Source organism: Gordonibacter massiliensis (ex Traore et al. 2017) (assembly GCF_019731765.1).
GTDB classification, from domain to species: domain Bacteria; phylum Actinomycetota; class Coriobacteriia; order Coriobacteriales; family Eggerthellaceae; genus Gordonibacter; species Gordonibacter massiliensis.
Genome location: NZ_JAASIO010000002.1, coordinates 1 through 56,290, shown reverse-complemented (window position 1 = coordinate 56,290; position 56,290 = coordinate 1). Strand labels below are relative to the sequence as shown.

General features: G+C 65.9%; 52 protein-coding genes and 1 tRNA gene. 34 read left to right on the top strand and 19 right to left on the bottom strand.

Annotated elements, in window-relative coordinates; translation table 11 throughout:
• The first annotated feature begins 145 nt into the window (after positions 1 to 145).
• A complete protein-coding gene (murB, locus tag HCH03_RS04105) occupies positions 146 to 1,075 on the top strand; it encodes a UDP-N-acetylmuramate dehydrogenase (protein WP_221688489.1) in 930 nt (309 codons plus the stop codon).
• Between the two features lie 210 nt (positions 1,076 to 1,285).
• Complete coding sequence (locus tag HCH03_RS04100) at positions 1,286 to 2,344, top strand: nucleoid-associated protein (RefSeq protein ID WP_221688488.1); 1,059 nt, start codon at positions 1,286 to 1,288, stop codon at positions 2,342 to 2,344.
• 210 nt (positions 2,345 to 2,554) lie between these two features.
• Here the strand turns inward: HCH03_RS04100 and HCH03_RS04095 are convergent, their stop codons facing one another.
• The 3 genes from HCH03_RS04095 to HCH03_RS04085 all read right to left on the bottom strand — a co-directional run bounded on the left by HCH03_RS04095 (position 2,555) and on the right by HCH03_RS04085 (position 5,581).
• Positions 2,555 to 4,477: a heavy metal translocating P-type ATPase gene (locus HCH03_RS04095; RefSeq protein WP_221688487.1), complete on the bottom strand. Its 1,923-nt coding sequence runs from the start codon at positions 4,475 to 4,477 to the stop codon at positions 2,555 to 2,557.
• A gap of 382 nt (positions 4,478 to 4,859) precedes the next feature.
• The gene (locus HCH03_RS04090) at positions 4,860 to 5,078 is read right to left on the bottom strand and encodes a cation transporter (RefSeq protein WP_221688486.1); all 219 of its coding nucleotides are present in this window, start codon (positions 5,076 to 5,078) and stop codon (positions 4,860 to 4,862) included.
• Positions 5,079 to 5,182: 104 nt separating this feature from the next.
• Entirely contained in the window at positions 5,183 to 5,581 is a 399-nt protein-coding gene (locus HCH03_RS04085; protein ID WP_080142995.1) for an ArsR/SmtB family transcription factor, read from the bottom strand.
• 461 nt (positions 5,582 to 6,042) lie between these two features.
• Between HCH03_RS04085 and HCH03_RS04080 the strand changes: the two genes are divergently transcribed.
• Entirely contained in the window at positions 6,043 to 6,771 is a 729-nt protein-coding gene (locus HCH03_RS04080) for a 4Fe-4S binding protein (RefSeq protein WP_221688485.1), read from the top strand.
• Positions 6,772 to 6,963: 192 nt separating this feature from the next.
• On the opposite strand, the gene HCH03_RS04075 is transcribed toward HCH03_RS04080, so the two are convergent.
• Positions 6,964 to 7,524, bottom strand: coding sequence for a DUF308 domain-containing protein (locus tag HCH03_RS04075; protein WP_368042416.1), 561 nt, complete (start codon positions 7,522 to 7,524; stop codon positions 6,964 to 6,966).
• A 223-nt stretch (positions 7,525 to 7,747) separates the two neighbouring features.
• Between HCH03_RS04075 and HCH03_RS04070 the strand changes: the two genes are divergently transcribed.
• Positions 7,748 to 8,071, top strand: a complete 324-nt coding sequence (locus HCH03_RS04070; protein WP_080142998.1) for a metal-sensing transcriptional repressor — start codon at positions 7,748 to 7,750, stop codon at positions 8,069 to 8,071.
• A gap of 212 nt (positions 8,072 to 8,283) precedes the next feature.
• Positions 8,284 to 10,908: a heavy metal translocating P-type ATPase gene (locus HCH03_RS04065; protein ID WP_221688484.1), complete on the top strand. Its 2,625-nt coding sequence runs from the start codon at positions 8,284 to 8,286 to the stop codon at positions 10,906 to 10,908.
• 4 nt (positions 10,909 to 10,912) lie between these two features.
• On the opposite strand, the gene HCH03_RS04060 is transcribed toward HCH03_RS04065, so the two are convergent.
• Positions 10,913 to 12,040: a pyridoxal phosphate-dependent aminotransferase gene (locus HCH03_RS04060; RefSeq protein ID WP_221688483.1), complete on the bottom strand. Its 1,128-nt coding sequence runs from the start codon at positions 12,038 to 12,040 to the stop codon at positions 10,913 to 10,915.
• A 210-nt stretch (positions 12,041 to 12,250) separates the two neighbouring features.
• Between HCH03_RS04060 and dinB the strand changes: the two genes are divergently transcribed.
• Positions 12,251 to 13,627, top strand: coding sequence for a DNA polymerase IV (gene dinB, locus HCH03_RS04055; protein WP_221688482.1), 1,377 nt, complete (start codon positions 12,251 to 12,253; stop codon positions 13,625 to 13,627).
• A 206-nt stretch (positions 13,628 to 13,833) separates the two neighbouring features.
• On the opposite strand, the gene HCH03_RS04050 is transcribed toward dinB, so the two are convergent.
• A complete protein-coding gene (locus HCH03_RS04050; RefSeq protein ID WP_185905373.1) occupies positions 13,834 to 14,712 on the bottom strand; it encodes a DegV family protein in 879 nt (292 codons plus the stop codon).
• Positions 14,713 to 14,937: 225 nt separating this feature from the next.
• Here HCH03_RS04050 and ileS point away from each other — a divergent pair, with 225 nt between their 5' ends.
• From ileS to HCH03_RS04035, 3 genes are read left to right on the top strand one after another with little or no spacing between them, the layout of a single operon-like run.
• Positions 14,938 to 17,787, top strand: a complete 2,850-nt coding sequence (gene ileS / locus HCH03_RS04045; protein ID WP_221688481.1) for an isoleucine--tRNA ligase — start codon at positions 14,938 to 14,940, stop codon at positions 17,785 to 17,787.
• Position 17,788: 1 nt separating this feature from the next.
• The gene (gene lspA, locus HCH03_RS04040; RefSeq protein WP_221688480.1) at positions 17,789 to 18,418 is read left to right on the top strand and encodes a signal peptidase II; all 630 of its coding nucleotides are present in this window, start codon (positions 17,789 to 17,791) and stop codon (positions 18,416 to 18,418) included.
• Complete coding sequence (locus HCH03_RS04035; RefSeq protein WP_080143005.1) at positions 18,415 to 19,449, top strand: RluA family pseudouridine synthase; 1,035 nt, start codon at positions 18,415 to 18,417, stop codon at positions 19,447 to 19,449. The genes lspA and HCH03_RS04035 overlap by 4 nt, the downstream gene beginning before the upstream one ends.
• Before the next feature lie 111 nt (positions 19,450 to 19,560).
• On the opposite strand, the gene HCH03_RS04030 is transcribed toward HCH03_RS04035, so the two are convergent.
• Positions 19,561 to 20,364 (bottom strand): putative ABC transporter permease, encoded by an 804-nt coding sequence (locus HCH03_RS04030; protein WP_221688479.1) that lies wholly within the window; start codon positions 20,362 to 20,364, stop codon positions 19,561 to 19,563.
• 111 nt (positions 20,365 to 20,475) lie between these two features.
• Here HCH03_RS04030 and hemH point away from each other — a divergent pair, with 111 nt between their 5' ends.
• Both hemH and coaBC read left to right on the top strand, forming a co-directional pair.
• Positions 20,476 to 21,492, top strand: a complete 1,017-nt coding sequence (hemH, locus tag HCH03_RS04025; RefSeq protein WP_368042415.1) for a ferrochelatase — start codon at positions 20,476 to 20,478, stop codon at positions 21,490 to 21,492.
• A complete protein-coding gene (coaBC, locus tag HCH03_RS04020) occupies positions 21,492 to 22,712 on the top strand; it encodes a bifunctional phosphopantothenoylcysteine decarboxylase/phosphopantothenate--cysteine ligase CoaBC (protein WP_221688478.1) in 1,221 nt (406 codons plus the stop codon). Before hemH ends, coaBC begins: the two co-directional genes overlap by 1 nt.
• Before the next feature lie 400 nt (positions 22,713 to 23,112).
• On the opposite strand, the gene HCH03_RS04015 is transcribed toward coaBC, so the two are convergent.
• A complete protein-coding gene (locus HCH03_RS04015) occupies positions 23,113 to 23,316 on the bottom strand; it encodes a cold-shock protein (RefSeq protein ID WP_080143009.1) in 204 nt (67 codons plus the stop codon).
• A gap of 422 nt (positions 23,317 to 23,738) precedes the next feature.
• Here HCH03_RS04015 and HCH03_RS04010 point away from each other — a divergent pair.
• Positions 23,739 to 23,815: transfer RNA gene (locus HCH03_RS04010), tRNA-Pro, on the top strand.
• An 88-nt stretch (positions 23,816 to 23,903) separates the two neighbouring features.
• Here HCH03_RS04010 and HCH03_RS04005 read toward each other — a convergent pair.
• From HCH03_RS04005 to HCH03_RS03995, 3 genes are all read right to left on the bottom strand, one after another.
• Positions 23,904 to 24,509: a DUF6273 domain-containing protein gene (locus tag HCH03_RS04005; RefSeq protein ID WP_221688477.1), complete on the bottom strand. Its 606-nt coding sequence runs from the start codon at positions 24,507 to 24,509 to the stop codon at positions 23,904 to 23,906.
• Between the two features lie 248 nt (positions 24,510 to 24,757).
• Positions 24,758 to 25,717: a DUF6273 domain-containing protein gene (locus HCH03_RS04000; RefSeq protein WP_221688476.1), complete on the bottom strand. Its 960-nt coding sequence runs from the start codon at positions 25,715 to 25,717 to the stop codon at positions 24,758 to 24,760.
• A 322-nt stretch (positions 25,718 to 26,039) separates the two neighbouring features.
• Positions 26,040 to 26,933, bottom strand: coding sequence for a DMT family transporter (locus HCH03_RS03995; protein ID WP_221688475.1), 894 nt, complete (start codon positions 26,931 to 26,933; stop codon positions 26,040 to 26,042).
• Positions 26,934 to 27,166: 233 nt separating this feature from the next.
• Here HCH03_RS03995 and HCH03_RS03990 point away from each other — a divergent pair, with 233 nt between their 5' ends.
• Together HCH03_RS03990 and HCH03_RS03985 are read left to right on the top strand one after the other, a co-directional pair.
• Positions 27,167 to 28,033: a LysR family transcriptional regulator gene (locus HCH03_RS03990; protein ID WP_221688474.1), complete on the top strand. Its 867-nt coding sequence runs from the start codon at positions 27,167 to 27,169 to the stop codon at positions 28,031 to 28,033.
• Positions 28,034 to 28,168: 135 nt separating this feature from the next.
• The gene (locus HCH03_RS03985) at positions 28,169 to 28,423 is read left to right on the top strand and encodes a GlsB/YeaQ/YmgE family stress response membrane protein (protein WP_080143013.1); all 255 of its coding nucleotides are present in this window, start codon (positions 28,169 to 28,171) and stop codon (positions 28,421 to 28,423) included.
• Between the two features lie 158 nt (positions 28,424 to 28,581).
• Here HCH03_RS03985 and HCH03_RS03980 read toward each other — a convergent pair whose 3' ends face one another.
• Together HCH03_RS03980 and HCH03_RS03975 are read right to left on the bottom strand one after the other, a co-directional pair.
• Positions 28,582 to 29,679, bottom strand: a complete 1,098-nt coding sequence (locus HCH03_RS03980; protein ID WP_221688473.1) for a DUF4179 domain-containing protein — start codon at positions 29,677 to 29,679, stop codon at positions 28,582 to 28,584.
• Positions 29,663 to 30,163, bottom strand: coding sequence for an RNA polymerase sigma factor (locus HCH03_RS03975; protein ID WP_185905364.1), 501 nt, complete (start codon positions 30,161 to 30,163; stop codon positions 29,663 to 29,665). Before HCH03_RS03975 ends, HCH03_RS03980 begins: the two co-directional genes overlap by 17 nt.
• A 501-nt stretch (positions 30,164 to 30,664) precedes the next feature.
• Between HCH03_RS03975 and HCH03_RS03970 the strand changes: the two genes are divergently transcribed.
• From HCH03_RS03970 to gluQRS, 19 genes are all read left to right on the top strand, one after another.
• A complete protein-coding gene (locus HCH03_RS03970; RefSeq protein WP_221688472.1) occupies positions 30,665 to 32,248 on the top strand; it encodes an MATE family efflux transporter in 1,584 nt (527 codons plus the stop codon).
• Positions 32,249 to 32,428: 180 nt separating this feature from the next.
• Positions 32,429 to 33,508, top strand: a complete 1,080-nt coding sequence (locus tag HCH03_RS03965; RefSeq protein WP_221688471.1) for an NAD(P)-dependent alcohol dehydrogenase — start codon at positions 32,429 to 32,431, stop codon at positions 33,506 to 33,508.
• Between the two features lie 420 nt (positions 33,509 to 33,928).
• Complete coding sequence (locus HCH03_RS03960) at positions 33,929 to 35,842, top strand: NADH-quinone oxidoreductase subunit 5 family protein (RefSeq protein ID WP_246599660.1); 1,914 nt, start codon at positions 33,929 to 33,931, stop codon at positions 35,840 to 35,842.
• Positions 35,843 to 35,860: 18 nt separating this feature from the next.
• A complete protein-coding gene (locus HCH03_RS16300) occupies positions 35,861 to 36,730 on the top strand; it encodes a complex I subunit 1 family protein (protein ID WP_080143027.1) in 870 nt (289 codons plus the stop codon).
• A gap of 13 nt (positions 36,731 to 36,743) precedes the next feature.
• On the top strand, positions 36,744 to 37,187 hold the full coding sequence (locus HCH03_RS03955) for an NADH-quinone oxidoreductase subunit B family protein (protein WP_080143028.1): 444 nt from the start codon (positions 36,744 to 36,746) through the stop codon (positions 37,185 to 37,187).
• Between the two features lies 1 nt (position 37,188).
• Positions 37,189 to 37,914 (top strand): NADH-quinone oxidoreductase subunit C, encoded by a 726-nt coding sequence (locus tag HCH03_RS03950; protein ID WP_185905361.1) that lies wholly within the window; start codon positions 37,189 to 37,191, stop codon positions 37,912 to 37,914.
• A 1-nt stretch (position 37,915) separates the two neighbouring features.
• Positions 37,916 to 39,004, top strand: a complete 1,089-nt coding sequence (locus tag HCH03_RS03945) for a hydrogenase large subunit (RefSeq protein WP_185905360.1) — start codon at positions 37,916 to 37,918, stop codon at positions 39,002 to 39,004.
• Positions 39,005 to 39,009: 5 nt separating this feature from the next.
• A complete protein-coding gene (locus HCH03_RS03940) occupies positions 39,010 to 39,432 on the top strand; it encodes a 4Fe-4S dicluster domain-containing protein (protein WP_185905359.1) in 423 nt (140 codons plus the stop codon).
• Between the two features lie 199 nt (positions 39,433 to 39,631).
• Positions 39,632 to 40,303, top strand: a complete 672-nt coding sequence (locus tag HCH03_RS03935; RefSeq protein ID WP_221688470.1) for a CDP-alcohol phosphatidyltransferase family protein — start codon at positions 39,632 to 39,634, stop codon at positions 40,301 to 40,303.
• A gap of 3 nt (positions 40,304 to 40,306) precedes the next feature.
• Positions 40,307 to 42,643: a VanW family protein gene (locus HCH03_RS03930; RefSeq protein WP_221688469.1), complete on the top strand. Its 2,337-nt coding sequence runs from the start codon at positions 40,307 to 40,309 to the stop codon at positions 42,641 to 42,643.
• Positions 42,644 to 42,650: 7 nt separating this feature from the next.
• Entirely contained in the window at positions 42,651 to 43,955 is a 1,305-nt protein-coding gene (locus HCH03_RS03925; RefSeq protein ID WP_080143034.1) for a phenylacetate--CoA ligase family protein, read from the top strand.
• A gap of 3 nt (positions 43,956 to 43,958) precedes the next feature.
• On the top strand, positions 43,959 to 44,387 hold the full coding sequence (locus tag HCH03_RS03920; protein ID WP_080143035.1) for an amino acid-binding protein: 429 nt from the start codon (positions 43,959 to 43,961) through the stop codon (positions 44,385 to 44,387).
• Positions 44,374 to 45,771: a D-alanyl-D-alanine carboxypeptidase family protein gene (locus HCH03_RS03915; RefSeq protein ID WP_221688468.1), complete on the top strand. Its 1,398-nt coding sequence runs from the start codon at positions 44,374 to 44,376 to the stop codon at positions 45,769 to 45,771. Before HCH03_RS03920 ends, HCH03_RS03915 begins: the two co-directional genes overlap by 14 nt.
• A gap of 27 nt (positions 45,772 to 45,798) precedes the next feature.
• On the top strand, positions 45,799 to 46,242 hold the full coding sequence (locus HCH03_RS03910; RefSeq protein WP_185905356.1) for an FHA domain-containing protein: 444 nt from the start codon (positions 45,799 to 45,801) through the stop codon (positions 46,240 to 46,242).
• A gap of 425 nt (positions 46,243 to 46,667) precedes the next feature.
• On the top strand, positions 46,668 to 48,413 hold the full coding sequence (locus tag HCH03_RS03905; RefSeq protein WP_221688467.1) for a thiamine pyrophosphate-dependent enzyme: 1,746 nt from the start codon (positions 46,668 to 46,670) through the stop codon (positions 48,411 to 48,413).
• Positions 48,406 to 48,996 carry an indolepyruvate oxidoreductase subunit beta gene (locus tag HCH03_RS03900; protein WP_221688466.1) on the top strand — a complete coding sequence of 197 codons (591 nt, stop codon included), beginning with the start codon at positions 48,406 to 48,408 and terminating at the stop codon, positions 48,994 to 48,996. Before HCH03_RS03905 ends, HCH03_RS03900 begins: the two co-directional genes overlap by 8 nt.
• Before the next feature lie 3 nt (positions 48,997 to 48,999).
• On the top strand, positions 49,000 to 49,437 hold the full coding sequence (locus HCH03_RS03895) for an amino acid-binding protein (protein ID WP_221688465.1): 438 nt from the start codon (positions 49,000 to 49,002) through the stop codon (positions 49,435 to 49,437).
• A 5-nt stretch (positions 49,438 to 49,442) separates the two neighbouring features.
• Positions 49,443 to 50,807, top strand: coding sequence for a phenylacetate--CoA ligase family protein (locus HCH03_RS03890; protein WP_246599640.1), 1,365 nt, complete (start codon positions 49,443 to 49,445; stop codon positions 50,805 to 50,807).
• A 242-nt stretch (positions 50,808 to 51,049) separates the two neighbouring features.
• On the top strand, positions 51,050 to 52,270 hold the full coding sequence (gene gluQRS / locus HCH03_RS03885; RefSeq protein ID WP_221688463.1) for a tRNA glutamyl-Q(34) synthetase GluQRS: 1,221 nt from the start codon (positions 51,050 to 51,052) through the stop codon (positions 52,268 to 52,270).
• 5 nt (positions 52,271 to 52,275) lie between these two features.
• Here gluQRS and HCH03_RS03880 read toward each other — a convergent pair whose 3' ends face one another.
• The 4 genes from HCH03_RS03880 to HCH03_RS03865 all read right to left on the bottom strand — a co-directional run bounded on the left by HCH03_RS03880 (position 52,276) and on the right by HCH03_RS03865 (position 54,054).
• Positions 52,276 to 52,770, bottom strand: a complete 495-nt coding sequence (locus HCH03_RS03880) for a hypothetical protein (RefSeq protein ID WP_221688462.1) — start codon at positions 52,768 to 52,770, stop codon at positions 52,276 to 52,278.
• 147 nt (positions 52,771 to 52,917) lie between these two features.
• Positions 52,918 to 53,211: a DUF2442 domain-containing protein gene (locus HCH03_RS03875; protein WP_221688461.1), complete on the bottom strand. Its 294-nt coding sequence runs from the start codon at positions 53,209 to 53,211 to the stop codon at positions 52,918 to 52,920.
• A 9-nt stretch (positions 53,212 to 53,220) separates the two neighbouring features.
• Positions 53,221 to 53,433, bottom strand: a complete 213-nt coding sequence (locus HCH03_RS03870; protein WP_221688460.1) for a DUF4160 domain-containing protein — start codon at positions 53,431 to 53,433, stop codon at positions 53,221 to 53,223.
• A 123-nt stretch (positions 53,434 to 53,556) separates the two neighbouring features.
• On the bottom strand, positions 53,557 to 54,054 hold the full coding sequence (locus tag HCH03_RS03865) for a hypothetical protein (RefSeq protein ID WP_221688459.1): 498 nt from the start codon (positions 54,052 to 54,054) through the stop codon (positions 53,557 to 53,559).
• A 222-nt stretch (positions 54,055 to 54,276) separates the two neighbouring features.
• Between HCH03_RS03865 and HCH03_RS03860 the strand changes: the two genes are divergently transcribed.
• Positions 54,277 to 54,723, top strand: a complete 447-nt coding sequence (locus tag HCH03_RS03860) for a universal stress protein (protein ID WP_221688458.1) — start codon at positions 54,277 to 54,279, stop codon at positions 54,721 to 54,723.
• A gap of 33 nt (positions 54,724 to 54,756) precedes the next feature.
• Here HCH03_RS03860 and HCH03_RS03855 read toward each other — a convergent pair whose 3' ends face one another.
• Positions 54,757 to 55,263 (bottom strand): DUF3784 domain-containing protein, encoded by a 507-nt coding sequence (locus HCH03_RS03855; RefSeq protein WP_221688457.1) that lies wholly within the window; start codon positions 55,261 to 55,263, stop codon positions 54,757 to 54,759.
• 72 nt (positions 55,264 to 55,335) lie between these two features.
• Positions 55,336 to 56,073, bottom strand: coding sequence for a VanZ family protein (locus tag HCH03_RS03850; protein ID WP_221688456.1), 738 nt, complete (start codon positions 56,071 to 56,073; stop codon positions 55,336 to 55,338).
• Positions 56,074 to 56,290 lie beyond the last annotated feature (217 nt).

Genomic DNA, 56,290 nt, shown 5'->3' with positions numbered 1-56,290 from the left:
GGGCGACCCGCCGACCGCAACCGTAGGGGAGGCCAGCCGACCGCCCGGCGCGGCGATGCGCAATCGCTTTTCCCGCGCGGCAAGCGCACGGAAGCCTCCCGGCCGTATCTTCGAACGAAAGCCGCTACCTGAAAGGACGAACCCCATGGAAGCCGAACTTCTCCAAGAGCTGCGAGCCATCGTGGGCGATGACGCCGTGCGCTGCGGCGTGCCGCTGGCGGAGCTCACCACGTTCCGCATCGGCGGGCCGGCCGCGTGCTGCGTGGAGCCGCGCAGCGAGGACGAGGTGTGCGCCGTCGCGGCCGCCTGTCGCCGTGCGGGCGCGGGCTTCCGCGTGCTGGGCCTGGGGAGCGACGTGCTCGCGGCCGACGGCGGCGTGGACGGCGTGGTGGTGCGCCTGGCGGACAACCTTTCGGCGCTCGAGGTGGACGGCACCGTCGTGCGGGCACAGGCCGGATGCTCGAACGCCGAGGTCGCCCGCGCCGCCTGCGCGGCGGGGCTCTCCGGCTACGAGTTCGCCTGCGGCATCCCGGGAACCGTGGGCGGCGCCGCCATCATGAACGCGGGTGCCTACGGCGGCGAGTTCAAGGACGTGTGCGTGTCGGCCCGCTGCCTCACGCCCGAGGGCGAGACGGTGGACGTGGACGCCGAGCGCGCCGCGTGGTCGTACCGGCATTCCATGATGGACGAGGCGGGCTACGTCGTGTTGGCGGTCACGCTGTCCCTCCGACGCGACGATCCGCGTGCCGTTCAGGAACGCATGGACGACTTGGCGCGCCGTCGCGAGGAGAAGCAGCCGCTCGACCTGCCCAGCGCCGGCAGCACGTTCAAGCGCCCCGAGGGGCGCTTCGTGGGCCAGCTCGTGCAGGAGGCGGGTCTGCGCGGCTACCGTGTGGGCGGCGCGCAGGTGTCGGAAAAGCACACGGGATTCGTGGTGAACGCGGGCGGCGCCACGGCCGCCGACGTGCGCCGCCTTATCGCCGACGTGCAGGATCGCGTGCGCGAGCGCGCGGGCGTGAGCCTGGAACCCGAGGTGCGCCTGTGGGGCTTCGAGGAGGACGAAGAACTCGTCTGAATGCGCGCCGGGCCTGCTGTCGCAGGGGTTCGCTGTCGCGGCAGGCCCGCTTTCCGCGCGAAACGGGCGGTTCCCGCAAGGGCGCGGCGAGGCGGGCGGCTTCGGGAGACGCATCTGGGGATTCTCCGATCTTCGCGGCGATGCGCGCCCTCTTCCGGTATCCTGATCATTCGCAATCGTTCCCCGACAACCGAACAGCGGAGATGCTTCATGAAAATAAACCACGCGATCCTGCACGTGTTCGACTTCGTGTCGTGCGTCAACGTGTACGCCCAGGAAGAGCTCGACCTGTCGAGCAAGAACGCGAAACGCTACGTGACGAGCCATGCGAAGAAGGCGCTCGGCAACATCGACAGCAAGCGCGGCGAGTTCGCCGAGAACAGCATGTTCGCCGAGGAGCTGCGAAGCTATTTCCGCGGGCAGCGCGAGTTCGTGGACCTGTCCGTCCAGGTGGCCGAGTTCATCGTCGGCGAGCTGGGACGCATGGAGAAGACCGAGTCGGCCGACCTGCTGGTGGTGGACTTCGAGGACGATCCCGACAACACGGTGCGCGAGATGGACGACGACGAGGCCGAGGCGGCGTATCGCGGCGAGGGCAAGCGTTACTTCGCGTTCATGCTGCTGGAGGCCAAGCAAGCCTACATGCACGAGGTCGGCTACGGCGAGAGCGGCGCGCAGCGCGTGGACGTCGCGCGCCATCACGCCATCCTGCCGAACCCGTCGCAGAAGGTGGCGTCGTTCGCGGTCATCGAGTCGAAGACCCTCGCGGTGTCGTTTAGCGACAAGGAGCGCGCCATCGCGGGCGAGAACCGTTGGCTCATTCCCGATGGTTTGCTGCAATGCTCGATGGAGGCGTCCAGCAAAGAGGTGTTCGACACGGTCGCGCGCCTGGTGGAGGAAGTGGCCGAGGAGTACGGCGCGAACACGGCTGTGGCGGTGTCGAAGGCGAAGGCCTACGTGGCCGAGAACGCCGACGAGTCCGACGAGTTGGCCCCGTGGGACCTGGGCGAGGAGGTGTTCGAGGACGAGCCGTTGCAGAAGCGCTTCGAGCAGGCGCTCGCCGACGAGGCGCTGCCCGAGCGCGTGGTCGTGGAGAAGAACGTGGCCAAGCGCGTGGCGAAGAGCCACAAGATACGCACCGACACGGGCATCGATATCACGTTCCCGGCCGAGTACGGCGAGAACCCTGACTTCATCGAATTCGTGAGCGGCCCGAACGGCCTTATCAACATCGAGCTGAAGAACATCGGGCACATCGAGAACCGCTGATATCGGCACTATCCGCCGATTGTCGCGCGCCCGCGCCTCGTTCACTAGGGCGAGGCGCGGGCGCTCCGCTTCATAAACATTGTCGCCCGAAACGGTCGTTTTCACCGCCAAAAACGACCGTTTCGGGCGACAATGCACTGCTGCGGGCCGGGAATGCGCCGCGCCGCCCCTCGGGGGCGGCGCGGGAGTCCGGTTGTTTGCGGACGACGTCTACTTCCTCACGTTCATCGCCCTCATGGCGTTCAGGATGGCGATCACGGCCACGCCCACGTCGGCGAACACGGCCAGCCACATGTTGGCGATGCCCACAGCCGCCAGCACCAGCACCAGGGCCTTGATGCCGAGGGCGAACACGATGTTCTGCCACACGATGCCCATGGTCTTGCGAGCGATGCCGATAGCGCGGGCGATGTTGGACGGCTTGTCGTCCATGAGCACCACGTCGGCCGCCTCGATGGCCGCGTCCGAGCCCATCGCGCCCATGGCGATGCCGATGTCGGCGCGCGTCAGCACGGGCGCGTCGTTGATGCCGTCGCCCACGAACGCGAGCTTGCCCTTTCCGGTTCCATGCGCGTGCGTCTCCTCCAGCAGCTTCTCCACCTCGGCCACCTTGTCCTGCGGCAGCAGCTGCGCGCGGAACTCGTCGAGACCCAGCTCGTTGGCCACGGCGGCGGCCACGTCGGCGCGGTCGCCGGTGAGCATGACGGTCTTCTTCACGCCCGCGGCCCGCAGCGCGGCGACGGCTTCGGCCGCGTCGGGCTTGACGACGTCGGCGATGACGATGTGCCCGATGTACTCGCCGTCCAGTGACACGTGCAGGATGGTGCCGGTCAGCTCGCACTCGCGACAGCCCACGCCGCACGCGTTCATGAGCTTGTCGTTGCCCACCAGCACCACGTGCTCGTCGATCTTCGCGCGCACGCCGTGGCCGCTCTGCTCCTCGACCTCGTCGATGCGTTGCTGGTCGATGGGCCCCGAGTACGCCTGCTTCACCGACAGCGCGATAGGATGGTTCGAGTACGCCTCGGCGTGCGCGGCGATGGACAGCAGGCGGTCGGGGTCGATGTCGGCCTGCGGGTGCACGGCCACCACGTTGAACGAGCCGTCGGTGAGCGTGCCGGTCTTGTCGAACACCACGGTCTCGGTGCCGGCCAGCGTCTCCAGGTAGTTGCTGCCCTTCACGAGGATGCCCAGGCGCGAAGCGCCTCCGATGCCGCCGAAGAACGACAGCGGCACGCTGATGACGAGCGCGCACGGGCACGACACCACGAGGAAGATGAGCCCGCGCTGCACCCATTCCGACCAGCTCTGGCCCAGCAGCAGCGGCGGCACGACGGCCAGGAGCACTGCGATGCCTACCACGGCCGGGGTGTAGTAGCGCGCGAAGCGGGTGATGAAGTTCTCGGTCTTGGCCTTTTTCTCGGCCGCGTTCTCCACGAGCTCGAGGATGCGGCTCACGGTGGACTCGCCGAAGGGCTTGGTCACGCGCACGGTGATGAGGCCGGTCATGTTGACGCAGCCGGAGATGATCTCGTCGCCCTCGCGCACCTCGCGCGGCACCGATTCGCCGGTGAGGGCCGCGGTGTCCAGCTGGGACGTGCCGGAAAGCACCACGCCGTCGAGCGGAACGCGTTCGCCGGCCAAGACGCGGATCTCGTCGCCCACGGCCACTTCGTAGGGGTCCACCTGCACGAGCTGCCCGTCGCGCTCCACGTTGGCGAAGTCGGGCGCGATGTCCATCATGTCGGCGATGGATTTGCGGCTCTTGCCCACGGCGTAGCTTTGGAACAGCTCGCCCACCTGGTAGAACAGCATGACGGCCGCGCCTTCGGCCATGTGCGGGTCGCTGTCGGGGAACAGCACCAGCGCGAACGCGCCGATGGTGGCCACGCTCATGAGGAAGTTCTCGTCGAACACCTGGCCGTGGCCGATGTTCTTCGCCGCGCGCAGCAGCACGTCGTAGCCGGCGATGAGGTAGGGGACGAGGAACAGCGCGAACTCCGCCCACAGCGCCGCCGTCTCGCTGCCGAGCCACGTCGACAGCGGCATCAGCTCCGCCACGACGTACACGACGACGAACAGCGCGATGGAGAGGAGGATGCGGTTCCTCGTGCGTTTCTGTTTCTTGTTCATAGGTTTCAACCTTGCTTGTTTTCGGGGTTTGTACAGTGCGCCAGGTTGCCATCCTGGGCAGAACGCTCCGGTTTGTCATCCTGAGCGGAGCGCGAAACGCGGAGTCGAAGGATCTTCGGCAGCGGGAGGCTTCCTTTTATTGAAGACCCTTCGTCCCTGCTTCGCGGGGGGTCTTCCTGCGCTCTCTCCGTGTGCTCGAGAGCTCGACAGTCCACCGGACTGTCAAATCCTACGCTCGCTCGGGATGACAACGGCGGGCTTCCGGCTTCCTTCGCACCCGCTTCGCGCTCTGCCCAGGATGACAATCTGGAGCAGCGCTCGCCCGAAGCGGCAACCTCGTGCGTTCGCTCGAACGAAGGGGCGCTACGGGGTTATGCTGGATTTAGTGGACGATGACGCAATCGGGCTCGTACTTCGCGCAGATGCGCTGCGCCTCGTCGAGCACGGCGTCGAAGCGCTCGTCGTCGGCCTCGAGCACCAGCTTCTGCGTCATAAAGCTGATGGAGGCGCTCTTCACGCCGTCGATGCCGTTGATGCCACTCTCCATTTTGGCGGCGCAGTTCGCGCAATCGAGGTCTTGGAGTTTGAAGGACTTGCGCATGGTTCTTCCTTTCAACGTAAGGTTCGTAAGCTGTCGGGCACCGCATCGGCAACGGTGGCTGTGGCGTCTTGCCCGATTTCGCGTTCCCGGGCGACGGAGAGGGGCTACTCGCAGATGTGGGTGAGGCCTTGGGCGAGCATGGTGTACACATGGTCGTCCGACAGCGAGTAGATGACGTTCTTGCCGTCGCGCTGGAACTTCACGAGGCGCGCCTGCTTGAGGGTGCGCAGCTGGTGCGACACGGCGCTCTGGGTGGCGCCGATGAGCTCGGCGATGTCGGCCACGCACCGCTCCGTGCCCATGAGGGCGTAGAGGATCTTGATGCGCGTGGTGTCGCCGAACACTTTGAACAGGTCGGCCAAGTCGTAGAGCAGCTCCTCGTCGGGCAGGGCCTCGGGCGGCTGGTCGGGCGAGAGGTGCTCCGCGCTGCCGCATGCGCAACCGTGGTCGTGCGCGGCTTGCTCGGTCGTCTGCTCGCTTCGATTCGTTTTCTTCGATCCCATTTTTGCATCCTCTTATCATATGAACAACTGTTCATAAGTATAGGGAGAGCGATCGGACTGTCAAGAGGGGAGAGGCATGTTTTCGCACGCTTTCACATGATTTTTTCTCCCGTTCCCGAAATTCAATTTTTCAGCATGAGAAAACGATTCACTGAGTGACTATTTCGATTTTCGAAAGCTTTCGTAGCGAACATAACAACGAACAAATGTTTCACGTGAAACAACGGCGATTAAGGTTTGCGGTCGCAAGCGTCCGGCGATCCCAAACCGATAATACAAAAAGGAGCATGAATTTTTGATTGTGGAAGGACGAGCGCGAAAAGGAAGAAGTTGATGGTTCTGTTGTAAATGCAACAGAAAGGGAACTGCCGCCCTGTTAGGCTTTCGTCGATACGTTGGGTGAAGGTGCCGGGCGGCAACGTCGGTGCTGGATGAACGAGGGCACTGCGAAGGGAGCGGTTATGATCCGCACGATTGTAAAGATAGACGCCGAGGTGTGCGACGGGTGCGGCCTCTGCGTGAGCGCGTGCCATGAGGGAGCCATCGGGCTGGTGGACGGAAAGGCGCGGCTTCTACGCGACGACTACTGCGACGGGCTCGGCGATTGCCTGCCCGCGTGCCCGGTCGGAGCCATCTCGTTCGTGGAGCGCGAGGCGGCCGCCTACGACGAAGAGGCGGTGCTCGCGGCGAAGCGCGCGCAGGGGGATCGGCTGGCGGGCGGGTGCCCGGGATCGCTTTCGCGCTTCTTCGCCGAAGAGGATGCGGCGGCGAAAACCACAACAGCGCCAAAGATCGAGACGGCGGTCGAAGGCGAAGGCGGCCGTTCCGCGTCGGAGTTGGCCCAATGGCCGGTGGAGATCAAGCTCGTGCCAGTGCAGGCGCCGTACTTCGCGGGAGCCCACGTGCTCGTGGCGGCCGACTGCACCGCGTTCGCCTGCGCCGACTTCCACCGCAGCTTTATGCATGGGAGGACCACTGTGATCGGGTGCCCCAAGCTCGACGGCGTCGACTACGCGGACAAGCTGGCCGAGGTGTTCGCGTGCAACGACGTGGCGTCGGTCACCGTCGCGCGCATGGAGGTGCCGTGCTGCGGCGGCCTCGAGCAGGCGGCCCGCACCGCGCTCGCCCGCAGCGGGAAGGACGTGCCCTTCGAGGTCGCCGTCATCTCGACGCGCGGCGAGGTACTCTAGCCACGGACGGGCAAGCCCTGCTCTGGTCGGCTATACACCTGCCGAGCGACGTCAAGAGGCGAGGCGGCACGTGCCTTTTACCGAGCTGGCAGTGCGAGTCCGTTCGGGGTCGCACTGCCAGCTCGAGGGATCGGCGTATTCGGAAGAGCCGCTGCTGTGCTCAACTCCCTTCGCGCTCGGCGCGCCATGTCGCTACGCCTCGGCCTCTATCCTCAGTTTGCCGTGCTTGCGGTGCAGCTTGAAGGGGTACACGATGAGCTCGATGCCCAGCAGGATAAGGTGATGCTCCAAGTTCGCGAACGGGTTCACGACGAGCAGCACGGCCAGCACGAGCTGGAACACGCAGAAGGCGAGCGCGACGACGAAGGGCTTCCGGTGCTTGATGTCGGAGAATATGTCGTCGAATTCCCGTGCCGCCTTGAACAGCCCGAGCAGGCCCCACACGATGCCGATGAACATGGTGGAGTTCGCCCCGTGCACGATGATGACCAGGCCGAGCACGCACAGCACGATGGCCGACCCCATGCTCGACCGGCCCGCGTCGGCGTCGCGCTCGCGCACGACCGCCACGATGCTGCCCACGGACGAGAGCACCATGGGCACGCCCAGGTACCATGGAAGCGCCTCCTCCGCGAATTCCGGGAACAGCAGGCAGCACACGCCCACGAGGGGCAGCAGGAGCATCGAGATCACGGCCACCTGCACGCTGGGCTTGCTCTCTTTGACGTCCTTCACTGATTCGACGGTGGTCACGACGTTTCCCTTCGATCGGTTGGCGGGCAATTCTACCATTCGTCCGCGCCGAATCGGCGTCCCTGCCCCAAAGGGCGGCAGAATTCCGCATGCTGCGGCGCGCCTTTCGCGTGACGTTGCCTCAACGTTCTGGCAAAGAGTGCTTGACAATACCCCCAAGGGGTATATACTAGCAGCCGTTGATACCCTCTAGGGGTATAGGTGGATACCGAAGGGGGCGACCATGACGGAGACGGGCGAGTGCACGGGCGCATCATGCGCGTGCCGACACAAGGAAACGCCGCGCGACCAGGCGCTCCAGGCCGATCTGCAAAAGCGGCTCAACCGCGTGATCGGCCAGCTCAACGGGGTGAAGGCCATGCTCGACGACAACCGCTACTGCGGCGACGTGCTCACGCAGCTGGCCGCGGCGGAGAGCGCCGTCCACAGCGTGTCGAGCAAGCTTCTGCAGAACCATCTGGAAACGTGCGTGGTCGAGCAGATCCAGCGCGGCAACGTGGAGGTCGTGGACGAGGTCATGCAGCTGATGAAGAAGTTCTCGCGCTAGCCAACGCCGCAGCGCCCGTATGTCATCCTGGGCGGAGCATCGAGGGTGCGGAGCCGAAGGATCCCGCGCGGTGACAGCGGGAAGAGGTGTAGCTGGCGCCGCACGGGATCCTTCGACTCGCTGCGCTCGCTCAGGATGACATTCGGGTGCTGCGCTCGCTCAGGATGGCGAACCAGGCATTGTGCTTGCTTGGGCCGCTGGAAAGGACAACGATGAAGCAGACGTTCGATGTGACGGGCATGACGTGCGCGGCGTGCTCGGCGCGCGTCGAGAAGACGGCGGGGGCGGTGCCCGGCGTGAACCATGCCGCGGTGAACCTGCTGAAGAACAGCATGGAGATCGACTACGACGGCGCGCCCGGCACGCTCGACGCCGTGAGCGCGGCCGTGGACAAGGCCGGCTACGGTGCCGTTCCGCGCGCGGCGAAAGGCGCGGCGTCCGGCGGGACCGCGCCGCGGGCCGCAGGCGCGGCGTCTCCGGTGAGCGCGGCGGCTGCCGAGGCCAAGCAGGTGAAGATGAGGCTCATCGTGTCGTTCGTCTTCACCGTTCCCTTGTTCTACATCTCCATGGGCCACATGTTCGGTTGGCCGCTGCCGGCGTTCCTCGCGGACGAGCGCAACATCATGGCGTTCGCGCTCACGCAGCTGCTGCTGCTCGCGCCGGTGGTGTTCGTGAACTTCAAGTTCTTCCGCGTGGGCTTCAAGACGCTCTTCCACGGCTCGCCCAACATGGACTCGCTCATCGCGCTGGGGTCGACCGCCGCCACGGTGTACGGCGTGTACGCGATGTACCGCATCGCCTTCGCGCTCGGCGCGGGCGACGTGCACGCGGCGCATGTGGCGGGCATGGACCTGTACTTCGAGAGCGCCGCCATGATCCTCACGCTCATCACCTTGGGCAAGTACTTCGAGGCGCGCGCGAAGGGCCGCACGACCGACGCCATCGCCTCGCTCATGGACCTGGCGCCCAAGACGGCCGTGCGCGTGGGCGAGGACGGCTCCGAAGAGCAGATCCTGGCCGACGACGTGCGCGAAGGCGACGTGCTGGCCGTGCGCGCCGGCGAGGGCGTGCCGGTTGACGGCGTGGTGGTGGAGGGCTCGGGCTCGGTGGACGAGTCGGCTATCACCGGCGAGTCGGTGCCGGTGGACAAGGCGGCGGGCGATCCGGTCACGGGCGCCACGGTGAACCGCACGGGGTACTTCACCATGCGGGCCACGCGCGTGGGCGACGACACCACGTTGGCGAGCATCATCCGTCTCGTGGACGACGCCACCAGCTCCAAGGCCCCCATCGAGAAGATAGCCGACCGCATAAGCGGCGTGTTCGTGCCCATCGTCATCGTCATCGCGCTGGCCACGTTCGCCATTTGGATGGTGCTGGGCACGGGTTTGGAAACGGCCCTGTCGCACGCCATCTCGGTGCTCGTGATCTCGTGCCCGTGCGCGCTCGGGCTGGCCACGCCTACGGCCATCATGGTGGGTACCGGGCGCGGCGCGAAGAACGGCATCCTGGTGAAGTCGGCCGAGGCGCTGGAGGGCGCGCACAACGTGAAAACCGTCGTGCTCGACAAAACCGGCACTGTGACCGAGGGCGCGCCGAGCGTGACCGACGTGGCGCCGGCGCCGGGCGTGGCGGAGGAGCGCCTGCTGGAGGCGGCGGTGTCCGTCGAGGGCCGCTCGGAGCATCCGCTGGCGCGCGCGGTGTGCGCCTACGCCCGCGAGCGAGGGGCGTACCCCCTGCTGGTCGAGGACTTCAAGCAGGTTCCGGGCGAGGGCATCGCGGCGCTCGTCGACGACGTTCCCGTGTTCGCCGGCAACCTGCGCATGATGGGGTCGCGCGGCGTCGACGCGGGCGACCTTGCGGCAACCGCCCGCGAGCTAGCGGCCGACGGCAAGACGCCGCTGTTCTTCGCCGCCGACGGCAGGCTGCTCGGCGTGATCGCCGTGGCCGACACGGTGAAGCCCACGAGCCGAGCCGCCGTCTGCGAGCTGCGCGCCATGGGCGTGCGCACGGTCATGCTCACGGGCGACAACGAGCTCACCGCGGCCGCCATCCAGCGCGAGGTGGGCGTGGACGAGGTCATCGCCGGCGTGCTGCCGGAGGGCAAGGAGCGCGAGATTCGCCGCCTGGCGCAGGCCGGGCGCGTGGCCATGGTGGGCGACGGCATCAACGACGCGCCGGCCCTCGCGCGCGCCGACATCGGCATCGCCATCGGCGCCGGCACCGACGTGGCCATCGAAAGCGCCGACGTCGTGCTCATGAGAAGCGACCTCATGGACGTGCCGGCGGCCATCCAGCTGTCGCGCGCCACCATGCGCAACATCAAGCAGAACCTGTTCTGGGCGCTGTTCTACAACGCTGTGTGCATTCCCGTGGCCGCCGGCGCGCTGGCGTTCATGGGCGTGAACCTGAACCCCATGATCGCTGCGGCCGCCATGTCCCTGAGCTCGGTGTGCGTGGTGAGCAACGCGCTGCGCCTGCGCGGCTGGAAGCCCAGGTTCTCGGCTGTCGGCGCTAGCGCCGAACCTGCGGCTGATAAGGCGCTCGACGCCGCCCCGGACGCGGCAGAGCCCCGTACTGAATCGGAACCGATCGGCGCGAAGGCGCCGGAAGGAAAGGAGATCGTCATGGAGAAGACCCTGCACGTGGAGGGCATGATGTGCGAGCACTGCGTCAAGCGCGTGAAGAAGGCGCTCGAGGGCGTGGAAGGCGTGGAGGAGGCCGTGGTCGACCTCGACGCGGGCACCGCCACCGCGAAGCTGTCGCACGACGTGCCCGACGAGGCGCTGAAAGCGGCCGTCGTGGACGCCGACTACGAGGTCACGGGCATCGAGTAGGCCCCTAGCACCCCACGATGATCTCGCGCAGGGCGGCGATGAGCTTCTCGTTGTCCTCGCGCGTGCGCACGGCAACGCAGAAGTACTTCCCGTTGGAGAGGCCCGGCGTGCCCTGCAGCTTGCGGATGAGGAACCCGGCCAGCTGCAGGCGCGCGGCCAGCTCCTCGGTGCTCTCCACGCCCAGGTTCAGATCGGGCCCGTGGTCGAACGCGCACATGACGTAGTTGGCCTCGGCGGGGAATATGTCGATGCCCGGCACCAGGCTGAGCATGCACTGCATCCACGGTATCTCGGAGTCCAAGAACTCGCGCGTGCGCTCCAGGTGCTCGGCTTCCGCCAAGGCGAGCTCGCCCAGCACCTCGGCGAACATCGGAACGCCCGAGCTGTCGTAGAAGCGCGCGATCTGCGCGATGGTGTCGGGGTGCGCCACGCAGTAGCTGATGGGTATGCCCGGCATGGCGTACGGCTCGCAGAACGAGCGCACGACCACGAGGTTGCGATGCTCCTTCACCAGCGGCGCCACGCTCTCGCCGCCCAGCGTGAGCTCGATGGACCGCTCGTCCACGACGACCCACGTGCACGCGTCCAGATAAGCCAGCAACGTGGGGAGCGGCAGCAGGCGGCTCGTGGGATAGCCCGGGTTGGCCAGCACCGCCGCGTCGAAGAGGACGCCGTGGCGGGCCGCCGACGCGGGGTCGGGCATGACGAAGCCCGCAGGGCTCGTGATCTCCACGACGCGGTGCCCGGCGTTGCCGGCTGCCAGCGCGTACTCGACCGGCCCCGGCACGGCCACGCCCACGGTGCAGGGCTGGTAGGTTTGCGCCACGGCGCGCACCATGTCGCCCACGGTGGATCCCACCAGGAACGACTCCACGGACATGCCGTGCTGTCGCGCCAGCGCGCTGCGCAGCGTGTGCGCCTCGCGGTCGGGGGAGTAGTTCAGCTCGCCGGCGGCGAGCGCGGCCTCCATGGCGCGGATGAACGAGGGCGGGGTGCCCAGCGGGTTGGCGGTTCCCGAGAAGTCTATCCAGTTCATCTCGGTGCGAAGCTCGTAAGGCGGGGAGAGCAGCTGCTCAGGCAGCGCGGTGACCGCGGCGCGCACGCCGGGCGCCGCATCGCATCCTTTCGACATCCTCGTCTCTCCTTCCCGTCTCTTCCCTTATGCGGACCGCTGTGGGCTTGAGGGGAATCTGGGGGGACGTTTCAGCAGGTGGCAGATTCAAGCGCGGCCGTATATATGTTAGCTCCCCGTCCGCAGCGGACGCGCGGAGATAGCGGGGAAATGATTATCCTAGCACAAGTTTCCAACGGCCGTGCCCGGCATGGTAGACTAATTCGCGCAATGAAAGAAGAATTCCCGCAGACCGACGCGCCCGTTCCAGGCGCTTTGCCGTCCGGCGCAGCCGCCGGAGGCCCTAGCGCGCGCGGAGCCGCCGCCTCGGACGACCTCCTTCCGCTCGAGGCGTGGGAGGGTCCGGCCATCCTGCTGGTGGACTTGGACGCGTTCTTCGCTTCGGTAGAGCAGCTGGACCATCCGGCCTGGCGCGGCAAGCCCGTGATCGTGGGCGGCGACGCGGACAAGCACGGCGTGGTTTCCACCGCGTCCTACGAGGCGCGGCGCTTCGGGGTGCACAGCGCCATGCCCGCCTCCACGGCCGAGCGCCTGTGCCCGGAGGGCATTTGGACGCGCGGGCATTTCGACCGCTACCGCGAGATGTCGAACGCCATCATGGACATCCTGCGCTCGGAGACGCCCCACGTGCAGCAGGTGAGCATCGACGAGGCGTTCTGCGACGTGAGCCCCACGCCGGTGAACCGCGAGCATCCCGTCCAGGTGGCGCGCCGCATCCAGCAGCGCGTCGAGAAGCTGGGCGTGACGTGCTCCATCGGCGTGGGCACGTCGAAAACGATCGCGAAGATAGCCTCGGACATGGACAAGCCGCGCGGCTTGACGGTGGTGTATCCGGGGCGCGAGCGCAGCTTCCTGGCTCCCTTGCCCGTGCGCACGATGAGCGGCATAGGCGCGGCGGCCGAGCAGAAGCTCAAAAGCCGCGGCATCGAGACGCTGGGCGATCTGGCCGACGCCGACGAGGCCCTGTTGCTGCGCCTGTTCGGGAAAAACGGGCACGTCATGCACGTGCGGGCGAACGGGGGCGACGACGCGCCCGTCGTCACGGACGACCCGGTGAAGTCGGTGTCGAACGAGACGACGTTCGCCGTGGACCTCACCGAGCGCGACGAGGTGGAGGCCGCCATCGCCACCATGGCCGCGAAGGTCGGCCGGCGGCTGCGCCGCAAAGGGCTCGCCGGACGCACGCTGGGCCTGAAGGTGCGCTTCGACGATCGCACCGTGCGCTCGGTGCAGCGGCGCCTCGAGCATCCGAGCGACGACGAGCTGGCCTACACGCCGCTGCTGTACCGCATGGTGGACGAGGTGTGGCACCCCGGCGTTCCCGTGCGGCTCATCGGCGTGAGCATGTCCGGCTTCGCCGCGGAGGAGGGCGTGCAGGAGAGCCTGTTCGACCTGGGCGAGGTGGCTCCCAACGACATCGATGTGGAACCCGTGATAAAGGACGAGGGGAAACGCCGCGGCCTCATCGAGGCCACCGACCTGGTGAAGAACCGCTTCGGCGAGGACGCCGTGCGCTTCGGCCGCGAACTGCGCGCCGACGACAACACCACCGGCTCCGCCAGCAAGAACCCCGCGGACTACAAGTAGCACGCGCAAACGCGCGCCCGGAACGCAGGATATTCGCCTGTTGTCATCCTGAGCGAGCGCAGCGAGTCGAAGGATCCCGCGCGGCGATAGCTGAAAGTCTCCCAGCTATCGCCGCGCGGGATCCTTCGACTCCGGCGGCTTCGCCGCCTGCGCTCAGGATGACAGAAGGATAGGCCTCGTTCGGGTAGAGGGAGGCCTACGGTTTCCTAGCGCTTGTCGGCCAGGAAGAACAGGGCCATCGTTCCGGGGCCGGAGTGGGCGCCGATGACGGGGTCGACGTAGTTGATGACGACCTCTTTCACGCCGAAGCGCGACTTCACCTGCTCGGCCACGTACTCGGCCTCTTCGAGGCAGTCGCCGTGCGTGATGAACACCATCTGCTCGCCGATGGGCGCGATGGCCGATTTCTCCATGTGATCCACCAGCGCGTTCAGCGACTTCTTGCGCCCGCGCACCTTCTCCAGAGGCACGAGGTGCCCCTCGTCGTCCACGTGCATGACGGGCTTGATGTTGAGCATGGTGCCCGCCCAGGCGCTCGTCTTCGACACGCGCCCGCCGCGGAACAGGAACATGAGGTCGTCCACGGTGAACCAATGCGCCAGGTTGAGCTTGTTGTCCTCCACCCAGTCGCGCACCTCGTCGATGCCCGCGCCGGCGCGGGCGCGCTGCACGGCGTGCCACACGAGCAGTCCCTCGCCGCCGGACGCGGCCAGCGTGTCCACGGCGTACAGCTTGCGCTCGGGGAAATCTTTCGCCAAGTCGCGCATGAGCAGCTCGGTGGCCTCGTAGGTGCCCGACAGGCCGCTCGAGAAGCCCAGGTACAGGATGTCGCGCCCCTGCTCAAGCAAGCCGCGCATAAGCGCCTCGGACTCCGCAAGGTTCGGCAGCGACGTGGTGATGACCTTGCCGTCGCGCATCATGGTGTAGAACTGCGCCAGGTCGGTGTGCTCGCCTTTGAGGTAGCTTTGATACACGGTGTCCTCTCCGTCCACCATGAAGGTGAGGGGCAGGATGTGCAGGCCGAACTCGTCGATCATGTCCTCGATCAGGTTGCTGCTCGAGTCGGTGACGATCTCAAATTCCATGTCGTTCCTCCGATGTGCGGGGCCGCTGCGAACGGGCGCTGTGGTTACCTTCTAAAGTATACCTATGTTCTCCGCGATTTCTTGTGTCGCATTTCTGAAAAGTGGACGAGACGCGGTGAATATGCGTGCGGTGCGCGTGCATTCCGGGTGCGATCGCCTATACTATACAGGTTTGAATCTGAAACGCCTTGACACGCACGCACAGGATGAAAGGTACGGCACCCCGTGGCGAACAGTTACAAAGAGACGATGAACCTGCCGAAGACCGACTTCGCGATGCGGGCGAACCTGCCCGAGAGCGAGCCGAAGCGTCTGGCGAAATGGGAAGAAGAGCGCATCTACGAGCGCGTGATCGAAAAGAACAAGGACGGCAAGCCGTTCATCCTGCACGACGGCCCTCCGTACGCCAACGGCCCCATCCACATCGGCCACGCCTTCAACAAGATCCTCAAGGACTTCGTGAACAAGTCCCACGCGCAGCGCGGCTTCTTCACGCCCTACATCCCCGGTTGGGACTGCCACGGCCAGCCCATCGAGCACATGGTGGAGAAGACCCTCGGCCCCGACAAGATGGCGAAGATCGACCAGCCCACGCTGCGCCGCCTGTGCCGCGAATGGGCCGAGAAGTACGTGGGCGTGCAGCGCGAGGGCTTCAAGCGCCTGGGCGTGAACGCCGACTGGGAGCATCCGTACCTCACGTTCACCCCGAGCTACGAGGCGGGCAACGTCGAGGTGTTCAAGAAGATGTACCTGGACGGCTCGGTGTACCGCGGCCGCAAGCCCATCCACTGGTGCAAGCGCTGCCACACCGCGCTGGCCGAGGCGGAGATCGAGTACTCCGACGAGACGTCGCCGTCCATCTTCGTGAAGTTCAAGATGGACCTCATGCCCGGCGTGTTCGAGGCCGCCGGCGCGACCGGCGACGCCAACGTGCTCATCTGGACCACCACGCCCTGGACGCTGCCGGCCAACACGGCCGTGTCGCTGGCGCCCGACGCCGACTACGTGATGGTCGTGGCCGACGACTCCAACATGATCATGGCGCGCGAGCTGGTGGAGCAGGTGGCCGAGATCGCGGGCTGGGAATCCTACGACCTCGTGCGCGGCGAGGACGGCGAGCCCGTTGCGCTCAAGGGCCGCGAGTTCACCGGCCTCACCTACACGTGCCCTATCCGCCAGGACCTCAAGGGCACCATCATCTACGGCGACCACGTCACGCTGGACTCGGGCACGGGCGCGGTGCACACGGCTCCTGGCCACGGCCAGGACGACTACCTGGTGGCGCTGGAATTCGACGTGCCGCTGCTCATGCCGGTGGACGACAACGGCGTGCTCACCGATGAGGCGGGCCCCTTCGCGGGCCTCGACGTGGACGAGGCGAACCCGGTCATCATCGAATGGCTGCGCGAGCGCGGCACGCTCGTTGCCGAGAAGAAGATCCTGCACAGCTACCCGCACTGCTGGCGCTGCCACGAGCCGGTCATCTTCCGCGCCACCGACCAGTGGTTCGTGTCCATGGACAAGAACAGCCTGCGCGAGAACGCGCTCAAGGCCATCGAGAACGACGTGGAGTGGATCCCCGCGTGGGCGTCGAACCGCATCGGGTCCATGGTGGCCGACCGTCCCGACTGGTGCATCTCGCGCCAGCGTTCGTGGGGCGTGCCCATCCCCGTGTTCAAGTGCGCGAAGTGCGGCTCCACCGTGGCGAACGAGCAGACGTTCGATGCGGTGATCGACCTGTTCTACCGCGAGGGCGCCGACGCGTGGTTCACGCGCGAGCCGTCCGAGTACCTGCCGCGCGGCGTGAAGTGCGAGACGTGCGGCTGCACCGAGCTCGTGCCGGAGAAGGACATCCTCGACGTGTGGTGGGAGAGCGGCGTGTCGCACACCAGCGTGCTGAAGCACCGCGAGGCCGAGGGCCTGCGCTTCCCGGCCGACATGTACCTGGAAGGCTCCGACCAGCACCGCGGTTGGTTCCAGTCCTCCCTGCTCACCAGCATGGGCGCCTACGGCGTGCCGCCGTACAAGAGCGTCATGCACTGCGGCTTCACGGTGGACGGCGAGGGCCGCAAGATGTCGAAGTCGCTCGGCAACGGCGTTGACCCGGCCGACGTCATGGCGAAGAGCGGCGCCGACGTGCTGCGCCTGTGGGTGGCCAGCGTCGACTACTCGCAGGACGTGAGCATCTCCGACGAGATCCTGCAGCGCACCTCCGAGGCGTACCGCCGCATCCGCAACACGTTCCGCTACCTGCTGGGCAGCTTGGACGACTTCTCCAACGAGCGCGCCGTCACGGACTGGAACGCGCTCGAGCCGGTCGACCAGTGGGCCATGGTGCGTTTGCATCATCTGCTGTGCGACGTGGAGCGCGCGTACGACGAATACAAGTTCCACCTGGTCTACCGCGCGGTGTACGACTACATCGTGAACGACCTGTCGGCCGTGTACATGGACGCGACGAAAGACCGCCTGTACTCCGAGGCGCCCGACTCGCCGCGCCGCCGTGCCGTGCAGACCGTGCTCATGAACATCCTCGAGGTGCTCGTGCGCGTGCTAGCGCCGGTGCTCTCGTTCACGACCGACGAGGTGTGGGAACACTATCCCGAAGCCATTCGCTCAAGCTACGGGGGCATCTCGAACGTGCAGCTGGCCGGCTGGCCCGAGAGATCCGACTTCGCGCCCGCGCTGCCGGACGACGCCGTCGCCGAGCGCATCGCCGAGGACTTCGGCGTGGTGCTGGGCGTGCGCGAGATCGTGACGAAGGCTCTTGAGGACGCGCGTGGCGAGAAGGTCGTGAACAAGAGCCAGGAGGCGGCCGTCACCGTGACGGCGCCGAAGAGCGTGCTCGACGTGGTGGAGCGTTACGACGCAGCGGTGTTCGAGGAGCTGTTCATCGTGGCATCCGTGACGTTCGTCGAGGGCGACGAGCTGTCGGTGTCCGTGGTGAAGACCGAGGCCGAGAAGTGCCCGCGCTGCTGGAACTACCGCGAGCTCGGCGGCAACGCGAACCACCCGCACGTGTGCGAGCGCTGCGGCGACGCGCTCGACGCCATCGGCTTCGCGGAAAGCGAGTAGCATGCCCGGATATCCCGAGCGCGGCGAAACGGAGCCGACGGAGCCCGCTCCTTCGAAGCGGGACGACCAGCGCCAACCGAGCGCCGAGCGCTCGCGCAACACGCTCGTGTTCGGCGTGGTGGCGCTCGCTTGGCTCGCCTTCGACACGCTCACGAAGAGCTTCTTCAACGGCCACTCCTTAGGCGAGGTGATCGCGGGGCCGTTCCTCGGCCTCGTGCGGTTCCGCCTCGTGCACAACACGGGCGCGGCCTGGGGCATGTTCGGCGACTCGACGTTTCTGCTGGGCGTGCTGTCGATCGCGGTGTGCCTCGTGCTCGTGGCGTACCTGTTCTTCCTGTCGCCCCGCCCGAGCCTGGTGGAGGTGGTGGGCGTGGCGCTGGTGGTGGCGGGCGGCCTGGGCAACGCGTTCGACCGCTTCACGCTGGGCTACGTGGTCGACTTCATCGAGCCCGTGTTCATCGACTTCCCGGTGTTCAACGTGGCCGACATAGGCGTGACGTGCGGGTTCGTGTTGTTCGTGGCGGGTATGATCCTCGCGTACCGCCGCGCCGACCGGGAAGCGGCCGCGCTTGCCGAGACGTCCCGGGACGTCTCGGAGCCCGACGACGGGGAAGGGCCGCGAGAACGATGACGCGGTCGCTCTGCCACATCGTGGGCGCCGGCGACGCCGGGGCTCGCCTCGACGCGCTCATGGCTGAGCGCGGCCTCTATCCCAGCCGCAGCGCCGCCGCGCGCGCCATCGAAGAGGGTGCGGTGTTCGTGAACGGCGCCACCGTGCCCAAGAAGCACGCCGTGGCGGCCGGCGACACCGTGGTGTACGAGGCGCCCGAGGAGGCTCCCGTCCACGCGCTCGAGGGCGAGCCCATCGACTTGGACATCCGGTTCGAAGACGAGCACCTTATCGTGCTGTCGAAGCAGGTGGGCCTGGTGTGCCACCCCTCCGTCGACCATTACGACGGCACGCTGGTGAACGCGCTCGTGCACCATTGCGGGGCCGGGAACCTGTGCAACGTGCAGGGCGAGGACGATCGTTTGGGCATCGTGCACCGCCTCGACCGCGACACGAGCGGCCTCATGCTGGCCGCGAAGGACGACGAAACGGGTTACGCGCTCATGGAGGACATACGCGCCCGTGCCGTCGACCGCCGCTACCTGGCGCTCGTGCACGGCGTGATCGCCCACGATACCGGCATGGTAGACGCCCCCATCGCCCGTGCGGAGAAGGAGCGCACGCGCATGGCCGTGCGCGACACGCCTTCCGCGCGCGACGCCGTGACCACGTTCCGCGTGCTGGAGCGCTTCGAGCACGCCTCGCGCGACGACGGCTACACGCTCGTCGACTGCAAGCTGTTCACGGGGCGCACCCATCAGATACGCGTGCACCTGGAGTACGCGAAGCACCCGCTGGTCGGCGAGCCGGTCTACCGCTCGCGCGCGCCCAAGGACCCCGGCGCCGACCTCGGGCTGGACCGCCAGTTCCTGCACTCGTTCCGCCTGGACTTCACGCATCCCGCGACGGGGGAGGAGCTGTCGTTCGCCGACGGCCTCCCTGCCGACCTGCAGGCCGCCCTCGACGGCCTGGCGGATCGCAGCATGGGCCGCACCGAAGCCGGCGAAGAGGTGTTCGCTTTGCTGGCGGATGCCCCGCACCCAACATCGTAGGTCGTACTCTGTTCGGTCCGCCCGCCAAGTTGTCATCCTGAGCGGAGGCCGAAGGCCGGAGTCGAAGGATCCCGCGCGGCGCCAGCAGGCCGCCCCTACGAGGGCGCACCGTCACTTCTTCCCGTACACGCTCATGTTCTGCATGCGCGATTGCAGGAAGCTGTCGGGGAAGTGCTCGTCGAAGAACCGCTGCTCCCAGGTGGTCGCGGGGATGCCCACGGCGCGCTGGCCCTCGCGGTCGAGCGCCAGCACCGTCACCACCACGTCGATCGCCAAGAGGACGGTCATGACCGCCGTGACGGCGCGAACGAGCGCATTCTTGGCGTTCACGTGCGAGAACACTTGTTTCACGAAGGGCAGGATGACGCGCACCCACACCAGCCCCAGAAGGCCCCACATCATGCCGAACGCGAAGTTCGTGCGCCCGTTGATGGAGCCGAACGTGCCCGTGTAGTCCCAGGCGATGGCGCCCCAGAAGAACTCCATGCCCCAGCTGGTCACGTACTCCAGCGCCGAGCCCACCACCATGGCCACCAGGAATATCACCAGGTTGTGCGAATGGTAGAAGCGGTTCAAGAACAACGTCAGCGCCACGGCTCCCACGCCGTAGATGGGGGAGAAGGGGCCCCACACGAGCCCCGCCCGGCTCTCCAAGCCGCCGTAGACGATGGCGTGGAACGCGGTCTCCACCACGAGGCCGAACACGCTGCCTCCCAGAAACAGCCAGAACAAGGTGAAGAAATCGAGGCGCAGGTAGCCGGCGTTGTGGAACACCTGGGCTTTGACCTCCTGCTTCACCTCGCGAAGCAAGCCGTATCCCTCGGCGTCGCCCGGGCGCGCGGACGCCGCCCCGCTGGGGGCGGAAGAGTCGCCCTCCGCTTCGAGCGAACCCGGGTTTTTCGATTCTTTCTCCATTCGTCCGTTCCTCGAAGGGCCGATAGGGATAAACTATAGCAGATTTACCACGTATGACTGGAACCGTTTCGCTTCGGCGACCTGCCCGGAGCCGGGAAGGGGATCGATATCGTGCAAGCTGGGGACCGCACCGGAATCCTCCTGGTGAACACCGGCACGCCGGCCGAGCCGCGGCCGCGCGCCGTGCGGAAGTACCTCGCCCGGTTCCTCATGGATCCGCGCATCGCGCCCATGAACCGTCTGGGCTGGTGGTTCGTCCTTCACCTGTTCATCCTGCCCAAGCGCGGCCGGGCGTCGGCCGAGAAGTACGGCAAGATCTGGACGGAGGAGGGCTCGCCCTTCACGGTGGCCCACGACAAGCTCGCGCGCGGCTTGGACGCGCAGCTCGCCGACGAGGGCCGCGACGCCGTTGTGCGCTGCGCCATGAGCTACAGCGCCCCGTTCGTGGACGACGTCGTGCGCGAGCTCAAGGATGCGGGCTGCACGCGCCTGGTCGTGCTGCCGCTCTACCCGCAGAGCGCCCATTCCACCACAGGATCGGTGTCGAACAGCGTGGAGCGCGCGCTGAAGAAAGCGCGCTGGGACGCGCCGTGCGACTTCGTGGACAACTACCACGACGACCCCACCTACGTGCGCGCCATCGCCGCGTCCATCAAGCACGCCGGGTTCGACCCCGACGCGGACGACAAGGTGCTGTTCTCGTTCCATTCCATCCCGCTCGTCGACATCGAGGCGGGCGACACCTACGAGCTGCAGACGGGCGCGTCGAGCCTCCAGATAGCCGGCGAGCTGGGCATCGAGCGCAACCGCTGGACCATCGGCTACCAGTGCCGCTTCGACAAGGGTCGCGAGTGGCTCTCGCCGTTCACGCGCGACGTGCTGGCGCGCTGGGCCGAGGCCGACGTCGGCCGCGTGTTCTTCGTGTGCCCGAACTTCGCCGTGGACTGCCTCGAGACGCTCTACGACATCGAGCACGAGCTGAAGCCGTATTATTTCGACCAGGTCAGGAAGGCCGGCCGCGAGCCGCGCGAAGACGATTTCGCGTACGTGCCCTGCCTCGACAAGAGCCGTGCGCACGTGAAGGTGCTCGCCGACGTGCTGCGCCCCCATGTGGAAGGAGGCCGCTGATGGCCGGTGAGGAAAGCCGCGCGCCTGCGCCGCAGAAAACGGTGCTCGTGGGCGTGACGGGCTGCATCGCGGCGTACAAGAGCTGCGAGATCGTGCGCCTTCTGCAGAAGGCCGGCGTGCGGGTGAAGGTGGTCATGACCGAGCACGCCACCGAGTTCGTGGGCCCCACCACGTTTCGCGCCCTTACGCACGAGACGGTGGCCGTGGGCCTGTTCGACGATCCGTCCGACCCCATACACCACGTGTCGCTGGCGCAGGAGGCCGACGTGTTCCTCATCGCGCCGTGCACGGCCAACGTCATCGCGAAGATCGCGAACGGACTGGCCGACGACCTGCTCACCACGACGGCGCTGGCCTGCACCTCGCCGCTCGTCATCGCGCCCGCCATGAACGTGAACATGTACGAGAACGCGGCGACGCGCTACAACATCGGCAAGCTGCACATTCGCGGCGCGCGTATCGTCGAGGCCGGAGACGGCTACCTGGCCTGCGGCGACGTTGGTCGCGGGCGCTTGGCGGAGCCGGCCGACATCGTGGCCGCCGTGCTGGAGGAGCTGGGCGTGAGCCGCGACCTGGCCGGGCGTCGCGTGCTGGTCACGGCCGGGCCCACCGTGGAGCCCATCGATCCGGTGCGCTATATCTCGAACCACTCGTCGGGCAAGACCGGTTACGCCATCGCGCGGGCGGCGGCTCGGCGCGGGGCCGACGTCACGCTCGTGTCGGGCCCGACGGCGCTCGCGGCGCCCGAGGGCGTGCGCACGGTGCACGTGAAGACGGCGCGCGACATGCTGGCCGCCGCCGGGGATGCCTTCCCGGCGGCCGACGTGGCCGTGTTCTCCGCAGCCGTGGCCGACATGCGCCCGAAGGAGCCCGCCGTGCGCAAGCTGAAGAAGGGCGAGCCCGGCGCCGATCTGGGCACCATCGAGCTTGTGGAGAACCCCGACATCCTGGCCACGCTCGGGGCGGCCAAGCGCGACGGGCAGGTGGTGGTGGGCTTCGCCGCCGAGACGGAGAACGTCGTGGCCAACGCGCGGAAGAAGCTTGCGACGAAGCGCGCCGACCTCATCGTGGGCAATCTGGTGGGCGAGGGCCGCGCCTTCGGCACCGACGACAACGAGGTGTGGTTCGTCGCCGCCGACGACGTGGACGAGCTTCCCCTCATGTCGAAGGAGCGCCTGGCCGACGCGATCCTCGATCGAGCCGTGCAGTTCTTCGGGTAACGTAGGCGGCGAGCGTTCCCTTCTCTTTGAAGGGAACGCTCGCCGTTCAGGAAAAAACCCGTTTTCAGGTCCATTCCTGCTAAAAAATGGCGTTTGTGAACGAATATTTTCTTCTATTTATATATAAGTATATATATCATTATATAAAATGCCTGATGGCGTGACCGCGCTACTGTTTATTCTTGAATAGGACCATTCACAACCGCGATTTTTTAGCAAAAACAAGCGAACTCGAGGAGTTTTCCTATCTGGCTCGCCTCCGGGCTGCGCGTCTCGCAGGTTCGCGTCACGGGGCGGTTCGAGGCTTTCGTGGCTTTGCGGGGGAAGGATTTCGATGCACCTCCGACGATGAAAAAGGGCCGCGTGAGCGGCCCTTCGACGTGCTTAGGTGAGGATGGGGCTAGATGGTGTGAACCATCGTCGCCTGGCTCTTGCCGTTGTTGCCGACGGCGACGGTGAACTCGACATGCGCGTTCTCTTCAAGGGTCTTGAAGCCGTCGGTCTGGATCTCGCTGAAGTGGACGAACAGATCGTCGCCGCCCTCCTGGGAGATGAAGCCATAGCCTTTGTCAGCGTTGAACCATTTAACTGTACCAGTAGACATGCAAACCTAACTTTCTGCCCCGAAGGGCAACAACAGGCAGGGTAGGCGTTCGCCCAAAAACCTCTGCCGACAACGTGCGGCAACCGTGCCGCGTTCACCAGTGTACGCGCTTGCGCCCCTCATTCGGTCGCGGTTCGAATAAAAGACGCTTGCACACGCCATCCACATGTTTGGTTCGCGCTCGGTGTGCGCATTCCGGGATTCGAAGCGCGAGCGTCGCCTTCGATCAACCGTGCGCGCTATTGGCGAAGCTCGCCCGCCTTGCTTAGTGCGCGGTTGTGCGTTTGCGCAATTCTGTTTGGCGAAATCGAACAATAATCGAGGAAGATGGCAAATTCCATCTTGAAATACGCGACAACTAACGGTAATATGATCAAGCTGTCTTGCGAGGGAGCGTGTCAAGAACCTTCGCGAACGCACAACGGGTTGTGGCGCAGTTTGGTAGCGCACTTGACTGGGGGTCAAGGGGTCGCAGGTTCAAATCCTGTCAACCCGACCAGCAACATCGCAGGTCACAAGTGAAAAGCTTGTGACCTGTTTCTTTTTGAATATCGTTTCCCGGAAACCCCGCGCTGAGCCCTGGCTTCCTAAAATGGGATAGCTTCGTCATATGAGCAGGATGAAGCAGGTATTGAGAAGCGAGGGGAGGTCGCCAAAGTGCCGGTTGCTTCGTTGTCGCTCGCAACCTTTTGCGATATGTATTGTGCGCTCTCAAACGATTCGCCAGAGGTCACTTCTGCGTATAAGCTAAGCCATAAAGCGGGCCGTATTCCTCCTTCGGTATCTAAAACATTGTAGCCCCCAACAGCGATAGAGCCATCAATTCCGATTCCGGCGGCGGTGTAGTCGAGGCCACCCGGCGAACGTAGCCACCACCAAGAGCTTGGTTTTTCCTCGTCGATCGTAATGCGGTCATCATTGTTCAGAAAATAGAAACTCGCTTCTTCGATCGAAAGAAGGAAAATCCTGTCGCTTGTCGGTTCTCCTCCCGAAGTGCCGTACTCCGGATTATCAGGGTTTGCATTTCTGACAGACAAAGTTCGTTCTTTGACATTTTGAGGAAGTCGACCGAAGAATTCGATGTTGAGAAATTTCCTTAGAGAGCAGCCTGTCCACTTGGGGCTTTCGTACGCAGCGTTATGGAATTCTTTCGATCCGATGATATTCTGGGTGATATAGAGCGCTCTGCCCAACTCCTCATCTTTGAAAAGCTCGCGCCAAGAATAATGACATTGATCTGAAAGCCATGCCTCGCTTGCTATCAGATGGCCGCAAAAAGGGCAACAAGAAGCCCGATTGCTAATCTCCTTATCGCATTCGTGGCATTTAAACAAAGACATAGTTCTCCAATCGCTGCATTGCCTTATCGCAAACTGATCAACCAAAACATGTAGCTTCAAATTCCGTGTCGACGTTCGCGTCTAAATCGCGCATGATCCAATTAGGGAAGACGGAGCGGTTTTGCATACGCTTGGCTTGCGCAAACCTTGTTAGAAGATGGTTCGTATGCGATTTCGCCACCAAGAGAAAGGCAAAAGGCGGGTCGAACTCCAAGTCTATCGACCACGGGGGCTGTTCCGACATAGGGATAGAATAATTGAACCGGCGCATCTGTGGAACGGTCAGATATGGATCGGAGCCACCAAGAACTCGTTACCCCTCGATACTCTGCTGCCCAAAAACTCTTCTTGCGCCATTGATCGTCTTTTTCATCCAATTCAGATAAATCTAGATAGTTTAGATTTTCAACATATTCTTGTTCCGCTCGAATCGCGGAATCGTATTCCTCTTCCCACTCGTCAACGGCGGAACTGAGGTACTGCCTCGGATCTTCCTGCCAGATTTCCAAAGGAGATCTCGACTCTTCCTCCCAATCGTCGCATTTGGTCGATAGCGGGTCTTCCTCGTGGTGCTCATCTTCATTCAGCAAACTGCCGTCTTTGGAAAGTCTGGAAAAGTACCTCTCCGCCTCGCTTTCTGATAGCAGAAACACCTTGTCGACCACATCTTCATGCCATGGTGCGCCAAGCGGCTCGGCTTGCGTGGCCGCATTCCCTACCTTAACCAATCGTTGCCGAACCTCTTCAGGAAGACGCAGATAAAACTCGTTGTTGAGGTAATGCCTCAGTGAGGATGTGCTCCAATCGACTTTTGCATATTGCTGGTTGTACGCCCTTTCTTCAACGATATTCTTAGCTATGGCTAATGCTACGTTTAGATCACGGTCAATGGCTAAAACTCGCCACGGGTACCCGCATTGCTGTTCCAGCCACGATTCGATTTCTACTTTTGTCGAAGTGGCGTCGAGGCGTAGTTTCAGTCTCATGGGGTAGCCGCATAATGGGCACGTGACGGTTTTGTCGGATATTTTTTGTCTGCATTCTGGGCAATCAACCAGCATCGCGAATCCCCCTTTGTGTCGAAACAACAAGAATTTACATCTCCGAACATATAAATATTACCTTATCAGCGATCTGTTACTATACAAACATTAGTTTGTGCGATTTGTGGTTTCCGGTTCTCAAAACCAAGAGAGAAGAGCGACGATGATACTGAAAGAGCTACATGTAAAAACTTTCGCTGCTTCGAGAGTTTGGATATCGCATTAGATGCTCCGTCGATGCCCAGCAAAAGGATCCTATCGCGGTGCTCGCCACATTCAAAATAGAGCTTTTACCTGATGCGTTGACGCCCGCAAGCACCGAAAGCGAATTCCGCGTGCGCTAGACCGCTCCGCCTTGTAGTTCCGTCTTGTGAGGGAGGCGCAGCTTGCTTCCGCATTCGGCGTAGACGGCTCCGCCGATCACGAGGACGACGCCGGCCGCCTGCGCGCCGGAGAAGGGCTCGCCCAGCAGCAGGGCCGACAGCACCACGGCCGAAAGCGGTTCCAAGTAGCCGCACACCGACACCGTTTGCGCAGGCAGGCCGCCCATGGCGGAGAAGTACAGGAAGCAGCCGAGGCCGGTGTTCACCAAGCCCAGTACGAGAACAGGGGCCCAGTCCGTCGGCGAGAGCTGCACGGACAGCCCGCCGGTCGCGCCCATGAACACGGCCGCCACCACGAAGCTGAACACGAGCTGCACGGCCGAGCCCTCCAACCCCTCCACGTGCCGGGCCTTCTTCGTGAACACGACCATGACCGCGTACATGACGGCCGACATGCCCCCGCAGAACAGGCCCCAGCCCGACGCGCCCGCACCGAGCGCCTGGCCGTTCACCAGCAGCACGCCTGCGAGCACGAGGCCGAACCCGAGGAGCTTCGTTTTGGTAAGGCGCTCGCGGAACAGCCACGGCGACAGCGCGGCCACGATGATGGGCCCGCAGTAGTACACGAGCGAGGCGGCCCCCACGCCCACGTGACGGTAGGCCTCGAACAGGAAGAACCAGCTGGCTCCCAGGGCCGCGCCGGACACGGCGAGGCAGGCGAAGTCGCGCAGATGGCGATGGAACGTGATCCCGCGTCGCGAGCCGGCCAGCAGCGCAACCAGAAGCAGGCTGCCCAGAAGCGTGCGCAAAAGCACGATCTCGCAGCTGGCAAGGGCTATGCCGCTCGCCACGATGCCGTTGCTGCCGAACAGCAGCAACGCCCCCACGTACTTACCGTAATCCTTCGCCACCGCTGCCTCGCCCTCTCGCTTCGCTTACCGGCCGCGCGATAGTTTCTCATAGAAGCAATCAGCACAAAAGCGAATGTTTTTCATAGTTAGCATGATAAAATCGCATAGAAAGAAACAGGAAGGCGAGCGGTCGGGAGTCGTACGGGAACCAGGCTGCGAACAGGAGGGTTCGCGGTGCTCGAAAGCTCAGGCGGCACGAGCGCACGGACGGGTGGGAGAAGGTAGGTGGAGCCGTGGACGCGGCCATTCAGAAATACCGGGCGTTCGTCGCCACGGTGGAGTTGGGGAGCTTCACCAAGGCGGCGGAGGCGCTGTCGTACTCGCAGTCGGGCGTGAGCCGCATGGTGGCCGACTTGGAGCGGGAATGGAAGGTGGCGCTGCTGGAGCGCGGAAGGGGCGGCGTGCGCCTCACGTCCGAGGGCACGAGGCTTCTGCCCCTCGTCCGCCGCGTGTGCGACGAGCATGCACGGCTGCAGGCGCAGGTGGACGATCTGAACGGCCTGCAGTCGGGCCTCATCCGCATAGGGACGTTCTCCAGCGTGGCCACGCATTGGCTGCCGAACGTCATCAGCGCGTTCCAGAAGGATTACCCGAACATCGACTACGAGCTGCTGCTGGGGGACTACGCCGAGATCGAGGAATGGGTGCGCGAGGGGCGGGTGGACTGCGGCTTCCTGCGCCTGCCCGCTTGCGCCGACCTCGAGGTGCTTCCGCTCGACCGCGACGAGCTTTTGGCCGTGCTGCCCGAGGGGCACCGCCTCGTCTCGCGCGCGAGCGTGTCGGCCGCCGAGCTGTGCGAGGAGCCCTTCATGCTGCTGGAGAAGGGGGACAGCACCGCCGTGTCCGAGGTGTTCGAGCGCGACGGGCTGGTTCCGCGCGCCCATTTCACCACGTGGGACGACTACGCCATCATGGCCATGGTGGAGAGCGGCCTGGGCGTGAGCGTGCTGCCCGAGCTCATACTGCGCCGGGCGCCGTACCGCATCGTGGCCAAGCCGCTGGACGAGCCGGTCTTCCGCGCCATCGGGTTGGTCCTGCGCAGCCGCGAGGCGGCCTCGCTCGCCACCCAACGCTTCCTGGAGTACCTGGACTGCCGATGAGCCCGGTCGTCTTCGTTTTGTGCGCTTGCATCACGAAGGCGCAACGCCCAGGATACGGTTGCCGCCTGCGACCTTCGCGGGCACGGTGCTTCCCTATGCTGTGAAGGCACAGTCCCCTCGGAAAGGAGCATCAGCATGAGCATCATCGTGTGGATCGTCATCGGCGGGCTCGCCGGATGGGTGGCGGGCATGATCATGAAGTCGGAAGGCGGCTTGGTCAAGAACATCGTCACCGGCATCGTGGGAGCCCTCATCGGGGGCTTCATCATGAGCTTCTTCGGCGCGGAGGGGTTCACCGGGTTCAACCTGTGGTCGTTCGTGGTGGCGTTGATAGGGTCGGTGGTGCTCATCGCCCTCATCAACCTCGTCACGAGGAGAACCGCCTCGTAAGGGCGCTTGAAGCCGATCAGCCCGCCGCGAGGGCGGGCCGACTCGAAAGCGGGCCGGACCCCATCGGGGATCCGGCCCGCTTCGCGTAGGTGGGCGCTCTGAGCCCGGAACGCTTGGGAGGGCGTGCGCTCTTCGCTCGTCTCACGCAGCACTTCGCGTCACGGCAGGGGAAGCTCCGCGCCGCCGATCGTGATCGAGGCCACGTCGTCGAGGTTCAGGAACTCGTCGAACATGATGCTCTTGTTGCAGGCGGTGGAGTTCGCGCCCTCGCGCGTCCCTCCGGCGCCCCGCAGCGCGTCGATCTCAACCGTCGTGCCGTCCTTCATGTTCAGCGTGACGGAGGGGTCGAGGAAGCGGTCCATCTCGTTCTGGTTGTGGTCCGACATGCGACCGGACTGCTGATCCTCCCAGTTCAAAACCTCATGCACCGTGTACTCGAGCGTGAGGGCGATGGGCGACACGGTCGCGGAGTCGAGCGTCGCGTCCATGCCGCTCACCTCGATGGTCCTTCCGGCAGGCAGGTCGACGGAGGTGTCCTCATAGTCGACTGCGAACTTCATGTTCCACTCGCCCTCGGCGATGACGTGCGAAGCGCTGCCGTCGCCGTCGTACATCTTCAGATCGCTCAAGTTAACGCGCGCCGTATGTCCAATGATGCTGCCGCCCAAGACGGTGACGGACATTCGCTCCACGTATTGGATGGCGTTGTCGGATGGGTCCGCGTCGTAGAAGTGTCCATCACCCCCGCCGGTCATTACACCGTCTACGTTGATGCTGCTGCCGCCTTCGAACCCGAGGGGCAAGATGCCGCTCTCCAAAGGCTCGATGCCCTCGAACGCCGTTCCGTCGTCCTTGGCGATGCTGAACACGACGGCGTAGTTCGTCCTATCGCCGATGATGGCCTCGGCCGTCACGGTCACGCCGTTCGACGTGGCGCTCGCGCCGATGGGCCGCCCGATCTTGTCGACCACCTCGGTTTGGGCCGGCGGGCCGTTGAAAAGGTCGTCGAAGACGTTCGCCATGCTCATGAGGTTCCCGGTCGCGGACGCGACGCCGCCCACGCCCACCACCAGCACCACCGCCGCGGCGACCGCGGCCGCATAGCGCCAGCGGCGCTTCCCGCCGCGCACCGCGTAGACGTCCGGGCGCGGACGCGCCGTTTGCTCGTGCGCGGCCGCCAGGTTGGCCGCCATGCGCTTCTTCGCCTCGGGCGAGAACCGCAGATCGTTCATGGCCTCGTTATACTCCCTGCTCACAATAGGCTCCTTCCAGCATCGTGCGAAGCTTTCCGCGTCCGCGGCTCAAGTGGGCGCTCACGGCCGAGACGCTGCGACCCGTGAGGTCGGCGATCTCCTGAACGGAGTACCCTTCGTAGTAGTACAGGTAGATGGCCTCGCGGTACTTCTGCGGCAGCGCCATAACGGCGTCCGTCACGCCGGTGTCGGGTTCCTCGGGCGCCGCCGTGTCGGGCGCCTCGTCCAGCGCGACCGCGCGTTTCCTGAAACCGCTGCGCAGCGCGTCTTTGCAGGCGTTCGCCGTGGTGCGGACGATCCAGGCCTTCTCGTGCTCCGGCCCCTCGAAACGCGGCTTGGCGTTCATGAGCTTGAGCAGCACCGTCTGGCAGATGTCCTCCGCGTCGTGCGTGGACTTCAAGTAGGTGTAGCTCAGCCGCAGTATGAGGTCCGCATAGGTCTCGACCAGCCGCTCGGCCTCCGCCTCGCTTGGTTTTCTCGCTTCCATTCGCAACCGATCCTTCTCTTGCCCGGCCGTCGCCGGAGGGGTTTCGAGCAACGTCGCTTCACCTGCAATACGATTCGGGAAGGGGTTTCCTGACAGCATAGCGCGTTTTTTCTGGAAAGCTCATGCACGGCCGCCTCGTTTGTCGTCCTGAGCGGAGGCCGTAGGCCGGAGTCGAAGGATCCCGTGCGGCGACAGCCGAAGCGCTTTCGGTTGGCACCGCGCGGGATCCTTCGACTCCGGCGGCTCGCGCCGTCTCCGCTCAGGATGACAACCTGGCCGGTGCTCGGATGGCAAAGCGGGGTGCTGCGGGGTTGTCGCGGCGGCGGCGCTCCCGTATACTTGCCTCTGCTCGGGATGACCCGAGCCGGTGCGGCGTCGAGCCCCTCGGGGAAGCTCCGCCGCCACCCGTCCGGTCTGCCGGGACAACCCGGGAAATCCAAACGATCGCGCGTCCTTGCAGGGCGCCGCCAAGATCGTGCGCACCAGTGGGGATAGGCAACGATGGAGGAGAAGAGGAACGAGCCGCGGCCGACCGCTGCGGAAAGCGGGGAGCTGCATCGGGAGCAGCAGATAGCGGCCGAGAAGCCCTTCGAGCGCCGACCGGTGCTCGACACCGGCGACCTGGAAGTGGCCGTGCCCGTGAAGCGCACGGACCAGCAGCGCGCCGGCGACGCCAAGATCGACCGCATGGGAGAGGCCAGCACGCTCAAGCTGCTGCTGGAGTTCTCCATACCTGCCGTGTTCGGCGTGCTCGTGCAAACGCTCTACAACGTCATCGACGCCGTGTACGTGGGGGCCGCGGTGGGGGAGAACGGCCTGGCCGCCACGACGGTGGCGAACCCGGCCATGACGTTCATGGTGGCCGTGGCCATGCTCGTGGGCGTGGGCGGCAACGCGCTCGCGGCCATCAAGCTGGGCGAGCGCAAGAAGCGCGTGGCCGAGCGCGTGCTGGGCAACAGCTTGGTGCTGCTTCTGGGCGCGGGCGTCGTCGCCTGGGTCGTGGGCCTTTTGGCGCTCGACCCCATCCTGCGCGCCTCCGGTGCCGACGAAGCGGTGCTGCCGCACGCGCGCGCCTTCATGACGGTCATCATCGCGGGCTGCCCGCTGCAGTTCGTGGCGTTCGGCATGAACAACTTCATCCGCACGGCGGGCCATCCCAACCGCGCCCTCGGCTCCATGCTCGTGGGCACCGGCGCGAACATCGTGCTGGGGTACCTGTTCATCATCGTTCTGGACGGCGGCATGATGGGCGCGGGGCTGGCCACCGTGTGCTCGTGGGCGCTCTCGGCCGCCTTCGTCATGCAGTTCTTCCTGAAGAAGGGCTCGCCCATGCCGCTGCGGCGCGAGGCGCTGGGCATCAAGTGGCGCGTGGCGCTGCGCATCTGCGCGCTCGGCGTGGCGCCCTCGGTCATGGAGCTGGGCTTCGCCGTGTCGAACATGATCATGAACAACCTGCTGCTCTCCTACGGCGCCGCCGACCCGCTCGGCTCCGACGGGGCGCTGGCGGTCATGAGGGTGCTCTCGGCCGTGGGCATGTTCACCATCATGCCGTCCATGGGCATCGCCATGGGCGCGCAGCCCATCATCGGCTACAACTACGGCGCCCGGAAGTTCGGGCGCATGAAGCGCACGCTGGGGCAGGGCATCCTGCTGGGGATCGCCATCACGGTGCCGCTCTGGTTCACCGTGCTGTTCCTGCCCGATATGTACGCGCACCTGTTCAGCCTGCCGGAGGCCTATCTCGACGCCACGGCGTGGGCGCTCATAGCCTACCTCGTGTTCATACCCATCCTGCCCGTGGCGCTCATCGGCGCGAACTACTTCGACGCCACCGGGCAGGCGCTCAAGGCGACGCTGCTTACGCTCACGCGCCAGATACTGTTCTTCATCCCGCTTCTGCTGGCGAGCCCGCACGTGCTGCCGCATGTCCTGCCCATGACGCCCCTGCAGAGCCTGTTCTTCGCGCCTTCGCTCTCCGACATCACGTCCACGCTTTTGGTGGTGTCGTTCCTGGCGGTGGAGTGGCGCCGGCTGCGCAAGCTGGAGGCGCGGGAAGGGCTCGCGGGCGCCGAGTCGGCCTCGTAGCGTCCTTTCCGCTCGCCTTGCCTGGCTGACCGCCCGCCGCGCGTGCCGCGCGCTTCCCATCCGCCAAGACGGGGCTTGGCGCCGGTTGGCGGCGTCCTGTCGCGTGCGGCGCGCAAAGAGCCTAGCATGGTTCGCGTATTCTCGAATGGCCGTACCCACGCGACCGGGAAGGAGCATGCCATGAGGATCGAAGCCGCCGTCACCCACGGCAAGGGGGAGGCGTTCAAGATCGAGGAAGTGGAGCTGGCGAAACCGCGCGCCGGCGAGGTGCTGGTGAGGATAGCGGCTACGGGCGTTTGCCATACGGACGCCGTGGCCCGGGACAACGGCATCGTTCCCTATCCCATCGTCCTCGGGCACGAGGGCGCCGGCGTCGTCGAGCAGGTGGGCGAGGGCGTGAAGACCGTCGAGCCGGGAGACCACGTGGTGCTCTCGTACTCGTCGTGCGGGCACTGCGAGAACTGCCGGTCCGCCCATCCCTCCACGTGCGAGGTTATGAACGCCTTGAACTTCGGTTCCGAGGGCATAGAGCGCCTGGAGCAGAACGGCGAGAAGGTGGCCACGTTCTTCGGCCAGTCCTCGTTCGGCACCTACGCCGTCGCCGACGAGCGCAACGTGGTGAAGGTGAGGAAGGACGTGGAGCTGGAGCTGCTCGGCCCCTTGGGCTGCGGGATACAGACGGGGAGCGGGACGGTGCTCGTCCGCCTCAAACCCGAGTTCGGCTCCACGATCGCCGTGTACGGCTGCGGGGCCGTGGGGCTCAGCGCCGTCATGGCGGCGAAGATCGCGGGGTGCAAGACCATCATCGCGGTCGACGTCCACGACAACCGCCTGGAGCTGGCCCGCGAGCTGGGCGCCGCCTACGCGTTCAACGGCGGCGAGGTCGACGTGGTGGAGGAGATCAGGAAGGTGACGGGGTCGGGCACCCATTACGCGGTCGAGACGACCGGCGTCCCCTCCGTCGTCCACCAGAGCCTGGCCGCGCTGCGCCCGCTCGGCACCGTGGCCATCGTGGGCATCACGCCCGAGATGACTATCGACATGTTCGGCGAGATCATGGCCGAGGGGAAGACGATGACGGGCGTCATAGAGGGCGACACCGTGCCGCAGCTGTTCATTCCCGAGCTGGTCGACTACTACTGCCAGGGCCTTTTCCCCTTCGACAAGCTGGTGAGGTACTACGCTTTCGACGACATCAACCAGGCGTTCGAGGATTCTCGCACGGGCAAGGCCATCAAGCCGATCGTCAAGATGAAGTAGCCCGAGGCGGACAGAGCATCGGTTTCGGCGCCCCGCATCTTTGCGGGGCGTTTTTTCGCGCTTTCCGGCAAGGCGGTCCCGTGGCGCGGCGGGGGCTTCCGCGTCTTTCGCCGCGCCGCGCGGGGGCGCAGCCCGCGCCCCGTGGGGACGTTCTGCTGGGGATTAAAATTGTGCATCTGCACAAATCGTGCATACCCTGCTTGGAGGCCGTTCGCCGCCCACCGTGACTTTGCAACCGTCCCCGGCGACTTTCCGCGCGTTCGCGGCCCTTTTACCGACCGAAACCCGCCGAAGCGACCCCTTTTCGAACACTGGTGCTTTTCTCTGATAAAGTGCTTGCGAAGCGACATCGGTCGCTTTTTATGTTCGCATCTATGTTCGCAAACAATCGGTAAAGGTAAAGGGGGAAGCTACGTGGCTATGCTCGGGTTCTTAATCCTTTTCCCGCTGGTTGTTGCCGCCGTCCTGCTGGTCGTGCGCAACAATCGGGCGAGAAACGTGATTGTGGGCGCCTCGGCGCTCGTCATCGGCTTGGCGTCCATCTGGCTGGTGGCCACCTACCTGGGGGCTCCCTGGGTGTCGTTCGAGTTCGAATCGCCGGTCATCGACTACGTGAGCACCATCGTGAGCGTGCTCGTGGCGGCGGCCATCCTGTACTACGGCATCCGCTACAAGAACGTGTGGGCCTGCGTGCTCGCCGTGATCCAGGTGGTCGGCTCGCTCGTGTTCGAGTTCGGTTTCGCCCATGCCATCGACGTCACCGAGGGCCTGTACCTCGACTCGCTGTCGCTGCTCATGGCGTTCATCATCGGCGTTATCGGCTCCGGCATCTGCGTCTACGCCCTCGGCTACATGGAGGATTTCCAGGCCCACGAGCCCGAAGGCGCCAAGGATCGCCGCCCGGTGTTCTTCGCGCTCATGTTCGTGTTTTTGGCCGCCATGTTCCTCATCGTGTTCTCCAACAACATGGTGTGGCTGTTCACGGGCTGGGAGGTCACCACGGTGTGCTCCTTCCTCCTCATCGCCTACACGCGCACCGACGAGGCCATCAAGAATGCCTTCCGCCAGATCATCATGAACATGCTCGGCGGCCTGGCCTTCCTGGCGGCGCTGTACCTGAGCGCCATCCAGCTGGGCACGCTGTCGCTGCTCGAGTTCCTGCAGATCGGCGTGAGCAACCCGGCCCTCGTCGTGCTGCCGGTGTGCGCGCTCGCGTTCGCGGGCCTCACGAAGGCCGCGCAGATGCCGTTCCACACCTGGCTTCTGGGCGCCATGGTGGCGCCTACGCCCACCTCGGCGCTGCTCCACTCGTCAACCATGGTCAAGGCCGGCGTGTTCCTGCTGGTCAAGCTCGCACCCGTGTTCCTGGTGTGCCCCGTGCCGTCGGTCATGGTCATCCTCGTGGGCGGCATCACGTTCGCGCTGTGCTCGTTCATGGCCATATCCCAGACGAACGCCAAGCGGGTGCTCGCGTACTCCACGATAGCCAACCTGGGCCTCATCACGGCCTGCGCCGGCGTCGGCACGCCCGAGGCCGTCTGGGCCGCCGCGTTCCTCATCCTGTTCCACGCCATCGCGAAGTCGCTGCTGTTCCTGTGCGTCGGCACGGCCGAGCACCACATCGGCAGCCGCGACATCGAGGACATGGATCTCTTGTTCGAGCGCATGCCGCGCCTGGCGCGCTTCATGATGCTCGGCATCATGTGCATGTTCATCGCGCCGTTCGGCATGCTCATCGCCAAGTGGGCCACGCTCGTGTCGTTCGTCGACACGGGCCAGATCGCGCTCGTGCTGCTGCTCGCGTTCGGGTCGGCCGCCACGTTCATGTTCTGGGCCAAGTGGCTCGGCAAGCTCTCCGGCATCGCCGGGCGCCCCGACAACGTGGAGATGACCGTGCACAAGAGCGAATGGACGTCCATCATGCTCATGGCCGTGCTCATCATCATCGGCTGCGTGTGCCTGCCCGTCATCTCGTGGATCATCGTGGAGCCCTACGTGTACAGCGTGTTCGGCACGCTCGGCCAGGACATCGCCTCGGCGAACCTGTGGATAGCCTCCATAGCGGCGGCCATCATCGCCATCGTGCTGTTCGCGGGCCTCGGCCGCAACAAGGCCAAGAAGGTGGACATCTACCTGGCCGGCGTGAGCGCCGACAACGAGGCGCGCGTGTTCAGGAACTCCCTCTCGGGCGAGTCGTCCGCCACGTCGCGCAACATGTACCTGGAGGGCGTCTTCGGGGAGAAGCGCATCAACCCCGTGGGCACGGTCGCGTGCGCCCTCGTCATCATCGTCGCGTTCGCCTTCTCAGCCGTCGCGCTGTTGGGCCTGTTCTAGGAAAGGGTGTGATCTGACATGTCTTTGCTTTTCGTCCTCATCGGCACCCTCGCCTTCACCATCGCGGCGCCCGTGCTGGGCTGCCTTCTGGCAGGCCTCGACCGCAAGATCACGGCGCGCATGCAGGGTCGCGTGGGCCCGCCGCTTTTGCAGCCGTACTACGACGTGCGCAAGCTCATCGAGAAGGACAACGTGTCCGTCAACTCCACCGAGGGAACCTACATCACCTGCGCGCTCGTGTTCACGCTGCTCGCCGGCGGCATCTTCTACTCGGGCGGCAACCTGCTCATGAGCGTGTTCGTGATCACGCTCTCGGGCCTGTTCTTCATCGTGGCCGCGTACTCCACGCGCTCGCCTTACGCCGAGATCGGCGCGAATCGCGAGACGCTGCAGGTCATGGCCTACGAGCCCATGGTGCTGTTCATGGCCGTGGCCTTCTACATGGCGGCCGGCACGTTCGACTCCGCAGGCGTGTTCGCGCTCGACGCGCCCGTCGTCTCGAGCATCTGGCTCGTGTTCCTGGGCTTTCTATTCATCCTCACCATCAAGCTGCGCAAGTCGCCGTTCGACCTGTCGTACTCCCATCACGCCCACCAGGAGCTCGTCAAGGGCATCACCACCGAGATGAGCGGCAAGACGCTCGCCAAGGTGGAGGTCATGCACTGGTGCGAGAACGTGCTGTTCCTGGGCTGGGTGGGCATGTTCTTCGTGTGGGCCAACCCGGTTTCCATCGTGCTGGCGCTCGTGGTGATCGCGCTGGTGTACTTCTTGGAAATATGGATCGACAACAACTTCGCCCGCGTGAAGTGGCAGGCGATGCTCTCGTCGGCCTGGATCGTGGCGTTCGTGGCCGGCTTCGTCAACATCGCCGTCCTGGCGTACCTGTAAGGAGGCGGGAACCATGACGTTTGCAACCAAATCCCCGTGGGTCATCCACTACGACGCGTCGAGCTGCAACGGCTGCGACATCGAGGTGCTGGCGGCGCTCTGCCCCGGCTACGACGTCGAGCGCTTCGGCATCGTGAACACGGGCAACCCCAAGCACGCCGACATCTTCCTGGTCACCGGCTCGGTGAACGAGCGCAACATCGAGGTGGTCAAGGAGATCTACAACCAGATGGTGGAGCCGAAGGTGGTCATCGCGTGCGGCATCTGCGCGTGCTCGGCCGGCATCTTCCACGACTGCTACAACGTGATCGGCGGCGTCGACCAGGCCATCCCCGTCGACGTGTACGCGCCCGGCTGCGCCGTGCGCCCCGAGGCCATCATCGACGCGGTCGTGCAGGGGCTGGGCATTCTGGAAGAGAAGTCCAAGGCCCTGCAGGCGCAGAAGAAGGGAGCGTGACATGACGCTTGAAACCACGTTCGTCCCGCTGACCGTCGAGGGGCTGCCCGCGCTCGCGGCGGCCAAGAAGGCCGACGGCTGGCGTTTCGTGCAGATACTCGCCGTGAACACCGAGGAGGGCATCGACCTCATCTACTCGTTCATGAAGGGCAACCTGCTGGAGAACTGCGAGATCAAGGCCGTCCAGAAGGACGCGGTCGTACCCAGCATCACCGACCAGTTCCTCGAGGCGTTCGTGTTCGAGAACGAGACGCACGACCTGTTCGGCGTGAACGTCCAGGGCATCGCCATCGACTTCGGCGGCAACTTCTACGCGCTGGCGCAGAAAGAGCCCATGACCATCATCTCGCCCGAGCAGAAGGCCGCGCGCGAGAAGGCGAGGAAGGTCGCCGAGGCGAAGGCGGCCAAGGAAAAGGCCGCCAAGGCCGCGGCGGCGAACGCCGCGTACGAGGCGGGACACCCCACGCCCAAGGAGCCCGGAGAGCCCATCGTGCCCACGGGCGACGACGACGCGGAGCTGAAGTTGGCCGGCGCCGACCCCGAGAAGGTGGCGCGCGCCCGCGCGGCCATCGCCGCGAAGGCCAAGAAGGCCGCCGAGGCCGAGAAGGACGCCGCGCTCGAGGAGAAGCTGGCCGGCATGGATCCCGAGAAGGCCGCCAAGGTGCGCGCCGCCATGGAGGCGAAGGCAGCCCGCGAGGCCGCCGCAGCCCAGAAAGAAGGTGAGTAGCATGGGAAAGGCGACCGTCATCCCGTTCGGCCCCCAGCACCCGGTGCTGCCCGAGCCTTTGCACCTCGACCTCGTGGTGGAGGACGAGACCGTCATCGAGGCCGTGCCGCAGATCGGCTTCATCCACCGCGGTTTGGAGAAGCTCGTCGAGACGCGCGACTACAACCAGTTCATCTACGTGGCGGAGCGCATCTGCGGCATCTGCGCGTTCGGGCACTCCATGGGCTACGCCGAAACGGTGGAGCGGCTCATGGGCGTCGAGATCCCCGAGCGCGCCGAGTACCTGCGCGTCATCTGGCACGAGCTGTCCCGCGTGCACTCCCACGTGCTGTGGATGGGCCTGGCGGCCGACGCGTTCGGCTACGAGAGCCTGTTCATGCACTGCTGGCGCCTGCGCGAGCGCGTGCTCGACATCTTCGAGAAGACCACCGGCGGGCGCGTCATCTTCTCGGTGGTGAAGGTGGGCGGCGTGGTCCGCGACATCGACGACGCCATGTTCGCCGAGATCAAGCGCGTCCTGGAAGGCATCAAGGACGACTACCGCCAGCTCTGCAACGCGTTCCTCAAGGACTCCTCGGTGAAGAACCGCACCGTGGGCGTGGGCTACATCAGCCACGAGGACGCGCTGGCCATGAGCATGGTGGGGCCGTTCGCCCGCGCCTCGAACGTGAACAACGACGCCCGGTGCCTGGGCAACGGCGGCTACGGCAAGCTCGCCGACTTCCAGCCCGTCATGGACGCCCAGGGCGACTGCTACGCCCGCGTGAAGGTGCGCGCGCTGGAGGTGCTGCAGTCCATCGACATCATCGAGGAGATGATCGCCAAGATCCCCGCCGGCGACATCGCGGTGGACGTGAAGGGCGCCCCCGCGGCGGGCGCCGAGGCGGCCAACGTGGTGGAGCAGCCTCGCGGAGAGTGCTACTACTACGCGCGCGGCAACGGGTCGAAGTACCTCGAGCGCATGCGCATGCGCACGCCCACTTCTCAGAACCTGGCCGGCATGGCCACGGCGCTGGCCGGATGCGACCTGGCCGACGTCAACATGATCGTGCTGACCATCGACCCCTGCATCAGCTGCACGGAAAGGTAGGCACCATGGGATCGTTCAAACTGGGAAAGATGACGTTCAAGTCGCTGTTCGGCAAGCCGGAGACCATCCAGTACCCGGCCGAGCAGAAAACGCCGCCGCCGGGCCTCAAGGGGCACGTGGTGAACGACGTGGAAAGCTGCATCCTGTGCGGCATCTGCATGAAGCGCTGCCCGTGCGCGGCCATCGAGGTGGACAAGCCGGCGCGCACGTGGTCGATCAACCGCTTCCGCTGCGTGCAGTGCGGCACGTGCGTGCGCGAATGCCCCAAGCAGTGCCTGACCATGGAGCCCACGTACACGCCGCCGGCCACCGAGAAGCGGATGGACTCCTACGAGGTGCCCGAGCACGCGAAGCCGGCCAAGAAGGCCGCCTCGGCCGAGGAGCGCATCGAGTGGGAGCGCGCGGCCCAGGGCTTGGAAGAGCGCTGAGGGAAGCTTAAAAAACTGCGAAGGATGCGTGGGCTTCGCGGCAGGCGCGCGCAAAACTGCTAGAATAGGCGCCGATATGCAACGAACCGGGCTTCACGCCCGGTTTTTGCGTGGGGAGGCCGCCCGGGCGCCAAGCGCGGGCGACGGACCCCCTGCGCAGCGGCCGGGAAGGCCGTTCGGGCGGCGAGAGAAGAGGACGATGGCGAGCAAAGAAGGACGCGGCGGGCAGGAACGCGGCAAGGAGAACGTGAGCAACCGCATTCTCACGGTGCCTAACGTCATCTCGCTCGTGCGCCTGTGCCTCGTGCCCGTGTTCCTCGTGCTGCTGTTCAACGGCTACGACCTCATGGCCACGTTCCTGTTCGCGCTCGCGGCGGGCACGGATTGGGTGGACGGGCAGATAGCGCGCCGCACCAACGCCGTGTCGCGGCTCGGCCAGCTGCTCGACCCGGCCGTCGACCGCATCCTCATGATAGCGGGCGTGGCGGGCCTCTTTTTGGTGGGCCGGTTGCCGCTGTGGATCATCGTCGTCGTGCTCGTGCGCGATTTGGCCCTGCTCGTGGGCGGGGCGGCCATCCTCAAACGCTATCGGGTGCGCGTGGCCGTCATCTACCCGGGCAAGGTCGCCACGACGCTTCTGTTCGTCGGCTTCGCGGCGCTGCTCCTGAACTGGCCCGTGTTGAACGGCCTGGGGGTGGTGAACGCCTCGTGGCTGCCCGGCCTGTCGGCCGACCCGTACTCGTGGGGCATATGGTTCGTGTACGCCGGGCTCGTGCTCGCGTTGATAACCACCGCGTACTACGCCGCCGCGGCGTTCGTCAAAGTGCGCGCGGCGAAGCGCGCGTCGACGGCGCAACCGGAGCGGCGGTAGCGCATGGCCGGTCGGACGCCCGGAAAGGACGATGCGGCGGCGCGTCAGCGCTCGAACGCCCGCCCGCACGCCCGACAGCCCCAGAAGGCCGCCCCGCGCACCTCGGGTCGCGCGCCCTCCTCCCCGAAGGCGGCCGGCCGCGCGCCGAAGCCCCCCGCGACGTCCCGCAAGCCCTCTTCCTCGTCCTCCGCGCGCAAGCGGCGGGACGCCTCCTCGTACAACGCGCCGTCGCTTTGGACGAAGGACGCGCCGAAGGCCCCGTCCTCGGGCGGTCCCGTCCTTCGCGCGCTCTCCTTCGTCGGCCGCGCCCTGCTGGCCGTGCTCGCGCTCGTCGGCAAGGGAATCGGCTGGGCGTTCCGGTCCCTGGGCTCCCTGGTGTCGCGCAGCCGCGCTGCGCTCGCCGTGGTCGTCGTCGCGGTCGTGCTGGCGGCGGGCGGCCTGGTGGATCTGGGGCTCAACTGGGGCCGCGCCTACGCCGGCGTGAGCATCGGCGAGATCGACGTGTCCGGCAAGACCGCCGACGAGATGAGGGACCTCGTGGAGCAGACCTATGCCGGGCGCCTCCAGGCGGGCGCGGTGACCGTCTACGCGAGCGACGAGGCGGCCGCTCGGGTGGCCGACGCCATGGCGCAGGCCGAAGACGCGGCCCTCGCGGAGCAGCGCTCCGTGGAGGAGGAGCGCGAAAGACGGCAGCTGTGGACGACCGACGCGAACGCGCTGTCCGCCTCCTTGCCGGTGGACGACCTCGTTGACGAGGCGCTGGCGGTGGGTCGCGAGGAGGGCGGCCTGGGCGCGCGCGCCGCGGCCCTTTTCGGAGGCTGGAACGTCAAGGCGCGCGCCGATTACGACGCCGCCGCGTTGGAGGCGCTTGCCGCCGACGTCGATGCGACGATCGGCAGCCCGCGCGTGGACTTCGGCATAGCGGTGCAGGACGGCCAAGCGAGCGTGACCGAGGGCCACGACGGCGACATGGTCGACCGAGGCGAGTTCGCATCCGAGCTCGACCGGGCGTTTTTGGAGAGCGCGGGCGGCGGGGGCTCGTTCGTCGCGCGCGCCGAGCACGCGCCTTTGCGCATCGACCGCGACGGGGCGCAGGCGGCCTGCGACGCCGTGAACGCGGCCATCGCCGCCGGCGCCCGCTTCAGCTACGCGGGCACTTCGTGGGAGGCCTCCGCGACCGATCTGGGCGATTGGGTGACCGCCGCGCCCGAAGAGCGCGACGGCGCGTGGACGCTCGTGCCCGCCATCGACGAGGTGCGCGCCAAGCCGGCCATCCTGGCGCACGTCCAGGAGACGCGCACCGGCGATCCCGTGCACGTGACGTTCGAGCGCGACGGCGACGACGTGCTCGTGCGCACGGACGGCTCGGGCGAGGTGCCGCTCGCCGGCGCGACGGCGAGCGCGCTCAACGCCGCGCTCTTCGGCGAGGAGGCCCTCGAACATGCCGACGTCGAGGTCGACGCGGGGGGCGCGAGCGCGCACCGGCCCGCTTCGGGCGAGCCCGTCGAGGTGACCGTGGGCAGCGGGTCGGCCCCCGCCGCGTCCACGTTCGACGAGGCCCTCGAACTGGGGCTCGTCGCCAAGGTGTCGGAGTACACCACCGAGTACACGAGCGGCGCGGGAACCGAGAACCGCAACCACAACATCCACCTGGTGTCCGACCTGCTGAACAACTCCATCGCGGAGGCGGGCGGGGGCACCTGGTCGTTCAACGGCACGGCCGGCGAATGCAACGCGGAGCGCGGCTTCCTGGGTGCGGGGGCCATCATCGACGGCGAGTACGACGACGCCGTGGGAGGCGGCATCTGCCAGGTGGCCACCACCGTGTTCAACGCCGTGTACGAAGCGGGCTACCCCGTGCCCACGCGCCACAACCACTCGCTCTACATCGCCAGCTACCCGGCCGGACGCGATGCCGCGGTCAGTTGGCCCGACCTCGACCTCGTGTGGAAGAACGACACCGCTTCCGATGTTTTGATGCGCACGAGCTACACCGACGGGTCCGTAACCGTTACACTGTACGGAGTCGATCCGGGCTACCGCGTGAGCACCGACGTGGGGGAGTGGACCGAGGGAGAGAAGCACAAGACCAAGACCGAGCGCGACGACACCCTCTCGCCGGGCACGAGCTACGTCAAGACGGCGGGCACCGACGGCAAGAAGATCACGGTGATCCGCACGGTGGCTTCCTCCGACGGAAGCATCCTGCACGAGGATCCGTTCTACTCGACGTACGACCCCGTCACCGAGGTCGTGGTGGCGGGCCCCGAGGCTCCGGAGAAGACGGCCGACGCGAGCGCCGGAGGCGACGCCGCTAAGAAGCAGAACGAGGAAGGGTGATCGATCCGTGTACTACCAGCCAGACATCGAAACCATGCCCGCGGAGCAGCTGCGCGAGCTCCAGCTCGAGCGCATGAAGCAGAGCGTTCGCCACGCGTACGACAACGTGGCGTTCTACCAGCAGTCGTTCAAGGACGCCGGCGTGACCCCCGACGACCTGAACAGCCTCGAGGACCTGCAGAAGTTCCCGTTCGTCATCAAGCAGAACATGCGCGACGCCTATCCGTTCGGGCTGTTCGCCGTGCCGCAGAAGGACGTGGCGCGCATCCACGCGTCCTCCGGCACGACGGGCCAGGCCACGGTGGTGGGCCACACGAAGAACGACCTGGCCAACTGGGGCGACTGCTTCGCCCGCGGCATCGCCATGGTGGGCGGCGACGAGAACTCCACCATCCAGGTGTCCTACGGCTACGGCCTGTTCACGGGTGGCCTGGGCGCGCACGCCGGCGGCGAGGCCATGGGATGCTCCGTCATCCCCACGTCGTCGGGCAACACGAAGCGCCAGGTGCAGATGATGAAGGACTGCGGCACCGACATCTTGGCCTGCACGCCCTCCTACGCCCTGCTCATCGCCGACACGGCCATCGAGATGGGCTACGACCCGGCCACCGAGTTCAAGATCTCCGGCGGCATCTTCGGCGCCGAACCCGCCTCCGACAACATGCGCGAGGAAATCGCCTCGAAGCTGGGCATCCAGTACTGCGACGTGTACGGGCTCTCCGAGATCATGGGGCCGGGCGTTGCCATGGAGTGCGCGGAGAGGTCGGGCCTGCACGTGGCCGAGGACCACTTCTACTGCGAGATCCTGAACCCCGAGACGCTTCAGCCCGTGCCGGACGGCGAGTGGGGCGAGCTCGTCATCACCACGCTCACCCGCGAGTGCTGCCCGCTCGTGCGCTACCGCACGCGCGACGTCACGCGCATCATCTCCGAGCCGTGCGCGTGCGGACGCACGCACCGCAAGATCGACCAGCTGCGCGGCCGCACCGACGACATGCTCATCATCCGCGGCGTGAACGTGTTCCCGTCCCAGATAGAGCAGGTCATCACCGGTTTCCCGGAGATCGCCACGCACTACCAGATCATCCTCACCACGCGCGGGCCCCTCGACCACGTGGAGCTGCAGGTGGAGACGGTGCCCGACTTCCCCATCGACGAGGTGCGCAAGATCGAGGATCTGAAGAAGCGCCTGGGCGTGGAGCTGAAGAGCAACCTGCAGGTTTCGGTGGAGGTCAAGATCGTCGAACCGAAGACCATCGCCCGCAGCGAGGGCAAGGCGAAGCGCGTGATCGACCTGAGAGAAGGGAAGTAGCCGATGATTTCTCAGCTGACCGTGTTCCTGGAGAACGAGAAGGGCCGCCTCGCGGCCGCCTGCCAGACCGTGGCGGACGCGGGCATCAACATGCACGCGATGAACCTGGCCGACACGGCCGACTTCGGCGTCGTGCGCCTGCTCACCGACACGCCGGAAGCCGCGGCCGAGGCGCTGCGCGCCGCCGGTTACCGCGCCGCCGTCACGCCCGTGCTGGCCGTGCGCGTTCCCAACGTGCCGGGCGGTTTGGCGAAGCTGCTCTCGTTCATGGACGAGCAGGAAGCCAACATCGAGTACGGCTATTGTTTTTCCGTGAACGCCGACGTCGCCATTGACGTGCTCAAGGTGGACGGGGATAGTGGGATCGAGCAGAAGCTGACCGCAGCCGGCTTCGAGCCGGTACGACCCGAAGACATCTATGACCTGGATTAACGATATCAAACATACCTTGAACAAGAAGTGCGCGGGCCTTGCGGCTTGCGCACTCGTCTTGGCGCTGGCCGGCGCCCCCGTCCTCGCGCCCGCCCAGGCCTTGGCCGACGTGCGCAAGGCCGACGTCGTCTACGGCCAGACCGTGGACGCGCGCGGCCTGTCGGTGGCGCAGTGCCCGAGCATCGACGCCGAGTACGCGTTCGTCATGGACAAGGACGGCACCGTGTACTTCGAGCGCAACGCGACGAGCCCCACCCAGATCGCCTCCATCACGAAGATCATGACGGCCGTCGTGGCGTTGGACGCGGTCGCCTCGGGTGCCGCCACGCTCGACTCGACCGTGGCCGTCTCGGCCGCCGCGGCGGCCGTGGGCGAGTCGTCGGCTGATTTGCAGGAAGGCGACACGATGCCGCTCGAGGTGGCGCTCAAGGCGCTGCTCGTGCCCTCGGGCAACGACGCCGCCGTGGCCATAGCCGAGACGATCGGCGGCAGCGAGGACGCGTTCGTGGCCGCCATGAACGCGAAGGCGGCGGAGCTCGGCTGCATCGACACCGTATTCGAGAACCCGCACGGCCTGGACGACGGCGAGTTCGCGGGCGACCAGCACAGCTGCGCGGCCGACGTGGCCAAGATGTCCCAGTACGCCATGAAGAACGAGACGTTCCGCGCCATCGTGGGCGGCGGCGACACGGCCATCGTGGTGAACCGGGCCGACGGCACGAAGCCCACCATCGAGCTGGAGTCGACCGACGAGCTCATCGACTACTACTCCAACGCCATCGGCATCAAGACCGGCTTCACGGCGCTCGCGGGCCCCTCGTTCGCCGGCGCCGCGAACAACGGCGACAAGGAGCTCTACGCCGTCGTCATCCACTCCACGTCCGAGGCCCAGCGCTTCGAAGATGCGCGCGAGCTGTTCGACTGGGTGTACGAGCACGAGCTGGACTACCGGTTGGCCAACAGCGCCCAAACCGCCACCATGACCGTGAACGGCGCGCGCACCGAGGTTCCGGTGGCAGCCGAGGTGCCCCATACCGAATGGATCGACAAGACGGTGAAGGCCACGCTCGCCGACCCCGAGGCCTCCGTGCGCATATTCGACCTCAACGGCAACGTGAGCCAGTCGCTCGAGTTCGACGAGGTGACCGGCGACGTGAAGGCGGGCGACAAGGTGGGCACCGTCACGTTCAAGCAGCGCAACGCCACCATCGCCACCGTGGACCTCGTGGCCTGCGAGGACGTGGCCGCGCCCGACTTGCTCGAGGGCATCGGCATCTGGTGGGACCGCCTGTTCCGCGGCTTGTCCGGCCAGCCGCAGGTCGCTTCCGCCGTCACGCTGAACGAGACGCCGCTCGTCGTCGACAAAACCGCCGTCGCCGCCTAGGCGACCTACGATAAGAAGGAGCCGAACATGACCGAGAGATGCCCCGTATGCAGCAACGAGCTTCCGCCCGACGCTCCGGCGTGCCCGTATTGCGGGTTCAAGCTGCTCGGCTCCACGCAGCGCTTCGAGCCGGTAACGCTTCCCGACGAGTCGTTCGCCCCCGAGGCGAAGCCGGCCGCCGCCGCGGCCCTGCGCGTCGTGCGCGGCCCGCAGACGGGCGTGACGATACAGCTCGGCGACGCCCCGCAGACCATCGGCCGCAGCCCGCAGCGCGACGTGTTCCTGAACGACATGACCGTGTCGCGCGAGCACGCGCTCATCGAGCCGTGCGACGGCGGCTACGCCATCCACGACACGAACTCGTTCAACGGCGTATGGGTGAACAACGACAGCGTGGACGCACCGCGTAAGCTGGTCGACGGCGACGTCATCCAGATCGGCGCGTTCTGCTTGCTCTACCAGGAGGAATAACCTCTCAACCTGCGGGACGGCCGCGCATGGCGACGGCACGCCCCGTGCTCGGGCAGTCCTGAGCTCGCACAATCGCTCCGCTGGAGCGATTGGCTCGTGCGGAATCTGCGCGCGGATCGTGCCGTCGCCATGCGCGGCCTCGCCGAAGCCGATGCTCTTCCGTAGGGGCGCTCTCCAGAGCGTCCGCTCGCGCGAAGCGCGAGAATCGACCGGGGAGGATGCGCGGCGCGGCTAGGAAAGAGGAAAGGCGCGGGCTTGCCGGCTTCGCCTGCGGTTCCGCCTTGGGTTCGGAGGCGGTTGGATGCGTTTCGCACGAACGGCGCCTTTCGGGGCGCCGTTCGTGTTTCGGGTCGGGGTTCGGCGGATGGTCGGCGGTTTTTGCCGTATAATCTGCCATGGTAATCTGAAGCGGGGGAAGGTCGTCTATGGAACTGATGTCAGGTAACGAAGCCATCGCCCAGGGGGCGTGGGAGGCGGGCGCGCATATCGGCGTGGCCTATCCCGGAACGCCCTCCACCGAAACGCTCGAGGCGTTCGCGAAGAAGGACGGGGTGTACGCCGAGTGGTGCGTGAACGAGAAGGTGGCCGTGGAGGTGGGCATCGGAGCCTCGGCTGCGGGCGCGCGCGTGCTGTCCACCATGAAGCACGTGGGCGTGAACGTGGCGGCCGATCCGCTGTTCACCGCCGCGTACACGGGCGTGGGCGGCGGCATGGTGGTGCTGGCTGCCGACGATCCCGGCATGTACTCGTCGCAGAACGAGCAGGACTCCCATTACTACGCCCGTGCGGCGCATATACCCATGCTCGACCCCGCCGACTCGGCCGAGGCGCTGCGCTTCACGCGCGAAGCCTTCGATTTGTCCGAGCGCTTCGACGTTCCCGTGTTCATCCGCTCGTCGGTTCGCGTGTCGCACACGAAAACGCCGGTGGAAACGGGGGAGCGCGCCCGCGTCGACATCAAACCTTACGAGAAAGACGCCGGCAAGTGGGTCATGATGCCCGCGTTCGCCAAGCCGCGCCGCAAGGTGCAGCTCGAGCGCGTCGACGCGCTCGCCGCGTGGGCCGAGGATTGCCCGTACAACCGCATCGAGTGCCGCGGCAGCGCCGCAGGCGTCGTGTGCGCGGGGGCGGCGTACCAGCACGTGGTCGAGGCGCTGCCCGACGCGTCGGTGTTCAAGCTGGGCTGCACATGGCCCCTGCCCGCCGAGGCGCTGCGCTCCTTCGCCGCCAGCGTGGACGCGCTCTACGTGGTGGAGGAGGCCTCCGAGTACCTGACCGAGGCCGTGCGCGCGCTGGGCATCGAGGTCGCCGACTTCGCGAACCCGCTCCCGCGCGACGGCGAGCTTTCGCCGGGCCTTGTCCGCGCGGCGTTCGGGCTCGCGGAACCGGCGCACGAGAGCGCGCCCGCAGGGCTTCCCGGCCGCCCGCCGGCGCTCTGCCCGGGCTGCCCCCACCGCCTGGTGTTCAAGGAGCTCACGCGCATCAAGGCCATCGTCACGGGCGATATCGGGTGCTACACGCTGGGCGCGTTGCCGCCGCTGTCCGCCATGGACACGTGCGTGGACATGGGCGCCTCGGTGTCGATGGCGCACGGCTTCGAGCTGGCGCTGGCGGGCGCGGAGCACCGCCCCGTGGTGGCCGTCATCGGCGACTCCACGTTCGCGCACTCGGGCCTGTCGTCGCTCGTCTCCACCGTGTACAACCGAGGCGGGGGCACGGTGTGCGTGCTGGACAACCGCACCACGGCCATGACGGGCCGCCAGGGCAACCCCTTCAACGGCGAGACGCTGCAGAAGCGTCCCAGCCGCGAGCTCGACCTCGAGGGTGTGGTGCGATCGCTGGGCGTGGAGGACGTGCGCACGATCGACCCGCACGATGCCAAGGCCGTGCGCGCCGCCCTCAAGAGCGCCACGTCCTCGGGCGAGCTGTCGGTGCTCGTGTTCCGCGCCCCGTGCGTGCTGCTGGAACGCACCCGCAAGCCGGCCTTCGCGGTGACGGGCGCCTGCACGGCGTGCGGCGTGTGCCCCACGCTGGGATGCCCGGCCATCGCGAAGAACGCCGAGACGGGCCGCGCGGACATCGACCCCGGCCTGTGCATAGGCTGCGGCCAGTGCGCGCAGTACTGCGCCTTCGACGCCATCGAGCAAACGGAAGGAGGCTCCCATGAATAGCGCCAGCAACGCCACGACCGTGCTCTTGTGCGGCGTGGGCGGCCAGGGCACCATCCTGGCGGCCGACCTTCTCGCCCATGCGGCGCTCGAGGCCGGCACGTCGGTGAAGGTGTCGGAGATCCACGGCATGGCCCAGCGCGGCGGCGCCGTGACCACGGTGGTGCGCTTCGGCGACGAGGTGGCCTCCATGGTGTGCGACCCCGGCACGGCCGACTGCGTCGTGTCGTTCGAGACCACCGAGGCGCTGCGCAACCTGCCCTTCGTGGCGGAAGGCGGCTACCTGCTCGTGGCCGACGAGGCCATCAAGCCCTTGCCCGTGGCCACGGGCAAGGCGTCCATGCCCGCGCACGCGCGCGAGACGTTGGCCGATCTGGGCGCCACGCTCATCCCGGCGGGCGATCTGGCCCGCGAGGCCGGCAGCGCGAAGTCCACGAACGTGGTGCTGCTGGGCGCGCTTTCCACGCGCCTGCCGTTTCCCGTCGAGGCATGGGAGCGCGTGGTGGCCGATCGCGTGCCGCCGAAGACCGTCGACGCCAACCTGGCGGCGTTCCGCGCCGGGCGCGCGTTCGGGGAAGGGGCCTAGGACATGAGCGTGCAGCAGATCAGCGTGTTCCTGGAAAGCCAGCCCGGGCACCTGCGCCGCGTGCTCGACGCGTTCGAGGACGCGCACGTGAGCGTGCGCGGCTACAGCGCGTCGGACACAGGCGACTACGGCATCGTGCGCTTCATCGTGGACGACCCCGGCAAGGCGCTCGCCGTGCTGCAGGGCATGGGCGCGGCGGCCACGCAGACCGACGTGCTGTGCCTGCGCCTGGACGACACCCCCGGCGAGCTCGCGCGTGTCATTGGCATCATGGCCGACTGCGACATCAACGTCACCTACAGCTACTCGCTCATCTCCACCTACATCGCGCTGTCCGTGAAGGACCTGGCCCGCGCCGAGGAGCTGTTGGCCGGCGAACCGGTGGAGCTCATCGGGCAGGACGACCTGGCCCGCCCCCTCGCGTCCGCCGGGGAGCGGTGATCCGCATGGCCGACATGACCGTCAAGGGCGCGGCGCTCGCCGCCGCTGCGGCCGGGGACTTCTCCGACCTGCCCATCCACAACCCGGCCGTCGAATGCGCGTCGCGCGAGCGCATCCGCGCCATCCAGCTGGAGAAACTCATCGCGCAGGTCGAGTGGACCTACGCGCGGGTTCCTTGGTACCGCGCGCGCATGGACGAGCTGGGCGTGTCGCCGTCGGACATCAAGACCCTCGACGACGTGCGGAAGCTCCCGTTCACGGACAAGTCCGTGCTGCGCGACACCTTCCCCTACGGTCTGTTCGCCGTGCCGCTCGACGAGGTGGTGGAGCTGCATGCGTCGTCGGGCACTACCGGCAAGCCCATCGTGGTGGGCTACAACCGCGCCGACATGGATATGTGGGCCGACTGCATCATGCGCCTCGTGCAGATGGCGGGCGTCGTGCCCGGCGACCGCGCGCAGATGGCGTTCGGCTATGGCATGTTCACCGGCGGCTTCGGCCTGCACTACGGGCTGCAGAAGCTGGGATGCATGATGATCCCCGCCGGTTCGGGCAACACCGAGCGGCACATCGCCATGATCGAGGACTACGGCACCACCGTGCTCATCGCCACGCCTTCCTACGCGCTGCACATGTGCGAGGTGGGGGAGCGGCTGGGCTTCGACTGGGAATCGTCCTCGCTGCGCGTGGGCTTGTTCGGCGGCGAGCCGTGCCCGCCGGGCCTCAAGGCCGAGATCGAGAGCCGCATGCACATCGTGTGCACCGACAACTACGGCTTGACCGAGGTCATGGGGCCGGGCGTGTCGGGCGAGTGCCTGGCCGCGCGCGACATGCAGCACATCGCCGAGGACCACTTCCTGTGGGAGGTCGTGGATCCCGAGACGGGCGAGCCCGTGCCCGACGGGGAGATGGGCGAGCTCGTGCTCACGCCGCTGGGGAAGCAGGCCATCCCCGTGCTGCGCTACCGCACGCACGACCTCACGCGCGTCGTGTGCGAGCCCTGCGCCTGCGGGCGCACCACGGCGCGCATGCAGAAGGTGCGCGCGCGCTGCGACGACATGCTCATCATTCGCGGCACGAACGTGTTCCCGAGCCAGGTTGAGGACGTGCTCTCCGGCATCCAGGGCGTCACGCCGCACTACCGCATCGTCGTGGACAACGAGGGCGGGCTCGACCGCATGGTCGTGCACGTGGAGCTGAAGCCCGAGGCGTTCTCCGACTCCTTCGAGGACATGGAGCGTCTGCGGCGCGCCATCGAGGAGAAGCTCAAGGGTGTGCTTTTGGTGGGCGTCCGCGTGAAGCTCGTGGAGCCGGGCGGCATCGAGCGCACCACGGGCAAGGCCAAGCATGTCGAGGACTTGCGGAAGTAGCTTGTTCTACCGGCGAGTTCGGGGGTCGGGCGGGCATCCCGTGCGGCGTTAGCGCTTGTCATCCTGAGCGAGCACAGCGAGTCGAAGGATCCCGTGCGGCGCTAGCTGGAAGCCTCTCGGTTGCCACCGCACGGGATCCTTCGACTCCGGCGCTACGCGCCTCCGCTCAGGATGACAGCACGTGGGCGCATAGAACTACGCTCAGAATGACAGAGGCATGTGACGTCGGGAAGGGGATGCCCGTGGCCGAGGCGAACGTTTACAGCGTGTACATCATGAGCAACGCCCGTCGCACTGTCTTGTATATCGGAGTGACGAGCGATCTTGCCCGACGTGTTGCCGAACATAAATCGCATGCGTTCAAGGGCTTCACCGATCGCTACAACGCCACCGAATTAGTGTACTGCGAAAGCTGCGGACGTATCGAAGACGCCATCGCGCGTGAAAAGCAGCTCAAAGGCTGGAGTCGAAAGAAAAAGGAAGCGCTAGTAGAGCGCCTGAACCCCCAATGGCGCGACCTATCTGTCGAAGCGCCCGTCCAAGACCCCGTCGTGGGGCGGTTCGCTCCCTCGCCGACGGGGCGGATGCATGCGGGGAACGTGTTCGCGGCGCTCGTCGCGTGGCTCGTGGCCAAATCGCAGGGCGGGAGAATCGTTCTGCGGATCGAGGACTTGGACGCGGAGCGCTCGAAGCCGGTGTTCGTCGACGCGGTGCAGCGGGACTTCGAGCGGTTGGGGCTCACGTGGGACGAGGGGCCGTACTTCCAGCGCGACCGCACGGAGGCGTACCGCGCCGCCTTCGACGAGCTGCGCGCCCGCAACCTCGTGTATCCCTGCTTCTGCACGCGCGCCGACCTGCATGCGGCCTCGGCTCCTCATCGCGGCGAGAAGCCGGTGTATCCGGGCACCTGCCGCCGCTTGAGCGACGACGAGCGCGCCGTTCGCGCGCAGGATCGCACCCCGGCGCAGCGCCTTGTCGTGCCCGACCGGGACGTCGACTTCGTCGACCAGGTGCAGGGGCCTTACGCGCAGAACCTCGGCACGGACTGCGGCGACTTCCTCGTGCGGCGCTCCGACGGCGCCTTCGCCTACCAGCTGGCGGTGGTGGTGGACGATGCCGCGCAGGGCGTGAACTCGGTGGTGCGCGGCGTTGACCTGCTGTGCTCCACGCCGCAGCAAATCTACCTGCAAGAACTCCTCGGCTTGCCGCATCCGCAGTACGCGCACGTTCCGCTCGTCGTCGCCGAACGCGACCGGCGCCTCTCGAAACGCGACCGCGACGCCGCCCTCGACGCGCTGCTCGCCCGCTTCGAAACGCCCGAAGGGGTCATCGGCCATATCGCCGGCATCACCGGCCTTGCGCCCACCTGCGACCCCGCCACTCCCGAGGAGCTGCTCGAAACCTTCGACCTTGCCGCTTTGCCGTCGTGTTTCGACGATCTCGTGCAGGTTCGCTGGAGGTAGGGCCGTTAAAGAACGATGAGCGAGCTGGCTATCTCGATGGCCAGAACCGCGAGCATGACGACGGCGAGCACGGCGATACCGCGCCGTCCGAGTGCGTATTCCTCATCGAGCCCACCGGCGTTGCCGTCCGCCACGTTCGCAAACTTCCTTCTGTCGCGGCGCGACCCCGCACCGATCCAAACGCAGCCGACGATAACTGCGAGGAGAAGCGCACCGCCCGACACCGCTTCGAGGTTTGCGGAGAAGTCGCTTGCTGCGCTGAACGCCGCGATGCCGAGGATGCCGGCGCAAGCCACTGCCCACACCAGATCGACGAGAGCGGCCCGCCTTCCCCGACGTCTTTGAAGCGGGGTTGCAGGGCGTCCTTCATAGCGATTGAAAGTGACGTCGGAAAAGCCCAGCCACGCTCCATGCCATTGCTTCCACGAAGCCGTCAGCAGCAAAACGATCAAAGGGACGAACAGGGCACACCCAACGATCAGATTCACGTACCCGTCCATGGCGTTCTCCCTTCAGCCGGCTTCGCCACAGTATACTCCGGCATCACCGGACAAGGAAAGGGCGAAGAACGAGTGGCTGCCCATCGCGCTTTCCCATCCCGTGTAGGTGCGCTGAGGATAGGCTCGTTTGAAAGACCGATCTACAGGCTATGCTGGGATATCGTAGCGGTAGCTCTTCTCGTAGAGCGCTTCGGGGGCGATATCTATCGCGCCGTTATTCCATGTCACAATTCCGTGGTCGAGTTGAAATGACGCGAAGACGCTTTTATCCTCCAGGGGTTTGAAGGCCGGAACGTCGAGCAGGGGAGCAGCGTCGAACAAGCGCGTCTCGCCGCTGGAGAAGCGCACAAGCATGCTGTAGTCGTTAACCACACGCGCCTGATCAACCTTCATATCCTCGCGTGGTGCTCCGGCATACGCGATATCATTCACAACATACATGATATCTCCTTACGCGAGCGGGTCGATGCGGTCGAGCGGTTTACCGATAACGGCGTTGTTCCAAGCTCGATAGAGTTCGTCTTCGTGAAAAACCAACCAAGCTTGAACCAGCTTGTACTGCTTCACGGGAAGGGAGCCGGCCAGCAACTCACCATCGATGGCGATAGATGCCTCATAGTCGCCGTAAAACACATGCACATGAGGTTTATGGTGTTCCGTCATCCATGAACAGCATTTTTATGATGAGTCCGTAAAACCTGCTCAGTTCTGGCATTTGCTCTCCTAACCGATTCTCTTGTCTTAGATTATAGCATCGTGGGAGAAAAGGCGTTCTTCACTTGGGTGTCAGACGCCTGCGAACAGCACGCCCACGAGGGCGATGACGGCGATGAACGCGATAGAGAACACGAGGGTGGCCATCGGCAGGTGGTCGAGGCGCGCGGAACGGGCGCGGGCGGCCATGCGGGACTCCTCTTTCGCGGTGTCGTTCTTGCTTCGGTCGGGGCGCTGGAAGATGAAGAACCACACCATGCCCACCAAAAGGGCCACGAACGCCACGTTGTTCGCCATCGTGGCCGCTGTGGCGAGCGGGGCGTTGCCGGCAAGCTTGGCGCCTTCGAACAAGAGGAGCGTGGCCACCAGCGCGAAGCCTATCAGCAGAACCACGACCATGCGTCGCGCCAGGCGCCTTCGGCCCTCCGAGGTTTCCTCGTCCCCGTATTCGCCAGCGCGGCCGGCCACCAAAAACAGCCAGGATCCCCGCCAGAACATCCATGCCAGCACCGCCAGCGCGACAAGCACCAGCACCGCCGTTGCCAAGGCAACGATCGTCGTTCCGTCCATAAAACAACCTGCCGTTCTCGAAACATCCTGATAAACCGTCGATTCGTTCTCGACGATTATATCGCAAGGCGCGCACGGTCCCGCCTCGGCAACGAACACGGCGCAAAAGCCGCGTCGCGTTCATCGTTCGAACGCGGCGTGGTAGAATTCGGGTATCGTACGAAAGCGTCCGGCAGACGGCTGGTTCTCGCCGCGCCGGCACGAGGGGAAGGCGGGACTGCCATGGGTTACGGAACGATTCTGGTCGCATACGACGGGTCCTCGCCGTCGAACCGGGCATTGGCGAATGCGCTCGACCTGGTGAACCACGGACTCGGGCAGCGGGTGGTCGTCCTGAGCGTCACCGATCCCGCCAAGATGGGTGATCCCGCGTTCGCCGCAGCCGCACGGGCTGCAGGCGTGCTGCTGTCGACGGAAGAGAACGAGCAAGCCGCTCTCGAGGCGCTGAAAGAGCAGGTCGCAGGACGCATCGAGGGGAACGAGGACGTGATCGACCTGCGCGTGGCCTTCGGCAAGCCGCAGGAGGCCATCGCGAACGCCGCCGCCAAGGAGCCGTGCGGCCTCATCGTCATGGGCAGCCGCGGGCTGGGCGCCATCAAGGGCATGCTCGGCAGCGTGAGCACGGCGGTGCTGCACGCCTCCTACGTGCCGGTGCTTATCACGAAGTAGGCGCGCATCGCTCGGGCGACGTCGCGTCGTCCCCTAGGTCGCAAGCGAGGCGACAAGGAACACGCCGAGTACGACCAGCAGGTAAACGCCCGGTATCGCACCGAGCACGACGCCCGCCTTGCGGTCGAGTTTGACGTCTTCGGCTTTGGAGGGATCGGCGGCCAGCATCTCGCTGCGCTGTCGGCGCGCCTGCCTGTTCGACCACACGACGATCCATACGCAGGGCCCGACGATCAGCAGAAAGGCCGCGCCGACGAAGGCGGAGGACACGGCCGCCCCCGCTTCGCCGGCGAAAGCCGAGGCGGCGGTGGAAGCCGGCAGAAGGATCATCGAAACGCAGCAGCAGGCCATGACGACGGCCGCGCGCCGGCCGAGCGCGCGCTGGAAGGGGCTGTCGTACTCCTCGTCGCTCACGAGGTTGTTGCCGGCGATGGCGCGCAGCCAGTGGCCATGCCAGAATTTCCACGCCATGAGAGCGAAAAGCGCGAACAGAACGGTCGAAACGACGGCCGCGCCGATCAGCTCGCCCATCTCGTCCATCTGCGCCCCTTTCCCCTGTTAACCTCGCATCAGTATAGCAAAGGTCTTGCGCGGCGGGGGAGCGCGGCCCCCTTAGAACCCATAGAGCAGCTTCGCGAAGCCGAGCTCGTCGTAGAGGAGGAAATGCGCAACGAGCAGGGCGAGCGCGTAGAAGGCGGGTTCTCCTTGGGCGCGCCACGGACACGGCGCGTCCAAGGAGAACGCGGGTGCGTCCTTCGATCGAAACCTCGCACTCCCGGACGGGTCGGGTCGCCCGAAGCCGCCGTGCTTCCCGCGCACGGCGCGAGGACGGCGAATGGCGTCGCGCCAGAGCGCATAGAAGGCGAACCCGACCAGCGTGCCGAGCGCGTTCGCCGCAAGGTCGTCCACGTCGGTCGTGCGGTTGTTGAAAAGCTGGCTCAGCTCGATCAAGAGCGAGAGGCCCAAACCGAACGTCGCCACGGGCAGCGCGCGGGCGCCACGCGGCCACGCGAGCGGCAGCAGCAACCCCAAGGGAACGAACAGGACGACGTTCAACGCGAATCCGACGAGCGCGTCGCCGACGTCGACGGCTTGCACGAGCGAAACGAGCGGCACGAGGTTCAGCTGGCGGGGGCTCACTTCGAACCCATAGCGGGCAAGATCGTACACGGTGAGCGGACCGGTAACGAAAACAACGCCGAACAGGTAGAACGCGAACAGCAGCACGAGCGCGAGGCGCGCTGGGCGTCCTCCCGTGCTCCGTGCATGGGCTCTCACGAGCGCGAACGCGGCCAGCGTCGCCGCCAAAACGACGGCCAGCTCGTAGCCCGCAAGCAAGATCGTTTCCACGACGTCCTCCCTCTGTCATGCGGTCGAATGATTCCGCATGCTACCAGGCTCTCGCGGCGATCCGGCGGCGGGTGCGACAGTATTAAGGGAGGCTTAAGGTTAAAACCACACGACGGGGAATATCTTAAGAAACGCCCCCGGCCAGGTTGTCATCCTGAGCATGCAACAGTCCAGTGGACTGTTGCACTCCCGAGCACGCGGAGCGGGCGCAGGGAGG

What these genes read in the sequence shown, in the direction of transcription:
- HCH03_RS04060 (WP_221688483.1), bottom strand. Translation starts at nt 12,040, where the DNA reads ATGTCGAAAGGATGCGATGCGGCGCCCGGCGTGCGCGCCGCGGTCACC.
- HCH03_RS03975 (WP_185905364.1), bottom strand. Translation starts at nt 30,163, where the DNA reads ATGGAAGCGAGAAAACCAAGCGAGGCGGAGGCCGAGCGGCTGGTCGAG.
- HCH03_RS03970 (WP_221688472.1), top strand. Translation starts at nt 30,665, where the DNA reads ATGGAGGAGAAGAGGAACGAGCCGCGGCCGACCGCTGCGGAAAGCGGG.
- HCH03_RS04095 (WP_221688487.1), bottom strand. Translation starts at nt 4,477, where the DNA reads ATGAACAAGAAACAGAAACGCACGAGGAACCGCATCCTCCTCTCCATC.
- HCH03_RS03860 (WP_221688458.1), top strand. Translation starts at nt 54,277, where the DNA reads ATGGGTTACGGAACGATTCTGGTCGCATACGACGGGTCCTCGCCGTCG.
- dinB (WP_221688482.1), top strand. Translation starts at nt 12,251, where the DNA reads ATGAAAGAAGAATTCCCGCAGACCGACGCGCCCGTTCCAGGCGCTTTG.
- HCH03_RS04035 (WP_080143005.1), top strand. Translation starts at nt 18,415, where the DNA reads ATGACGCGGTCGCTCTGCCACATCGTGGGCGCCGGCGACGCCGGGGCT.
- HCH03_RS03950 (WP_185905361.1), top strand. Translation starts at nt 37,189, where the DNA reads ATGACGCTTGAAACCACGTTCGTCCCGCTGACCGTCGAGGGGCTGCCC.
- HCH03_RS04050 (WP_185905373.1), bottom strand. Translation starts at nt 14,712, where the DNA reads ATGGAATTTGAGATCGTCACCGACTCGAGCAGCAACCTGATCGAGGAC.
- HCH03_RS04070 (WP_080142998.1), top strand. Translation starts at nt 7,748, where the DNA reads ATGACGGAGACGGGCGAGTGCACGGGCGCATCATGCGCGTGCCGACAC.
- HCH03_RS03920 (WP_080143035.1), top strand. Translation starts at nt 43,959, where the DNA reads ATGATTTCTCAGCTGACCGTGTTCCTGGAGAACGAGAAGGGCCGCCTC.
- lspA (WP_221688480.1), top strand. Translation starts at nt 17,789, where the DNA reads ATGCCCGGATATCCCGAGCGCGGCGAAACGGAGCCGACGGAGCCCGCT.
- HCH03_RS03865 (WP_221688459.1), bottom strand. Translation starts at nt 54,054, where the DNA reads ATGGACGGAACGACGATCGTTGCCTTGGCAACGGCGGTGCTGGTGCTT.
- HCH03_RS03900 (WP_221688466.1), top strand. Translation starts at nt 48,406, where the DNA reads ATGAATAGCGCCAGCAACGCCACGACCGTGCTCTTGTGCGGCGTGGGC.
- HCH03_RS03895 (WP_221688465.1), top strand. Translation starts at nt 49,000, where the DNA reads ATGAGCGTGCAGCAGATCAGCGTGTTCCTGGAAAGCCAGCCCGGGCAC.
- HCH03_RS04015 (WP_080143009.1), bottom strand. Translation starts at nt 23,316, where the DNA reads ATGTCTACTGGTACAGTTAAATGGTTCAACGCTGACAAAGGCTATGGC.
- HCH03_RS03870 (WP_221688460.1), bottom strand. Translation starts at nt 53,433, where the DNA reads ATGACGGAACACCATAAACCTCATGTGCATGTGTTTTACGGCGACTAT.
- coaBC (WP_221688478.1), top strand. Translation starts at nt 21,492, where the DNA reads ATGGCCGGTGAGGAAAGCCGCGCGCCTGCGCCGCAGAAAACGGTGCTC.
- HCH03_RS03935 (WP_221688470.1), top strand. Translation starts at nt 39,632, where the DNA reads ATGGCGAGCAAAGAAGGACGCGGCGGGCAGGAACGCGGCAAGGAGAAC.
- HCH03_RS03855 (WP_221688457.1), bottom strand. Translation starts at nt 55,263, where the DNA reads ATGGACGAGATGGGCGAGCTGATCGGCGCGGCCGTCGTTTCGACCGTT.
- HCH03_RS03915 (WP_221688468.1), top strand. Translation starts at nt 44,374, where the DNA reads ATGACCTGGATTAACGATATCAAACATACCTTGAACAAGAAGTGCGCG.
- HCH03_RS03910 (WP_185905356.1), top strand. Translation starts at nt 45,799, where the DNA reads ATGACCGAGAGATGCCCCGTATGCAGCAACGAGCTTCCGCCCGACGCT.
- HCH03_RS03965 (WP_221688471.1), top strand. Translation starts at nt 32,429, where the DNA reads ATGAGGATCGAAGCCGCCGTCACCCACGGCAAGGGGGAGGCGTTCAAG.
- HCH03_RS03940 (WP_185905359.1), top strand. Translation starts at nt 39,010, where the DNA reads ATGGGATCGTTCAAACTGGGAAAGATGACGTTCAAGTCGCTGTTCGGC.
- HCH03_RS04085 (WP_080142995.1), bottom strand. Translation starts at nt 5,581, where the DNA reads ATGGGATCGAAGAAAACGAATCGAAGCGAGCAGACGACCGAGCAAGCC.
- HCH03_RS03930 (WP_221688469.1), top strand. Translation starts at nt 40,307, where the DNA reads ATGGCCGGTCGGACGCCCGGAAAGGACGATGCGGCGGCGCGTCAGCGC.
- HCH03_RS03890 (WP_246599640.1), top strand. Translation starts at nt 49,443, where the DNA reads ATGGCCGACATGACCGTCAAGGGCGCGGCGCTCGCCGCCGCTGCGGCC.
- HCH03_RS04065 (WP_221688484.1), top strand. Translation starts at nt 8,284, where the DNA reads ATGAAGCAGACGTTCGATGTGACGGGCATGACGTGCGCGGCGTGCTCG.
- HCH03_RS03955 (WP_080143028.1), top strand. Translation starts at nt 36,744, where the DNA reads ATGACGTTTGCAACCAAATCCCCGTGGGTCATCCACTACGACGCGTCG.
- HCH03_RS03960 (WP_246599660.1), top strand. Translation starts at nt 33,929, where the DNA reads ATGCTCGGGTTCTTAATCCTTTTCCCGCTGGTTGTTGCCGCCGTCCTG.
- HCH03_RS03945 (WP_185905360.1), top strand. Translation starts at nt 37,916, where the DNA reads ATGGGAAAGGCGACCGTCATCCCGTTCGGCCCCCAGCACCCGGTGCTG.
- HCH03_RS04100 (WP_221688488.1), top strand. Translation starts at nt 1,286, where the DNA reads ATGAAAATAAACCACGCGATCCTGCACGTGTTCGACTTCGTGTCGTGC.
- HCH03_RS03880 (WP_221688462.1), bottom strand. Translation starts at nt 52,770, where the DNA reads ATGGACGGGTACGTGAATCTGATCGTTGGGTGTGCCCTGTTCGTCCCT.
- HCH03_RS04080 (WP_221688485.1), top strand. Translation starts at nt 6,043, where the DNA reads ATGATCCGCACGATTGTAAAGATAGACGCCGAGGTGTGCGACGGGTGC.
- HCH03_RS03875 (WP_221688461.1), bottom strand. Translation starts at nt 53,211, where the DNA reads ATGTATGTTGTGAATGATATCGCGTATGCCGGAGCACCACGCGAGGAT.
- HCH03_RS03905 (WP_221688467.1), top strand. Translation starts at nt 46,668, where the DNA reads ATGGAACTGATGTCAGGTAACGAAGCCATCGCCCAGGGGGCGTGGGAG.
- murB (WP_221688489.1), top strand. Translation starts at nt 146, where the DNA reads ATGGAAGCCGAACTTCTCCAAGAGCTGCGAGCCATCGTGGGCGATGAC.
- HCH03_RS03985 (WP_080143013.1), top strand. Translation starts at nt 28,169, where the DNA reads ATGAGCATCATCGTGTGGATCGTCATCGGCGGGCTCGCCGGATGGGTG.
- HCH03_RS04090 (WP_221688486.1), bottom strand. Translation starts at nt 5,078, where the DNA reads ATGCGCAAGTCCTTCAAACTCCAAGACCTCGATTGCGCGAACTGCGCC.
- HCH03_RS04000 (WP_221688476.1), bottom strand. Translation starts at nt 25,717, where the DNA reads ATGCTGGTTGATTGCCCAGAATGCAGACAAAAAATATCCGACAAAACC.
- HCH03_RS04030 (WP_221688479.1), bottom strand. Translation starts at nt 20,364, where the DNA reads ATGGAGAAAGAATCGAAAAACCCGGGTTCGCTCGAAGCGGAGGGCGAC.
- HCH03_RS16300 (WP_080143027.1), top strand. Translation starts at nt 35,861, where the DNA reads ATGTCTTTGCTTTTCGTCCTCATCGGCACCCTCGCCTTCACCATCGCG.